The following is a 57,671-nucleotide window of genomic DNA, read 5'->3' on the forward strand; positions in this document are numbered from 1 at the left end:
GGCCTCGCAGGAGTTCCGGTGGATCGAGGTGGACGACGCCTACTCCACCGGCTCGTCGATCATGCCGCAGAAGAAGAACCCCGACGTCGCAGAGCTGGCCAGGGGCAAGAGCGGTCGCCTGATCGGTTCGCTCATGTCGCTGCTGACGACCCTCAAGGGCCTGCCGCTCACCTACAACCGCGACCTGCAGGAGGACAAGGAGCCGGTGTTCGACGCGGTCGACACCCTGCTCCTGGTGCTCCCCGCCGTGTCGGGCATGGTCTCCACGATGCGCGTGAACAAGGCCAAGCTGGAGGCCAGTGCGCCCGACGGCTTCGCCCTGGCCACCGACCTCGCCGAACTGCTGGTCCGCCGCGGGGTGCCGTTCCGTGAGGCGCACGAGGCCGTCGGCCACCTGGTGGTGTGGTGCCAGGTGAACGACAAGGACCTCGGCGAGCTCACCGACGACGAGCTGGCCAAGGTCTCGCCGCACTTCGCCGTCGACGCCACCGGTGCGAGCGTCCGTGACGTGCTGAACGTGCATGGCGCGCTGGCCGCCCGCAGCGCCTTCGGCGGCACCGCCCCCGACCGGGTCCGCGACCAGATCGCGAACCTCCGGGAGGTCGTCGACGGTCAGGCGGCATGGGCGAACGAGAACTGATCGAGGAGGTCGCGGGCGCCTCGCTCGGCCGCGACTTCTTCGACCGCCCTTCTGACGTGGTCGCCCCCGACCTGCTCGGCCGCGTGGTCGTGCACGGGTCGGTGGCGGTGCGTCTGAGCGAGGTCGAGGCGTACGGCGGGCCGGGGCAGGACCCGGCCTCCCACACCTACCGGGGGCGCACTCCGCGCAACTCGGTCATGTTCGGGCCGCCGGGGCACCTCTACGTCTACTTCACGTATGGCATGCACTACTGCGCCAATCTCGTGTGCATGCCCGCGGGCACCGGCTCGGCCGTCCTGTTACGCGCCGGCGAGGTGATCGCGGGTGTGCACACCGCGCGCGTCCGGCGCATGCCGCACGCCAACGGCCCGGACCTGGAGGGACTGGTGCGGCGCGTCCCGGATCGCGACCTCGCGCGTGGACCGGCCCGGCTCACGGTGGCACTCGGCCTGGTCCGGGAGCACAACGGGACGGACTGCTGCTCCGGCGGCCCGATCCAGGTGCACGAGGGCCGGCCCGTGCCACCGGGCCAGGTCAGGACAGGTCCTCGCACCGGCGTGTCGGCGGGAGCCGAGACGCCCTGGAGGTTCTGGATCGACGGCGACCCCACCGTCTCGCCGTACCGCGCTCACGTTCCCCGGCACCGGGGCCGCGCCACGAGCTGACGCGCAGGTATGAAGTGGCGATAAGGTTTCGTGATCAGGCAGGCTTGTACGGAAGCCCGTACATCCACCATCAATAAGCGAAAGCCACGACCGTGACCGCAACTTCAGGCAACCTCGTGCCGACGTCGGAGATGGCTGACATCCTCGACGAGCTCGAGTGGCGCGACGTGATCGCGCAGACGACCGACATCGACGCGCTGCGCAAGGCGCTGGCCGACGGTCCGATCACCGTGTATGCGGGCTTCGACCCGACCGCGCCCTCGCTGCACATGGGCAACCTGGCCACGCTGCTGATCCTGACCCGCTTCCAGCGGGCGGGTCACCGGCCCATCGGTCTGGTCGGAGGCGCCACCGGTTTGATCGGTGACCCGAGTGGCCGCAGCACCGAGCGGGCGCTGAACTCCAGCGACATCGTCGCCGAATGGGTGTCACGAATTCGGGTGCAGGTCGAGAAGTTCCTGTCCTTCGACGAGGGACCGACAGCGGCCACGCTGGTCAGCAACCTCGACTGGACCGCGAACCTGTCGACGATCGACTTCCTCCGGGATGTTGGCAAGCACTTCCCCGTCAACCGCATGCTGGCAAGGGAGTCGGTCTCCGCCCGGCTGGCCGGTGAAGGACTCAGCTACACCGAGTTCAGCTACCAGATCCTTCAGGCCAACGACTACCTGGAGCTGTACCGGCGGCACGGATGCACGCTGCAGCTCGGTGGCAGCGACCAGTGGGGCAACATCACCGCGGGTGTCGATCTGATCCGCCGGGTTGAGGGCGGCCACGTCCACGCGCTCACCGGCAAGCTGATCACCAAGGCCGACGGGACGAAGTTCGGCAAGACGGCAGGCGGGGCGGTCTGGCTCGATCCCGCGCTGACCTCGCCGTACGCGTTCTACCAGTTCTGGCTGAACGCCGACGACCGCGATGTTGTGCGGTTCCTGAAGGTCTTCACCTTCCGGACACGGGAGGAGATCGAGGAGCTGGAGAAGGCCGTGGCTGAGCGGCCGGCGGCCCGCGAGGCACAGCGCGCCCTGGCCGAGGACCTGACCACTCTGGTCCACGGCTCCGACGAGCTGGCCCGGGTGATCGCCGCTTCGCGCGCGCTGTTCGGCCAGGGATCGCTCACGGACCTTGATGCCCGGACCCTCGAATCCGCGCTGGCCGAGGTGCCCAAGGCGACCGTGCCGTCCCTCGGCGCTTCGTACATCGACCTACTCGCCGAGAGCGGTCTGGTCGAGTCGAAGTCGGCGGCGCGCCGCGCCGTCAAGGAGGGCGGGGCCTACCTCAACAACGTGAAGATCACGGATGAGAACTACGTGCCCTCGGCGGACGACCTGCTGCACGGCCGATTCCTCGTACTGCGCAGGGGCAAGAAGACGGTCGGCGGCATCGAGGTCGCCTGACCTTTCCCGCAGAGCAGCCGCCTCGGTCTCGGACCGGGGCGGCTGTTTCATGGTCAAGAGTTGTTGTGACGTAGGTAACAATCGTATGGCGTCGAGGGCGGCCGGCGCCGGAAGTTCCCGTCTGACCTAGGGTTTCGGCCATCTCGGCGTGATTTGACGGTCGGGTCCCGGTTGCCTAATGTTTTCTTCGCCCCCGGGAGAGCGGGACGCCGACAGGCGGCCGGACCCGACGGGCAAGCCACTCTGACAACCACCCAGACGAGGCGTCCGCGTCGAGTCCGGGTCGTTCGTGGCGCGGCCAGACCGAAAGGTTTGACGCGAGGCGGGCGAGGGTTTAGTATGGAGTGGTTGCCCCGAAAGGGGTGGTCACTCTAACAAGAGCATCGGCCGAGATCGCATGGCCCTCCAGGTCTGCGGTACGGCGATCGTCGTAGAGTCGGCCGAACGGAAGTCATCGCCCTGGATCTCGGGACTCCCTGGTGGGTTTCGGGTGATGGTGGTCGCGTCCGTTTCTTGAGAACTCAACAGTGTGCTAAAAGCCAGTGCATGAATCATGCATGACCCCGTCGACCGGTGGTTTCATCGGTGACGGATTCCTTTGACGGCATCCTTTCCTTAGCCGGGGGGTGCCGGCCAGAGAGATTTCTTCTTCAAGCATTGTTTGGAGAGTTTGATCCTGGCTCAGGACGAACGCTGGCGGCGTGCTTAACACATGCAAGTCGAGCGGAAAGGCCCTTCGGGGTACTCGAGCGGCGAACGGGTGAGTAACACGTGAGTAACCTGCCCCTGACTCTGGGATAAGCCTGGGAAACTGGGTCTAATACCGGATATGACACACGGTCGCATGGTCTGTGTGTGGAAAGTTTTTTCGGTTGGGGATGGGCTCGCGGCCTATCAGCTTGTTGGTGGGGTGATGGCCTACCAAGGCGACGACGGGTAGCCGGCCTGAGAGGGCGACCGGCCACACTGGGACTGAGACACGGCCCAGACTCCTACGGGAGGCAGCAGTGGGGAATATTGCGCAATGGGCGGAAGCCTGACGCAGCGACGCCGCGTGGGGGATGACGGCCTTCGGGTTGTAAACCTCTTTCAGCAGGGACGAAGTTGACGTGTACCTGTAGAAGAAGCGCCGGCTAACTACGTGCCAGCAGCCGCGGTAATACGTAGGGCGCGAGCGTTGTCCGGAATTATTGGGCGTAAAGAGCTCGTAGGTGGCTTGTCGCGTCTGCCGTGAAAGCCCGTGGCTTAACTACGGGTCTGCGGTGGATACGGGCAGGCTAGAGGCTGGTAGGGGCAAGCGGAATTCCTGGTGTAGCGGTGAAATGCGCAGATATCAGGAGGAACACCGGTGGCGAAGGCGGCTTGCTGGGCCAGTTCTGACGCTGAGGAGCGAAAGCGTGGGGAGCGAACAGGATTAGATACCCTGGTAGTCCACGCTGTAAACGTTGGGCGCTAGGTGTGGGGGTCTTCCACGATTCCTGTGCCGTAGCTAACGCATTAAGCGCCCCGCCTGGGGAGTACGGCCGCAAGGCTAAAACTCAAAGGAATTGACGGGGGCCCGCACAAGCGGCGGAGCATGTTGCTTAATTCGACGCAACGCGAAGAACCTTACCAAGGTTTGACATACACCGGAAACACTCAGAGATGGGTGCCTCCTTTGGACTGGTGTACAGGTGGTGCATGGCTGTCGTCAGCTCGTGTCGTGAGATGTTGGGTTAAGTCCCGCAACGAGCGCAACCCTTGTTCCATGTTGCCAGCACGCCCTTTGGGGTGGTGGGGACTCATGGGAGACTGCCGGGGTCAACTCGGAGGAAGGTGGGGATGACGTCAAGTCATCATGCCCCTTATGTCTTGGGCTGCAAACATGCTACAATGGCCGGTACAGAGGGTTGCGATACCGTGAGGTGGAGCGAATCCCTAAAAGCCGGTCTCAGTTCGGATTGGGGTCTGCAACTCGACCCCATGAAGTCGGAGTCGCTAGTAATCGCAGATCAGCAACGCTGCGGTGAATACGTTCCCGGGCCTTGTACACACCGCCCGTCACGTCACGAAAGTCGGCAACACCCGAAGCCCGTGGCCCAACCACTTGTGGGGGGAGCGGTCGAAGGTGGGGCTGGCGATTGGGACGAAGTCGTAACAAGGTAGCCGTACCGGAAGGTGCGGCTGGATCACCTCCTTTCTAAGGAGCATCTGGCCGGCTCGTTGGTGCTGTCACGCGGATGTCCGTGTGGTGGTGTCGAGTCCGGTCCATGCCGGGTTCAGGGGCGAACGTTCCCTGCCTGGTGCGCTCATTAGTGGAGCACTGGTTATTCAGCCGGTCGTGGTTGCCGGGTCTGCTAGTACCGCCGCACGTGTGCGGAGTGGGAACGTGGGTTCCGGGGGTTGTCGACTGGTTGGGCACACTGTTGGGTCCTGAGGGAACGGACCGTTGCCCGTCGCTGTGCGGCGGGCGGTTTGTTTCTTCCAGGGCTGGTCTCCTGCCATACCGGCCGGGGCTGCTGCTCTCCTTTGTGGGGGTGGGGTTCGGGTGTTTGGTGGTGGGGTGGGCTGGTTGTCTGGTTGTTGTTTGTGAATTGCATAGTGGACGCGAGCATCTTTGTGGCCAAGTTATTTAGGGCACACGGTGGATGCCTTGGCATCAGGAGCCGATGAAGGACGTGGGAGGCTGCGTTAAGCCTCGGGGAGTCGCCAACCAGACGTTGATCCGGGGATGTCCGAATGGGGAAACCTAGCACCAGTCATGTGGTGTTGCCTCCGCCTGAATGTATAGGGCGGTTGGTGGTAACGCGGGGAAGTGAAACATCTCAGTACCCGTAGGAGAAGAAAACAATTTAGTGATTCCGTGAGTAGTGGTGAGCGAAAGCGGAGGAGGCTAAACCGTGCGCGTGTGATAGCCGGCGGGCGTTGCGTGTGCGGGGTTGTGGGACCTTCCGGGGGAGACCGCCGTCTCTTCAGGCAGTGAGAAATCGGTGGGGTAGTCGAACGCTCTGGGAAGGGCGGCCGTAGACCGTGATAGCCGGGTAGGCGAAACTTTGCCGACTGTTGGGAGTGTTCCCGAGTAGCACGGGGCTCGAGAAATCCTGTGTGAATCTGCCAGGACCACCTGGTAAGCCTAAATACTTCCTGATGACCGATAGTGAACGAGTACCGTGAGGGAAAGGTGAAAAGCGCCCCGGTGAGGGGTCGTGAAATAGTACCTGAAACCGTGTGCCTACAAGCCGTAGGAGCGTAGTCGTCTTCGGGCGGCTGTGATGTGACTGCGTGCCTTTTGAAGAATGAGCCTGCGAGTTATGGTGTGTGGCGAGGTTAACCCGTGTGGGGGAGCCGTAGCGAAAGCGAGTCTGAATAGGGCGTTTGAGTCGCATGCTGTAGACCCGAAGCGGAGTGATCTACGCATGGGCAGGTTGAAGCGTGGGTAAGACTGCGTGGAGGACCGAACCCACCAGGGTTGAAAACCTGGGGGATGACCTGTGTGTAGGGGTGAAAGGCCAATCAAACTCCGTGATAGCTGGTTCTCCCCGAAATGCATTTAGGTGCAGCGTTGCGTGTTGCTTGCCGGAGGTAGGGCTCTGGATGGCTGATGGGCCCGACAAGGTTACTGACGTCAGCCAAACTTCGAATGCCGGTAAGTTGAGCGTGGCAGTGAGACTGCGGGGGATAAGCTCCGTGGTCGAGAGGGAAACAGCCCAGATCACCGACTAAGGCCCCTAAGCGTGTGCTAAGTGGGAAAGGATGTGGAGTCGCAGTGACAACCAGGAGGTTGGCTTAGAAGCAGCCACCCTTGAAAGAGTGCGTAATAGCTCACTGGTCAAGTGATTCTGCGCCGACAATGTAGCGGGGCTCAAGTACACCGCCGAAGTCGTGGCACCGCCGGCATTTGCTGGTGGTGGGTAGGGGAGCGTCGTGCGAGCCGGTGAAGCCGCCGAGTGATCGTGTGGTGGAGGTCGTGCGAGTGAGAATGCAGGCATGAGTAGCGAGTCAGAAGTGAGAATCTTCTGCGCCGAATGACCAAGGGTTCCTGGGGCAGGTTCGTCCGCCCAGGGTAAGTCGGGACCTAAGGCGAGGCCGACAGGCGTAGTCGATGGACAACGGGTTGATATTCCCGTACCCGCTGTGATGCGCCCATATCGAATCCAGTGATACTAAGGGTCCTTAAGTCCTTCGAGCCTTCGGGTTTGGGGTGAGGCTGAACGCCTGGCCTGATCTGGTAGTAGGTAAACGATGGGGTGACGCAGGAAGGTAGCCCAGCCCGGGCGGTGGTTGTCCCGGGGTAAGCATGTAGGGCGAGAGATAGGCAAATCCGTCTCTCATGTGCCTGAGGTGTGATGCCGAGCCGATTGTGGCGAAGTGGGTGATCCTATGCTGCCGAGAAAAGCCTCTAGTGAGTGTCGCGGCGGCCCGTACCCGAAACCGACTCAGGTGGTCAGGTAGAGAATACCAAGGCGGTCGGGTGAACTGTGGTTAAGGAACTCGGCAAATTGCCCCCGTAACTTCGGGAGAAGGGGGACCTTTACTGGTGATCGGACTTGCTCCGTGAGCTGGTGGGGGTCGCAGTGGCCAGGGGGAAGCGACTGTTTACTAAAAACACAGGTCCGTGCGAAGTCGTAAGACGATGTATACGGACTGACGCCTGCCCGGTGCCGGAACGTTAAGGGGACCGCTTAGCACTCTTCGGGGTGCGAAGGTGAGAACTTAAGCGCCGGTAAACGGCGGTGGTAACTATAACCATCCTAAGGTAGCGAAATTCCTTGTCGGGTAAGTTCCGACCTGCACGAATGGCGTAACGACTTCCCCGCTGTCTCAACCACAGGCCCGGTGAAATTGCAGTACGAGTAAAGATGCTCGTTTCGCGCAGCAGGACGGAAAGACCCCGGGACCTTCACTACAGCTTGACATTGGCGTTTGGAGCGTCTTGTGTAGGATAGGTGGGAGACTGGGAAGCTCTGACGCTAGTCAGGGTGGAGTCATTGGTGAAATACCACTCTGGTCGTTTTGGACGTCTAACCCGCGCCCGTGAATCCGGGTGGGGGACAGTGTCTGGTGGGTAGTTTAACTGGGGCGGTTGCCTCCTAAAAGGTAACGGAGGCGCCCAAAGGTTCCCTCAGCCTGGTTGGCAATCAGGTGTCGAGTGTAAGTGCACAAGGGAGCTTGACTGTGAGACTGACGGGTCGAGCAGGAGCGAAAGCTGGGACTAGTGATCCGGCATCGGCGTGTGGAAGCGGTGTCGCTCAACGGCTAAAAGGTACCCCGGGGATAACAGGCTGATCTTCCCCAAGAGTCCATATCGACGGGATGGTTTGGCACCTCGATGTCGGCTCGTCGCATCCTGGGGCTGGAGTAGGTCCCAAGGGTTGGGCTGTTCGCCCATTAAAGCGGTACGCGAGCTGGGTTTAGAACGTCGCGAGACAGTTCGGTCCCTATCCGCTGCGCGCGCAGGAGACTTGCGAGGGGCTGTCCCTAGTACGAGAGGACCGGGACGGACGAACCTCTGGTGTGCCAGTTGTTCCGCCAGGAGCACGGCTGGTTGGCTACGTTCGGTAGGGATAACCGCTGAAAGCATCTAAGCGGGAAGCTCGCCTCAAGATGAGGTCTCCCACCACGAGAGTGGGTAAGGCCCCCTAGAGATGATGGGGTTGATAGGCCGGAAGTGGAAGCGTAGTAATGCGTGGAGCTGACCGGTACTAATAGGCCGAGGACTTGACCATAATATGCTCGCGTCCACTATGTGATCTCAGAGACAGCAACCATTGCTTGGTGGTTGTGTGTTTCATGGGGTTACGGCGGTCATAGCGGCAGGGAAACACCCGGTTACATTCCGAACCCGGAAGTTAAGCCTGTCAGCGCCGATGGTACTGCACCGGGGACGGTGTGGGAGAGTAGGACACCGCCGGACAATCTTTTATGTGGGAGGGCCATCCCGTTTGGGATGGCCCTTTTGCATTTATGAGGCCATGTCTTCGCCACGCCGAAGTCCGCGCCGGCGGGAACGAAAGCTCCTGCCGAGGCCCGGGCGGTGGTGACGGCGCGCTAGGCTGGCAGAGCCGGGCCACCCACCACAGGTGGCCTTCGTCGCATCGGACGAGAAGCGAAGGCTGCGGCGGACGCGATCTCAGCGGACCTGCGGCGAAAACAACATGTCTTCCCTGGAACTCATCGGGCATGGGGCGGATCCCCAATAGTCAGGACAGCGGGAAGACAGAGCCCTGCGGCCGGCGAACCGGACGCGGTGAGCAAGCAACAGAGGACAGAAGTGAACAGAGAAGACGGGCGCGACGGCGCGGGCCGTGGCGGAGACAACCGCGAAGAGAGCAGAAACCGGCCTGAGCGCGCCGGAGGATTCCGCGGTAACGGAGGAAGCGGCGGCTTCGGCGGCCGCTATGGAGAGCGGCGAGAAGGCTCCCGGAACGACCGCGGCGACCGCGGCGAGCGCCCGTTCCAGTCCGACAGGCGCGGCTACGGCGACCAGGGCGGACCGTCCGGGGGACGGTTCGGTTCGCGTGATCGTGACGACAGGACGACCGGCTCCTACGGGGATCGCGACAGGCGCGGTGGCTACCGTGACCGGGATGACCGCGGTCGCCGTCCCTTCGGCAGCGGAGATCGCGCGGGTGGCCGTACCGACGATCGCGGCGGATACCGCGACCGCGACGGGGGGCGGAGCTTCGAGCGCGACGGGGGGCGGAGCTTCGAGCGCGGTGGTGACCGGCCGCGTGGGGCCGGCGGCGGCTTCGAGGGACGCAGGGAAGCCGGAGGCTCTGAAGGACGCAAGGAGCGCGTCTATCAGGACCGGGACGCCTTCCGTACCGACCGGCCGCGCCGCTCGTACGGGGACCGCGACGACTTCCGAGGCGGCCAGGGCTCCCGGGATCGCGACGAACGGGGCGGACGCCCGTCCCGCTCGGACGACCGCGGGAGCCGGCCGTACGGGGAGCGCCGCACGGATCGGCGGGAAGGCGGCGGGTACGGAGACCGCCCGCAGCGCCAGGGTGGTGGTTTCGGCGGGCGCTACGGCTTCCGCGAGCGTGACGGCCGTGAGGGCCGTGACGGCCGTGAGGGCCGTGACGGCCGTGAGGGCCGGGAGAGCAGGGAAGGCCGCTCTTTCACGCCTCGGTATGAGCGCGGCGATCGTGACGGGTTCGGCAGCCGCCCGCCGCGACGTACGGACCAGGAGCGCGGTTACGGCCGCGACGACAGGGGCGGAAGCGGAAACGAGCGCCCGGACCGTCCCCGGCGTCCGTACGGCGATCGAGGTGGCGACCGGGGCACCGATCGAGCCTTCAGGGGCGAGGAGCGGCCGCGGCGTTCGTTCGGCGACCGCGACGGCAGGGGTGGCGAGGACAGGCCCAGGCGCCCCTACGGGGACCGGCAGGACACGGGGGGCGACCGCTACCGCGACCGGGACTCGTTCCGCGACAGGCCGCGCCGTACATCGGGAGACAGGCCCGGAGGGTCCTTCCGTGATCGCGACGACCGACGTCCGGGCCGCGACCGCGAGGAGGGGGCTCGGACGTTCCGTGGGCGTGAGCCGGGCTCCGGCGACCGGCCACCGCGCCAGTTCGGCGGCGATCGCGATGCCCGGCCGTTCGGCAGGGACCGTGAGGGGTCCAGGCCGTTCAGCGGAGACCGCGGCGCGGCGCGTCCCTTCAGCCGCGACGAGCGGGGCGGCAGCCGGTCCCGCTACGGCAGGCCGGACGAGCCGAGCAGGCCGAGGACGCGGGAGGAGATTCCTCCGCTGGACCCGGACATCACGCCGGACGAGCTGGACCGGGAGGCGCGTGCGGAGCTTCGCTCGTTGCCGAACGACCTGGCGGACCTCGTGGCCGGTCATCTCGTGGCGGCCGCCCGTGCGTTGAGTGCGGAGGAGCCGGAGAAGGCCTACGAGCACGCCAAGGTGGCCCGCCGCTTCGCGGGCAGGATCGGCGTGGTCCGCGAGGCGACCGGAATCGCCGCCTACCACGCGGGCCAGTACGCCGAGGCGCTGGGCGACCTTCGCGCGGCGCGACGGATCACCGGCTCGGACGAGTATCTGCCGATCATGGCGGACTGCGAGCGGGGGCTCGGGCGGCCCGAGCGGGCGCTCGACCTGGTCCGGTCGCGTGAGGCCGAACGGCTGGACCGCGCGGGCAAGATCGAATTGGCCATCGTGGAGTCCGGGGCCCGTCGCGACCTCGGCCAGCACGACGCGGCCGTGATCACGCTGCAGCGTGTTCCGGAGCTGCGCGACCCTCAGCCGAAGCCGTGGTCGGCACGCCTCGCCTTCGCGTACGCGGACGCTCTGGCCGACGCGGGCCACGAGGAGGCGGCGACCGACTGGTTCGCCCGTGCCATGGCGTTCGACGAGGACGGCGAGACCGATGCGGCCGAACGCTACGCCGAGCTGACCGGCGGACTCATCGAGGACCTGGAGGAGGACTACGACGAGTCCGGTGACCTCCTGGACGACCTCGCCGACGACGAAGAGGAGATCGGCGACGAGGGCAACCGGGAGGCGGCCAAGGACGAGGAGGCCGAGGCGGACCTCCCCGGCAGCCCCGGGGACGACGACCTCTCCGACGAGGACGATCCGGCCGCGGATCCGGCGGACGGCGACTCCGCGGGCGACGATGTGGCCGCGGCGTCCTCGGCCGGCGAGGTGTCCGCACCGGGCGTACCCACGGCACCGGAGGCGACGCCGGCACCGGCCGGAGAGGAGACGCGCGACGCCGATGAGGTGGCCGGGCGGCCCTCCGACAAGGAGAGCGCGCCGTCCTTCGGCCCCGCGTTCATCGAGCCGGACTTCGGCGACGTGCTCGACGACCCCGAGGGCGCCGAGGATCAGGTGAAGCGCCAGCCCTGATGTTGCGTACGGGCGCCGCCTCGGCGGCGCCCGTTTGCTTTTGCCCGGGGAGAAGGCCGCGCCCCCTGAGATCGCACCTCCACGTGTGGTTCAGGGGTCCGGAGTCAGCGCGGGGTGCGGTCCAGCCAGTGCATGATCCCCGCGACGTTCGAGGGTGCGCCGCTCAGCAGCTCGAACTGCTCGGCGGTGGCCTCGTCGGCGCGCAGCGCGGCGTACCGCTCCCGCGTCCGATCGCGCACCATGGCGACGGCGTGATCGAGGTCGAGTCCCTCGGCCCTGGCCCGTCTGGTGAGGTCTACCCAGATGCGGAGCTCCTCGGCCGACCGTTCGAGGGTCGAGGGCACGTCCCCCACCGGTCCGTAGTGGCTGAACAGCAGCCGCTGCGGCTTCAGTGCCGTGAACAGCGCGATCGAGCCGAGGGCGACGTCGAGGTCGAAGTCCGGCGGCGGAGTGGCGGGCCGCAGGTCTCCGGTCTCGGGCAGATACACGCCGGCGGCGTCGCCCACGTACAGGTCACCGGTGAGCGAGTCCAGCAGGCCCACGTGGTGTTTGGCGTGGCCGGGAGAGTAGTGGCTCGCCAGGGTGCGGCCGTTGCCCAGGTCGATCGTCCCGGTGTCGCCCAGTGCCCTGATACGGGCCGCGTCGGTGGGCGCCAGAGTGCCGAACAGTACGTCGAGCTTGTCGCCCCAGACCATCTTGGCGCTCGCCATGAGCCGGGAGGGATCGGCGAGATGGCGGGCGCCCTTCTCGTGGACGACGATCTCCGCGGACGGATAGTAGTTCGCGATGTCCCCCACGCCGCCGGCGTGATCCAGGTGGATGTGGGTGACCACGACGGTCGCGAGATCGTCCGGTCCCACCCCGAGGGAGGACAGGGCATCCCTGACCACGGGAGCCGAGGTCGAGGTGCCCGTCTCGACGAGGCAGGGGCGGTCGCCGAGGATCAGATAGCCCGCGGTGATGCCGGAATAGCCCGCCATTCGCGTGTCGATCTCGTAGACGTCGCCGCCGAGTGGAGTCACGTTGTCCACAGCCCACTCCTGAAACTAGAACCGGTATTCACAGAATGGCATTCAGGGCCGCGCCGGCCCAACCTGGTCACGCATAGTGATCTCCACGGCAGAGAGGAGATCACATGCACCGCAACGAGGTGGTGCTGGCCGGGCGGCTGTCCATGGAGCCGGCACACCGGGAACTGCCGAGCGGAGCCTTGCTGACGCAGTGGCGTCTCGCGGTCCGCAGGCCGGGAGGCCGCTCGGGTCATCAGCGGTCGGACGCGATCGAGTGCGCGACGCTCGACGACGGCGTGCGCGGCATGCTGGCCGGCTGGCAACTCGATGATCTGGTCGAGGTGGAAGGCGCGCTGCGCCGCCGCTGGTGGCGCGGCGGCAGTCGCTACGAGATCGAGGTCCGTACGGCACGCCGCGTCGAACCGGCCGTGCCCCGCGGCAGGCCGCGCAGGAAAAAGCCCCACGCCGATGACGACGTCGCCTCTGACGCCGGTCAGGCCGTCGGTGATGCGACTGAGATCGCCGACGCACGTTCGACCGACGACGCGTCCTCCTGCGGTGAGGCGTTCCCTGGCGGCGAGGCGTCCTCCGGCGCCCTTGGCCGTGAGGTGAAGCCCGCCGGCCTTCCGGCGGGCACTTCTGGCGGTCGGGCCGTCGGCTCTCCGGCGCCGTCGTTCTGCGAGCAGCCGTCGTTCTGCGAGCACCAGAACGACGCCGTCTCGGCGGAGCCCGCCGACGAGGTGATCAGTCAGTGCCGAAGGTCCGCATGACCAGGCCCGTACGGGGCTTGGGGCCGAACGAGGTCGACTTGCGCGGCACCCGCTCGCCCTGCGCCGCGACCGTGAGGACGTCCTCCGTGGACAGCGGATTCAGCAGCACCGCCGTCCCGCCGAGCCGGCACGCCCTCTCCACGGCGGCGAGCGGGTCGTGGTGCACGACCATCACCGACTGCTCGCTGTCGGTGATCCCCCACACCTTGGGCAGGAGGAACGTCGTGAGGATCGAGGTGTCGAGCATCCGCCACCGTGAGGACTGCCCGGACGGCATGGCGTGCTCGACCTGCATCGGGTCCGGATCCGTCAGCAGATGGGCGGGTCCCTCGCCGGCGAGCACGAAGGCGGGACCGGTCGCTGTGGCGAGCCCCGCGAGGGCGTCCTCGACCAGGGGGAACTCGTGGACCTGCCAGGCGCCCTTGGAGCGGGCGGCGGCCTCCTCCAGGGGCAGCCCCGGGATGACGCGGTGGATGGCCCTGAGGTCGGGCGGGTAGACCGTGGAGTCGACCAGGTACGCCAGGCCGTAGTCCCAGGGGCCGGGCCCGATGTGGTCCTTCTGCAGCGCCTCATAGGTGGCGTAACGGTGGTGACCATCGGCGATCAGCGCCTGACGATCACGCAGGTCCTCCGCGACCGCTTCGATCTCGTGGGGGTCGGTCACCGCCCAGAGCCGGTGGTGCACGCCCTCACGGGTCCGGACGTCCATGAGGGGGAAACGCTGAGTCGCCACATCGTCGACGAGCCGGGAGGCGGTGCCGCCGCCTTCGTACAACAGGAAGATCGGCTCGAAGTTGGCCTGCGTGGCCCGCATCAGGGCGAGCCGGTCGGCGACGGGCTCCGGCAGGACGTTCTCGTGCGGAAGGATCGAGGTCGACCCGACCCCGACGCCTCCGATCAGGCCCCGCTGCAGGAAACCGACCCCGCTCTGCTCGTACACGTACAGGCCAGGCAGGGAGTCGACCGTCAGCACACCGCCGGCGAGCCACTCGCTCAACGTGGCGCTCGCCTCACCGTAGTGGCTGATCCCGGGAAGGATCAGGCGCACTGCGTTGTTCGGATGACGACTGAGCAGTTCCCGCAGTTCGTCAGGGGAGACGAGATCGTACGGCGGGGAGGTGACAGCGGCCAGATCGTCCACCGCGTAACGGACGCCGTGGAACGGACGTAGCACCAGTCCCGCCCGTTCAGAACTCTCCATACCGGGCATGTTGCCATAAGTGCCCGGACTCCCCGACGCTGCGGTGCCCGGTTGCTTGTGAAATCGGAGTGCAGGAGGGCTTACCCCATGATCGAAGGACGAAACGAGGCCTCTGCTTCTTCCAATGATCCGGGCGGTGTGCCTTCCGGCGGCGTCTATGAGTGGTTCAAGCGCGGCATGAAACTGCTCGAAGAGGGCAGTCCGGCCGCGGCGGCGGCGATCCTGGAGCACGCCGCACGGGCCGAGCCCGACTCGCGCAGCATCCGCGAGGCTCTCGCCCGGGCCCAGTTCAACTCGAAGCGCTACGACGAGGCCGCGGGCAGTTTCCGCTGGATCGTCGACGCCAACCCCGCCGAGGACTACGCCTACTTCGGGCTCGGCTTGTCGCTGTGGCGCAGCGGAGACATCGAGGGAGCGCAGGAGCCCCTCGCGGTGGCGGTCGCGATGCGCCCGGACCTGCGGCACTACGTGTCCGCACTGAAGCAGGTCAGGGCCACGCTGCGGGCGAGGCGGGCGTGACCGTAGGCCATACTTCCGACATGCCAGAAACCACCGGCGTGCTCGTGGACGCCTACGACACGCTGCTTCTCGACCTCGACGGCGTCGTCTACCTCGGCAAACACGCGGTCCCCTGCGCGCCGGAGGCGCTGGTGAAGGCCCGGGACCTGGGCGTGCGGCTCGCGTTCGTGACGAACAACGCGTCCCGCACGCCGGGGGCGATCGCCCAGCACCTCAGCCATCTGGGCATTCCGGCCGCCCCGGAGGACGTGGTGACGTCCGCGCAGGCGGCGGCCCGGCTGATCGCCGAGCACGTGCCGGCGGGCTCGGCCGTCCTGGTGGTGGGCGGCATGGGACTGCGGATGGCCCTGCGCGAGCACGGCCTGCGCCCCGTGACCACCGCCCTGGACGCGCCCGCCGCCGTGGTGCAGGGCATCGCCGACAATCTGTCCTACGGCCTGCTCTGCGAAGGGGCGCTCGCCGTACGTCAGGGCGCGTGGTTCGTCGCGGCCAACGGTGACACGACCATGCCGACGGGCCGGGGCGAGCAGCCGGGGAACGGGTCGATGAGCCGTGTGATCGCCACCGCGACCGGCGTCGAACCCGTGGTCGCGGGCAAGCCGGAGCCGCCGTTGCACCGCGAGTCGATGATCCGCACTCGCGCCGAGAGGCCGCTGATCGTCGGCGACCGGCTCGACACCGACATCGAGGGCGCGACCCGGGCCGGTGTCGACAGCCTGCTCGTGCTGACCGGCGTCGCCGGTCCTCTCGACGTGCTCACCGCCGCGCCCCATCACCGTCCCACCCACATCGCCGCCGACCTGTCCGGCCTGCACGCCCCCGTGGTCCCCGTACGGCGTGGCTCGGGCGGCTGGACCTGCGGCGGGTGGACGGCCGTGTGGCAGGACGGGAAGCTCGCGCTCACCGGGGAGGGCGACCCCGTCGAGGGACTGCGCGCGGGGTGCGCCGCCACCTGGGAGGCGGCGGGGGACGGCCCGGCGGACGAGGACGCGGTGAAGGCCGCCCTGGCAGGGCTCGGACGCTGACCGACGCGGTGGCGGCGTCGCCTCGCGCACACGCGCCGGACACGGCGCGCCGCGACGGCCGCCGCCCCGCGACCCCCGTCCGCTCGGACACGCCGCGTTTCGCGGTCAGGACCCGCGCTCTGCTCGGCGTGGTCGGCGCGGAGGCGGTCAGAGGGGCTTGCGTCAGAGCAGCTTGCGCAGCCGCAGCAAATCGCCGAGGCTCGCGTCGATCTTGACCCGGCCGCCCAGCAGCGCGCGGCCCATGTCGAGCTCGCCGTTGACCATCGAGACCAGGTCCTCGCTCTTGAGCGTCAGCTTGACCTCGGCGGGCCGGCCGTCCTCCGGGGGCACCTCCTTGAAGGGGTCGAGCCCGCCCCGGTGGATGCGACCGTAGAAGGTCACGCCGAGGTCGGAGATCCGGCAGGCCAGTCGGCGTTCGACCACGTGCTTGGCACGGTCCTCCTCGCTTATCTCGTCAAAATGCTCGACGAGTCTGTCCAGCGCCGCCCGGCATTCCTCGACGGTCGCCATGCGCCTGCCTTTCTCCTCACGGACCGTGTCTCTTCGCGGACCATGTCTCCTTGTGAACCGCGCACGGATCACAGGTCGACGATGTGATTCCCCTCTACCTACCGACAGTAGCTTTCCACGGGCGGCCTGCGCGAAATCCGCGGCGGGTCATGGAAAGGCAACGGCACGAGGCCGGCGGTCCGAGAGCCGTAGATTTCGCAATCAAAGGGACGGCGAGGTGAGCACGGCCTCCCTCAGGTCCCTGAGGAGAGATCACGCGGCGGAAGGCCCGCGGTCCTCTGCGGAACGGCCGGATGGCGCACGATCGTCGGTGGGGTCCGATAGCGTCGAGGCGACCAGCGCCGCAGGGGCTCGTACGGGTGGGACCACGCGGCATGATCGTGTGCGCCGTCCGGCGACCTCCGGGGCCGGTCCGGAGAGAGCCGGGCCGAAGCTCTGGCGCGGGCGTGAGGCCGCGCGCGGGGAAGCGTGGCAGGGAAGTATGACGGGGCAGCTGATCGGGAGCAGGAAGGGACCATGACGGACAGCGGGATCGCGGCCGGGGAACACCTCGCCTCGGGCGCCGACGGCGTGCAGGCCGCGTTGTCGCCTCTCGGACGGCTGGCTCACGCGCCGGTGTCCGAGCACGTGGGCGTCTTCGAACAGGTCCTCGCCGGCCTCGAAGCGGTGCTCGCGTCCGTGGAGGATGCCGACGGGCGGCAGCCCGAAGCCCACGGCGGCCGGGAGAGTGACCGGTGAGCGCCGTGGGAGCGGCCGCGGACGCCACGAGAGGGACGCGGACGCCGGTCCTGGCGGCACGGGACGGCGCGGCGGGGCGGGCCCGGTGAAGCGCGTCCGGCTCGACAGCGAGCTCGTACGCCGCGGCCTCGCCCGGTCCAGAGAGCAGGCGGCCCAGCTCATCGAGGCGGGCCGGGTCAGCGTCGGAGGCCGGGTGGCGGGCAAGGCGGCCACGCAGGTGGACACCGCCGCCCCTATCGTGGTCGCCGAGACGGCGGAGGGCCCCGACTACGTGTCCAGGGGCGCGCACAAGCTGCTCGGCGCGCTGCGCGCGTTCGAAGGGCTCCACGTCGAGGGGCGCCGGTGCCTCGACGCGGGAGCCTCGACCGGCGGCTTCACCGACGTGCTGCTCAGGCACGGCGCCGCCCACGTGCTCGCGGTCGACGTGGGCTACGGCCAGCTCGCCTGGTCGCTGCGCACGGACGAGCGGGTCACGGTGATGGAGCGGGTCAACGTCCGCGACCTGACCCCGGACATGGTGGGCGAGCCGCCGACGCTGATCGTCGGGGATCTGTCCTTCATCTCCCTCCGGCTCGTCCTCCCGGCCCTGGTGCGCTGCGCGGCCGAGGCGGCGGAGTTCGCGATGCTGGTCAAGCCGCAGTTCGAGGTCGGCAAGGAGCGCGTGGGCTCGGGAGGCGTCGTACGCGACCCGGACCTGCGGGCGCAGGCCGTGCGGGACGTCGCGGTGGCGGCGGACTCGATGGGCCTGACGGTGAAGGGCGTGACGGCGAGCCCGTTGCCGGGACCGTCGGGGAACGTGGAATACGTTTTGTGGCTCGGGAAGGGGCCGGGACACGACCCCGTGCCCGACGTGGACGCGGCCATCGACACGGCGGTCGCGGAGGGACCCCGGTGAGCGCGGGCGGCGAGGCGTGGAGACGATGAGCGCGATGAGCACGGGCGGCGCGGCGGACGACCGGGCGGACGCCAAGAGGACCGTCCTGGTCACGGCGCACACGGGCCGGGAGGCGGCCGTGCGAAGCGCCCGCCTGGTCATGGAACGGCTGATCGAGGCGGGCATCAACGTCCGGGTGCTCGACGAGGAGGCCGAGGAGCTCGGCTGCGCCCACGCCGAGGTGGTCCCGGAGAACGGGGCTGCCCTGGAGGAGGCCGAGCTGATCATCGTCCTGGGCGGTGACGGCACGCTGCTGCGCGCCGCCGAACTGGCCCGCCCGGCCGCGGTGCCGCTGCTCGGCGTGAACCTGGGGCATGTGGGCTTCCTCGCCGAGGCGGAGGTGGAGGATCTGGCGTCCGTGGTGGACCTGGTGGCCGAGGGCCGCTACGAGGTCGAGGAGCGCATGACGATCGAGGCCGTCGTGCGCCTCAACGGCTCGGTGCTCGCGCGGACCTGGGCGCTCAACGAGGCGTCGGTCGAGAAGAAGGACCGCATGCTGGAGGTCGTCGCGGAGATCGACGGCCGCCCGTTGTCGCGCTGGGGGTGCGACGGCGTGATCTGCGCGACCCCCACCGGATCGACGGCGTACGCATTCTCCGCCGGCGGTCCCGTCGTCTGGCCCGAGGTGGAGGCGCTGCTCCTGGTGCCCAACAGCGCCCACGCCCTGTTCGCCCGGCCGATGGTGGTGTCGCCGAAGTCCACGCTCGCGCTGGAGATCCTCCCCAACACCAGCGCCGGTGTGCTGTGGTGCGACGGCCGCCGCCGCTTCGACATCCCGCCCGGCGCCCGCGTGGAGGTCCGCAGGGGCGAGGTGCCCGTACGGCTGGCCCGCCTGCTCGGGGTGGAGACCACCGGGGCGCCCTTCACCGACCGTCTGGTCGCGAAGTTCGGACTGCCGGTGCAGGGCTGGCGGGGCCGCGTACGCTCCGGCTGACCGCGAGAGGCGCCGCGGTCCACAGCAGGTTGTGGCGGTTGGTGATGATATGCCCGATGAGCAGGGCTTTCGCGTCCACAGATTCTCGTTCGGGTCGCGGACCGGACACGCTGTCCTCGAAAATCTTGACGAGTTACGCGTAGGATCTCTGGCGAGTTCGGTCGGCAAAACGGGAGGGACCAGTGCGGCCACGGGTCGAGGAGGTCCGCATCCAGGGGCTCGGCGTGATCGACGAGGCCGTACTGGAGCTGTCGCCGGGATTCACCGTCGTCACGGGTGAGACGGGGGCCGGCAAGACGATGGTCGTCACCGGTCTCGGACTGCTGTTCGGGGGGCGGGCCGACCCGGCCAGGGTCCGGCCGGGCGCCGACAAGGCGCTGATCGAGGGCACGCTCGTGATCGAGCCCGGGGGCCGCGTGGCCCAGCAGGTCGCCGACGTCGGCGGCGAGGTCGAGGACGGGCAGCTCATCATCTCCCGCTCGGTCTCCGCGGAGGGCCGCTCCCGCGCGTGGCTGGGCGGTCGTGCCGTGCCGGTGGGCACGTTGACGTACATCGCCGACGACCTCGTGGCCGTGCACGGGCAGATGGACCAGCAGCGGCTGCTGCAGCCCGGCAGGCAGCGCGCGGCGCTCGACCGTTACGCCGGCGACGAGCTGGTCAAACCCCTGCGGGCCTACGAGCAGGCCTACAAGCGGCACAAGCAGGTGGGGGAGCTGCTCCACGAGCTGACCGTCAAGGCCAGGGAACGGGCGCAGGAGGCCGACGTGCTGCGGTTCGGCCTCGAGGAGATCGAGAAGGTCGAGCCCAGGCCGGGGGAGGACGCCGAGCTGAAGGAGGAGGCCGAGCGGCTCTCCCATGCCGACGCGTTGCGCACCGCCGCCACGACCGCGCACGCCGCGCTGCTCGGGGATCCGATGTCGGGCGCGCAGGACGTGCAGGACGCCGTGTCGCTGCTCGGTCACGCGAAGACGGCCGTGGAGTCCGTACGCGACTTCGATCCCGCGCTCGCCGGGCTCGCCGACCGCCTGGCCGAAGCCGGCTATCTGGTCTCCGACGTGGCGACCGAGCTGGCCGCGTACGCCGAGTCGGTCGAGGCCGACCCGGCGCGGCTCGCCGCGGTGCAGGAGCGCAGAGCGGCGCTGAACGGGCTCATGCGCAAGTACGGCGAGGACGTCACGGCCGTGCTCGCGTGGGCGCAGCGGGCCGCCGAGAGGCTGACGGAGCTCGAAGGCGACGACGAGCGCATCGATGAGCTGACGCGGGAGCACAGAGAGCTCACCGAGCGGCTGGGTGAGCTGGCCGCCGAGCTGACGGCCATCCGCACCGCCGCGGCCGAGCGGTTCGGCCAGGCGGTGACCGAGGAGCTGACCGCGCTCGCCATGCCGCACGCCCGGGTGAGCGTGGCGATCACCGCCACCGACGGCTTCGGCCCGCACGGCGTGGACGAGGTCGAGCTCCGGCTGGCATCCCATCCCGGCGCGCCGCCGCTGCCGCTGACCAAGGGCGCCTCCGGCGGCGAGCTGAGCCGGGTGATGCTCGCCATCGAGGTGGTCTTCGCCGGTGCCGACCCCGTTCCGACGTTCGTGTTCGACGAGGTCGACGCGGGTGTGGGCGGCAAGGCGGCCGTGGAGATCGGCAGGCGGCTGGCCAAGCTCGCCAGGACGGCGCAGGTCATCGTGGTCACCCACCTGCCACAGGTGGCGGCCTTCGCCGACCAGCACCTCGTGGTCGAGAAGGCGAGCGACGGCAGGGTGGTCCGCAGCGGCGTCGTGACGCTCGACCAGGAGGGCCGGGAGCGGGAGCTGTCGCGGATGCTCGCCGGCCTGGAGGACTCCGAGCTCGGCCGGGCGCACGCCGCCGAACTGCTGTCCATCGCCGCCGCCGACAAGGCCGCCTGGGAGAAGGCGTCCTCGGGCGCGGCCAAGCGCCCGGGCCGCCGCGCCGCCGGCTGAAGGCTCCGGCCACCGCCTGAGGCTCCGGCTATCGGCTAAGGCGTCGGCCACCGGCTGAGGCGTCGGTCCGCCGACCGGCTGAAGGCCGTGCGGGCCCGCCGACGCGCGTACACTCGGCGGGGCGCGCGGGGGTGACGTTTGGAACAGGGCGCGCCGGGAAGCAGTCAAGCCCCGGCAACGAGGGGGCGGAGGAACGGGGGGCGGACGGCGTCGCGGAAGGTGTGCGTTGACTCGGCCGCCCCCGGTCGGCGCACCTCGGCAACATCCCTGACTTGCAGTGACAATTCAGACGAGCCGTGGGGTGTGGAAGCATGGCGGTCGCCGCCTCTGGCAGGATGGTCATGATGAAGGTCCCGAGCTTGAATGTTCCGGGCCTCCGCCGCAGGAAGGCCGACGGCCTTCCCGGGGTGACGGCAGTGGCGAGAATCGACAGGCGGACGAAGAGGCTGACCAAGCGCCTCAAGGCCGGGGAAATCGCGATTATCGATCACGTCGACATCGACCGGGTCAGCGGGGAGGCTCTCGTCGCGTGCGGCGTGGCGGCCGTGGTCAACGTCGCCGCGAGCATCAGCGGCCGTTACCCCAACCTCGGGCCGCAGATCCTGATCGACGCGGGCATCCCTCTGATCGACAACGCGTCGCCGGAACTGTTCGAGCGGATCGCCGACGGCGACGTGATCCGCGTCCACGAGGGCATGGTCTACCTCGACGAGGAACTGGTCGGCAAGGGGCAGCCGCAGACCGCCGAGAGCGTCGAGGCGGCCATGACCGAGGCCCGCGCGGGCCTCGCCGTCCAGATCGAGGCCTTCGCCGCGAACACGATGGAGTACGTCCGGCGTGAGCGCGACCTCCTGATCGACGGGGTCGGCGTGCCCGACATCCGCACCTCCCTGGAGGCCCGCCACGCCCTCATCGTGGTGCGGGGTTACCACTACAAGGAGGACATCGCCACGCTGCGGCCGTACATCCGGGAGTACCGCCCGGTGCTCATCGGCGTGGACGGCGGGGCGGACGCGCTGCTCGATGCCGGGTACGTGCCCGACATCATCGTGGGCGACTTCGACTCCGTCTCGGAGAAGGCGGTGTGCTGCGGCGCGGAACTGGTCGTCCACGCCTACCGCGACGGGCGGGCGCCGGGGCTTGAGCGGGTGCACAAGCTGGGCCAGGAGGCGGTCGTGTTCCCCGCGACCGGGACGAGCGAGGACATCGCGATGCTCCTGGCAGACGACAAGGGCGCCACATTGATCGTCGCGGTCGGCACCCACTGGACGCTCGACGAGTTCCTGGACAAGGGCAGGTCGGGCGCGGCGAGCACGTTCCTCACCCGCCTGCGGGTGGGCAGCAAGCTCGTGGACGCCAAGGGCGTGAGCAGGCTCTACCGCAGCCGGATCTCCACGCCCTCCCTGTTGCTGCTCGTGGCCACCACGCTGGTCACGATCGGTGTGGTGCTTTCGGTATCGCCGATCGGCCAGGTGTGGCTGAACGGCCTGCGCGTGGCCTGGAACGGCTTCATCTTCTGGCTGGTCGGACTTTTCTCGTGATCGATTTCCGTTATCACCTCGTCTCGATCGTGGCGATCTTCCTCGCGCTCACGGTCGGCATCGTGCTGGGCAGCACCGTGCTCGAACCCACGTTCTTCAAGTCGGCCGAGGAGATGACCGCGTCACTGCGGCAGGCCAACGAGAAGTACCTGAGGCAGATCTCGGAGCTGCAGACGCGCGAGGAGGGCGGCGACTCGCTGGTCACCACCCACCTGCCCGACCTCGTGCGCGGCCAGCTCGCGGGGGAGCGCGTCGTGCTCGTCGAGGCTCCCGGTGCGTCGGCCGCCCTGCGCGACCCGATCGAGAAGCTCATCACGAGCGCGGGCGCCGCCTACACCGGCAGGGTCAGCCTGACGGAGAAGTTCGTCGAGGCCGAGCAGGCGAGCGTGGTGGACGGGCTGGCCACCAACCTCGCCCCGGCCGGCACCGCCTTCCCCGACGGGGCCACGCCGTACGACAAGGCCGCCGCGATGCTCGCCGGCGCGATCGTGACCAACGACCGCGCGCAGGCGGGCCGGGCCAACCCCGCGGCCACCGGCGTGCTGGAGGCGTTTCAGGCGGGCGACTTCCTGACCCTGAACGGCGACCCCGAGCAGCGGGCCACGATGGCCATCGTGCTCGCGCCCGCCCAGCCGTACGAGGGGGAGGACGCCGACCAGCAGACGAACGCGATCGTCGCGGTCGCGGCCGGCCTCGACGGCGGCGCTCTCGGCACCGTCCTGGCAGGCACCGTCACCACCTCCGCCAACGGCGGCGTCATCGCGGCGCTGCACGACACCGGCGGCGTGGCCTCGGCGGTCTCGACGGTCGACACCATCGATTTCGCCGCGGGCCGTGTCGTGGTGGTCTACGCTCTGCGGGAGCAACTGGCCGGCCGTTCGGGCTCGTACGGCATCGGCAGCGGCGCGACGGCGTTCGAGCCCACGGTGACCGCGCCCAGCCAGACCCCCACCCCGGCGGGGAGCCGGGGCTGAGCCGTCGGTCGGCACATCACGCCTGACGAACACGTAGAGAAGGGCAACAGCCGTGGCCAGACGTCCCCAGGCCGGCACCCGCGCCGCCGCGGTGCTCGGGGCCGCCGTCGGCGCCGCGCTCGGCGCGGCGGCCGCGCGCGCCGCCTTCGCCGCTTTCCGGCGCCGCCCGCCGATCGGCGACGAGAAGACCGCCGACGAGTACTGGACCCGGGTCAACCACCGGGGTGAGCCGGTCACGCTGCTGGAGGGCCCCGCGTTCGCCGCCGGCGCCGTGGCCGCCTCCGCCCTCGCCCCCGGCCTCCCCGTACGCGCCCGCGCGGCCGCCGTGCTCGCCGGCGCGGGCAGCGGCGTCCTCGGCGGGTACGACGACCTGTTCGGCACGACCTCGTCGAAGGGGTTCAAGGGTCACCTGGCCGCGCTCGCGCGCGGTGAGGTGACCAGCGGAGCGGTCAAGATCCTCGGCATCGGCGCGACCGGGCTCGCCGCGGCGGCGCTCGCCCCGCGCCACGCCCAAGGCGGGGGCCTGGCGGCGCGCTCCCTCGACACGCTCGTCGACGGCGCGCTGATCGCCGGCAGCGCCAATCTGGCCAACCTGTTCGACCTGCGGCCCGGCCGCGCGATCAAGGTGGGGCTGCTCGCCGGGGTCCCGCTGCTGGCCGCCTCGATCGCCGCGCCGTACGGCCCGCGCTCCCGTCAGGCCGCCGCGCTGACCGCCGTCCCGCTGGGCGCGGCGGCGGCGCTGCTGCCCGAGGACCTGGGCGAGCGGGCGATGCTCGGCGACGCCGGGGCGAACGCGCTCGGCGCGCTGCTCGGCCTGGCGGCCACGGCCCGGCTGGGCAGGCCTGGCCGGATCGCCGCCCTCGGTGTCGTCGCCGCTCTCACCGCCGCCTCGGAGAAGGTCAGCTTCACCAAGGTCATCGCCGGCAACCGGGTGCTCAACCGCCTGGACATGCTCGGCCGCCGCGCGCCGCAGACCACCCCCGGCACGTCGGGGTCGCGCGGGTGATCTGGACGACCAGGGCCGTCCGCGGAGGCGTACGGCACCGGCATGGATAAGCGGCATGGTTAGACGGCTCGGGGCGGGGATCGCCGGGGCGGCGGTCCTCATCGGGGTCATCACGGTCCTGGCGCGGGTGACCGGCTTCGCCAAGCAACTGGCGTTCGCGCGCACGGTCGGCACGAACTGCCTGGCCACCGCCTACTACACCGCCAACCAGGTGCCGAACATCGTCTTCGAGGTCGTGGCGGGCGGCGCGCTCGCCGGGATGGTCGTCCCGGTGCTCGCCGGCGCCGCCGCCAGATCGGACGGTGGGGCGCGTGCGGAGGTCGGCCGGATCACCTCCGCGCTGTTCACCTGGGTGCTCGTGCTGCTGGTGCCGCTCGCGGCGCTGACGGCGCTGGTCGCGGGGCCGGCGGCGCGGCTGCTCGTCGGCTCCTACGTGAAGGACTGCGATCCCGGCCAGGTCGCCGCCGTCGCCGCGCGCATGTTGCTCGTCTTCGCGCCGCAGATCCCGTTGTACGGCATGGCCGTGGTGCTGTACGGCGTGCTGCAGGCCCATCGCCGCTTTTCGGCGCCGGCGCTGGCCCCGCTGGTGTCGAGCGTGGTGGTCATCGTCGCCTACCTGGCCTTCGGGCCGCTCAGCGGCGGCGACAGCGACCCCGCCACGGTGCCCCGCCCGGCGGAGATCGCGCTGTCGGCCGGCACGACGCTCGGTGTGCTCGCCCTCGTCGTCACCGTGATCGGGCCCACATGGAGGCTCGGCCTGCGGTGGCGGCCCACCCTCCGCTTCCCCGAGGGCGTCGGCGCACAGGTGCGGCGGCTGGCCCTGGCCGGGCTGAGCGCGCTGGTCGCCCAGCAGGCCGCCACGGCGATCGTCATCCCCCTGGCCAACCACCAGGTCGGCGGGGGCGCGCTCGCGGCGTACAACTACGCCTGGGCGATCTACCAGGTGCCGTACGCCGTGCTCGCGGTGCCCATCGCGACCAGCGCGTTCCCCGCGCTCGCCGCGCGGGCGCAGGCGGAGGGCGAGGGCTTCGCGGCGCTGGCGGCGCGGACGACGCGCGCGGTCGTGCTGGTCTGCGGCCTGGCGGCCGGCGCGCTCGCCGCGGTGGCGATCCCGGTCGCGCACGTCTTCCTCGCTCAGGCCGACACCGAGGTCGCCGCGGCGGAGTTCGCCCGGGGGATCGCGCTGTTCGCGCCGGGGCTCATCGGGTATGGCCTGGTGGCCCACCTCAGCCGGGTGCTGTACGCCGCGGGACAGGGCAGGGCGGCGGCCCGGGGACAGATCGCCGGGTGGCTGGTCGTGGCCGTGGCCCAGGTGGCGTTCGTCCTCGTGCTGCCGGACGGCTGGGGCCTGGGCGGGCTCGCACTCGGCCAGGCGGCCGGCATGACGGTGGGAGCAGGGCTGCTGCTGGCCTCGGTCGTGCGGGCGCGAGGGACGCGAGCCGTCCACGGCGTTCCGCGGGCCGGTCTGGCCGCCCTGCTGGGCGGGGGCGCGGGCTTCCTCGCGGGCGCGGCGGCCGCCCGGCTCCCGCTGTCGGGCGAGGGCCCGTGGGGCGGCCTCCTGACGGCTGCTCTGGCCGGTCTGACGGCCGTGGTCGTGGGGGTCCTCGTCGCCGCGCTCGTGGACCGGGGGGACCTGACCGCCGCCCTGTCCGGGGTGAGACGCGGGAGAGGTGCGAGCCCGGCGGACCCGCCGGCCGAGGAGACGGTATGAGCGAGCGAATCGATAGGCACAGCGTCCGGCGAGGTGCTGAACTGCGCGCCTCCGGCACGACCGAGCTCCGAGCCAGAGGCGAGGAGAGGGCATGAGTCGCATCGTGCTCGTGCTGGGATCGAGTGTGGGAGGCGTGGCGCGGCACGTGCGGATGCTCGCCGGCGGGCTGGTCACGCGGGGGCACCGCGTGCTGGTCGCGGGTCCCGGCAGCACCGAGGACGCCTTCGGTTTCACCGGCACCGGCGCGGGTTTCGCCGAGGTCGGGATCGCCGACCGGCCGCATCCCGCGCAGGACCTGCGGACCGCCCTGCGCCTGCGCAGGCTCGCCCGCGGCGCAGACGTCGTCCACGCCCACGGCCTGCGGGCCGGCGCGCTGGCCGCGCTCGCTCTCATCGGGGCGCGAGGGTGGCCGCGTCTCGTGGTCACCCTGCACAACGCGGTCACGGCGGGCGGCGCGACCGGCGCGGTCTACCGGGTGCTGGAACGGATCGTCGCCCGGCGTGCGGACCGCGTTCTGGCGATCTCGCCCGACGTCGCGGAGCGCATGCGGGCCAGGGGCGCCCGGGGGGTGGACCTCGCGGTGGTGCCCGCGCCGCCGCTCGCCGAACCCACTCGCTCGGCCGGGGACGTGCGGGCCGAGATCGCCGCCCGGCTGTCCGGCGCCGCGCCGCAGGCCGCGCAGGATCGGCCGATCCTGCTCACGGTCGCCCGGCTGGCCCAGCAGAAGGGCCTGGAGACGCTGCTCGACGCGGCGGCCGGACCGTACAAGGGGGATCCGGTCTTCGTGATCGCGGGCGACGGACCGCTGCGCGAGGAGCTTCAGGCCCGCGTCGAGGCCGAGGAACTGCCCGTGGTCCTGTACGGCTGGGCCGAGCCTGCCGACCTGCTCCAGGTCGCGACGGCGGTGATCGTGCCCAGCAGATGGGAAGGGCAGCCGCTGAGCGTCCACGAGGCGCTACGGGCGGGCAGGCCGATCATCGCGACCCGGGTGGGCGGCGTGCCCGGGATGGTGGACGATGCGGCCCTGCTGGTGCCGCCGCAGGACCCCGGCGCGCTGAGCCGGGAGATCGGCCGCCTGCTCGGCGATCCCGCCCTGGCCGCCCGCCTGGCGCAGGCGTCCGTGCGCCGGGGCCGCGAGCTGCCCGACGAGGACGCGGCGCTGCGGGCGGTGCTCCGGGCCTACGGGCTCGCGTCGTAGCGGCGGCGGGATGGCGGGACAGTACGACCACCCTCTCGCGCCGGTGACACAGGACCCTCCACCTGGTGAGCCGTCGGGTGTTCTCGCCGACGAGCGCCGAGGTTCCGGCAAGGATTAGGAGAGGCTAAGTCTGATCCATATACTGGACGGGTTGGGGGGGAGTATCCCTTCGCGGCGGTCCCGTCATCACGGTGTAAGCACCCGGGGCCGTCGGTCCGTCGTGCGCCTACGGGCGGGAGAGACCTCCGGCAGTGTGTTCAGCGCGCGCCGGAGGTAGTCGTGGTACATGCGCCCCTGTGGTTGTGGGCCCTGGTCATCGTGGGTCTCGTCGTCGTGGTGGCCATCGACCTGTGGATCGTCGATCGTGGTGAACCACGCGAGTTCTCGATGCGGCAGGCCGGCATCTGGGTGGGTTTCTATGTCTGCCTGGCCGTGGTGTTCGGCATCGGGTTAACGGTTTGGGCCGGTGCCGGGACCGGTGGTGAGTTCTTCGCGGGCTATCTGACGGAATACAGCCTCAGCGTCGACAACCTGTTCGTCTTCTACATCATCATGACCCGCTTCGGGGTGCCCCGGATCTACCAGCACAAGGTCCTGCTGGTCGGCATCGTCCTCGCGCTCGTCATGCGCGGGATCTTCATCGCCGTCGGAGCCGCCGCGCTGAGCCGCTTCGGCTGGCTGCTTTACGCGTTCGGAGTCTTCCTCATCTACACGGCGTACACGCTGATCAGGGACCACAACAAGGAGGACGAGGAGTTCAACGAGAACATCCTCCTGCGCTGGGCCCGGCGGGTCTTCCCGACCACCCCCGACTACGTCGGCTCCCGGGTGACCGTGCGGGTGGACGGCAAGCGCATGGTGACGCCCATGCTGATCGTGATGATCGCCATCGGCACCACGGATCTGCTGTTCGCCCTCGATTCGATTCCGGCCATCTTCGGCCTCACGAAGGCGGCCTTCATCGTGTTCTCCGCGAACGCGTTCGCCCTGATGGGACTGCGTCAGCTCTACTTCCTGCTCGGCGGTCTGCTGCAGCGGCTGGTCTACATCAGCTACGGATTGGCGTTCATCCTCGGTTTCATCGGGGTTAAGCTGATTCTCGAAGCACTTCACGAGAACGAGGTCTCCTGGGCTCCTCAGATTCCCATCTGGGTGTCGCTGGCGGTCATCGGTGTGACCATGGCCGTGACCACCGTCGCCAGTCTCATCAAGGCTCGCCGCGACGACAGGACCATCACTCCGGCGGACGACTCTCAGACGGAGGCTTCTCAGGCGGAAGCCCCGCAGGGCTAGCGAAACGGGCACTCACCCTGTTTGCTTGTTCTCGTTGTGCCACGCATTGACTGCCGGATCGGTAATATCGATCGTTAGCTCGCATGCCGCTCCATAGTCGCCAGAAGAGTACAAAGGTCATCTGTGTCCAACGAATCGTTGCCCCGCGGCCCTGAATCCGGGTTCGCGGGAAGTGCCCAGGGCCGAGTCAGGCTCGCACGCGGGGTGTCCCCGTGGCTGGCTCCGACCGCCGCGGCGGCGGCAGTCACCGCCGTTCTCACCCGCAGGTCGCCCCGTTGGGCGCTGGCCGCGGCGCCGCTCGCCGCCCTCACCGGCGGGATGCTGTGGTTCTTCCGCGATCCCGAGCGCACGCCCGGCGAGGGCAGGCTCATCTCGCCCGCCGACGGCGTCGTGCAGAGCATCGACCCGTGGCCGGACGGCCGCACCCGGGTCGCGATCTTCATGAGCCCGCTGAACGTGCACGTCAACCGGGCGCCCGCGGCCGGCACGGTCACCGCGGTCGATCATGTGCCCGGCGGCTTCGTGCCCGCGTTCAACAAGGACAGCGACAAGAACGAGCGTGTCGTCTGGCATTTCGACACCGCGCTCGGGGACATCGAGATGGTGCAGATCGCCGGCGCCGTCGCGCGCCGCATCGTGCCGTACCTGTTCGCAGGTGCGAAGGTCGTCCAGGGCGAGCGGGTCGGGCTGATCCGTTTCGGCTCCCGGGTGGACGTCTACCTGCCCGAGGGCATCAGGCCGGCGGTCACCGTCGGCACCCGGACTGTCGCGGGGGTGACACGTCTTGACCACGTCTGACCTCGGGGCCGAAGCCCCCTGGCCGGTGGAGGAGGTGGCCGAGGAGCCGCGCGGGCCCGTCGGCAAGGCCTTCCGCCTGTCGGCCGCCGACTCCCTCTCGCTCGGCAACGCCCTCAGTGGTTTCCTCGCCGTCTGCGTGCTCGCCTGGTCGGCGATCAGCAACCTGCAGGCCGGCGTCAAGTTCGTCCCCGACCCGCGCTTCTTCGGCACGGCCGTGGTGCTGCTGCTCATCGGCGCGACCTGTGACCTGTTCGACGGTCTGGTGGCCAGGAAGTTCCGCGCGTCCGCGATGGGCGCCGAGCTGGACAACCTCGCCGACGTGATCAGCTTCGGCTTCGCGCCCGCGTTCATGGTGATGATCTGGGCCGGCTTCTCCGGCAAGCTCCCGCTGTGGCTGGTGCTGTGCGCGGCCGGGTCCGTCCTGCTCGCCGGTGTCGTACGGCTGGCCCGCTTCGCCTGTGTGAAGACCAACAGCGGCGACTTCATGGGCCTGCCGATCCCGATGGGCGCGATGACCGTGGTGTCGATCGTGCTGCTCTTCCAGCCGAACTACGTCACGCTCGCCGCCATCTTCGCCGTGGCCTGGCTCATGGTCAGCCGCATCGAATACCCCAAGCCGAAGGGCAATCTGGCCGCCGTCGTGCTGGCCTGGATGCTGATCAACGTGGCCTGCCTGACCATCTGGGCGGCCGGTCTCGCGGGCGGCGACCAGCTCATCAAGGTGGGCGCCACCATGCAGATCGCGATCGTGTCCGCCATTCCGCTTCGCGTTCTCATGTTCAAACAGCAGCAGCGCAGGGAACGACGCTCGGAGAACGCGGGCTGACGTCATCGCACGAACAGGGCCCCGGTCGGCTGGGGCCCGCCACCTTGGGCCCGGCCAATCACGTGGAGAAAACGCCTAGTCCAATGGAGCCCTGGTCGCCATGCCTCGTGAGCACACCCGGACGTACTTTCTCGGCAAACTGGCCCGGGAGCTTGAGCTCCGGGGGTTGGAGGCGTCCCTGCGCCCCGACCCGCCGTCGCTGAAGGTCCGTGACCCGGACGCGGCGCTGTTCACGGAGACCGTGGACTGCGTCGCGATGTCGGACGGCTGGTTCTACCGCTGGTCCTGGGGCGACGTGGTGGAGAGCGCGGAGGAGCCCGCTCTCGCGGCCGACCGCATCGTGAAGGTCTTCACCACCGGCGAGCCCCGGCCGCACCCCGCTCTCGGCGACGCCTGACCGGTTCAGGCCGTCACAGCCGGATCCACTCCGTCGCCGTGGTGACCTTGTCCAGGACGTCCGGGACGGGGTCCACGCCCAGTCCCGGGCCGTCCGGCACGTCGAGGTGCCCGCCGTCCAGCTCGAACGGCGGCGTCACGTCGGTGTGGAAGTAGCGCCGGGAGGCGGAGGTGTCGCCCGGGAGCGTGAAGCCGGGCAGCGCGGCCAGCGCGACGTTGGCCGCGCGTCCGATCCCGGTCTCCAGCATGCCGCCGCACCACACCGCGACGCCGTGGGCGCGGCACAGGTCGTGGATGCGCCGGGCCTCCAGGTAGCCGCCCACCCGCCCCGGCTTGATGTTGATCACCGAGCACGCGCCGAGGCTGATCGCCGCCGCCGCGTGGGCGGCCGACTCGATGGACTCGTCCAGGCAGATCGGCGTGCGGATCGAACGGGCGAGCCGGGCGTGCTGCACGAGGTCGTCGTCGGCCAGCGGCTGCTCGATCAGCAGGAGATCGAAGTCGTCCAGCCGGGCCAGATGACGGGCGTCCGCGAGCGTGTAGGCCGCGTTCGCGTCCACCTGGAGCAGCAGGTCCTCCCCGAACCGCTCGCGGACCGCGCGGACCGGCGTCACGTCCCACCCCGGCCCGATCTTCAGCTTGACCCGTACGTACCCCTCCTCGACGTACGCCCCGACGGTGTCGAGCAGTTCGGCCACCGAGCCCGTGATCCCGACGGAGACGCCGCAGGGGACGCGGTCGCGGGTGGCGCCGAGGTAGCGGGCGAAGGACTCGCCGGTGATCCGGAGCGACGCGTCGAGCACCGCGGCCTCCAGCGCCGCCTTGGCCATCCGGTGGCCCTTGAACGGCGCGAGGGCGGGACCGACGGCCTGGGGGTCCAACTCGCGGGGAAGGGCGGGGATCAGGAAACGGCGCAGCACGTCGGCCGCCGCGTCCACGTACTCGGAGGAGTACAGCGGCTCGGACATCGCCACGCACTCGCCCCAGCCCTCGGCCTCCGGCGTCACCACCCGCACCAGCAGGACGTCGCGGGTGGTCTCGGTGCCGAACGACGTCCGGAACGGCGCGACGAGCGGCATCGCGATCCGGCGCAGTTCGATTCCAGTGATCTCCATAAGGTGCCCGGGCTCCAGGGGAAGGACGGCTTGCGCCGACCACTATACGGACGCCGCCGGGAGGTCCTCAGAGCAGCAGCCCGAGCAGGAGCACGCAGCAGAACGAGACCACCGAGACGATCGCCTCCATGATCGACCAGCTCTTGACGGTCTCGCCGACGGACATGCCGAGGTACTCCTTGACCAGCCAGAACCCGGCGTCGTTCACGTGGGAGAAGAACAGCGATCCGGCGCCGATGGCGAGCACGAGCAGGGCGACGTGGGCGGGGGAGAGCCCGGCCGCCAGCGGCGCGGCGATCCCGGCGGCGGAGATCGTGGCGACCGTGGCGGAACCGGTCGCCAGCCGGATCCCGACGGCGATCAGCCAGCCGAGCACGAGCACGGGCACGTTCGCGCCCTGCGCGGCCTCGCCGATGACCTTCCCGACGCCCGAGTCGACCAGGGTCTGCTTGAATCCTCCGCCCGCGCCCACGATGAGCAGGATCCCGGCGATCGGCGGCAGCGAGTCGGCGATCGCCGAGGAGATCCGGGCCCGGCCGAAGCCCGCGGCGCGGCCCAGCGTGAACATCGCCACGATCACCCCGATGAGCAGGGCGATCAGGGGAGTGCCGAGGACCTCGAACACGGTGCGCACCGCGTGGCCCTCCGGCAGGACGATCTCCGCGACGGCCCGGCCCAGCATCAGCACGACCGGCAGCAGGATCGTGGCCACCGTGACGCCGAACCCCGGCCTGGGGTGCTCTCGTTCCTCCGGTTCGGGGGTTTGCTCGCGTTCGAGGCGCTCGGGCGGCGCCGGCCGCACCCAGCGGGCGGCGAACCTGGCGAACAGCGGGCCGGACACGATCACGGTCGGGATCGCCACCAGCAGGCCCAGCCCGAGCGTGAGCCCGAGGTCCGCCTTGAGCGTGTCGATCGCGACCAGCGGCCCGGGATGCGGCGGCACCAGGCCGTGCAGGACGGACAGGCCCGCCAGGGCGGGGACCGCGATCAGCAGCAGCGGGCGGCCACTGCGCCGGGCCACCAGCAGGATGACGGGGATCAGCAGGACCAGCCCGATCTCGAAGAACATCGGCAGTCCGATGAGCACCGCGATCAGCGTCATCGCCCACGGCAGGGCCCGGTCGCCGCTGCGGCGCAGGATGCCGTCCACGATCTCCTCGGCCCCGCCCGAGTCGGCCAGCAGCTTGCCCAGCATCGCCCCGAGGGCGATGAGCACGCCGACGCCGGCCACGGTGGAGCCGAGCCCGGCGGAGAAGCTGTCGATCAGCTTTTCCGGGGCCATGCCGGCCACCAGGCCGAGCACGCCAGAGCCGAGTGCGAGGGCGAGGAACGGGTGGGTCCGCAGCTTGGTGATCAGCAGCACGATCACCGCGATGCCGGCCAGGGCGGCCACGATGAGGCGGGTGTCGTGGCCGCTCCACGCGGCCGCGCTCGCGAGGGGGGTCACGAGGGGGGTCATCCGGGGGCTCCTCCGACGGTCCGTGCGGTAGCCGCTGCCCCGCAGGAGCCCCTCGAATCACGCGAACCGGCTCACACGGCCCCGGATCATGCCTGGATCACGCGGCCCGGCTCACGAGCCCAGGACCGACGGAACCGGGGCGCCGGCCGTCCGCGCGTGCGTCACCAGCCGCGGGCCTTCCACTCGGGCAGGTGCGGCCGCTCGGCGCCGAGGGTGGTGTCCTTGCCGTGGCCGGGGTAGACCCATGTCTCGTCCGGCAGACGGTCGAAGATCCGTTCCACCACGTCCGTGAACAGCTGCTCGAACCGCGCCGGGTCCTTCTGCGTGTTGCCGACGCCGCCGGGGAACAGGGAGTCGCCGGTGAACAGGTGGCGGTCCTGGTAGAGCAGCGCGATCGAGCCGGGGGTGTGGCCGCGCAGGTGGATGACGTCCAGCGTCACCACGCCGACCGTCACCCGGTCGCCGTGCTCGACCTCCCTGGTCACCTTCACCGGCAGTTCGGGGGCGTCGAGAGGGTGGGCGACGGTCTGCGCGCCGGTGGCCCGGGCGACCTCCTCCAGGGCCATCCAGTGGTCGGGGTGCCGGTGGGTGGTGACGATGGAACTGATCGGCATGTCGCCGACGAGGTCGAGCAGCCGGTCGGGCTCGGCCGCCGCGTCGATCAGCAGCCCGTCGCCGGTCTCGGCGCACCGGAGCAGGTAGGCGTTGTTGCCGAAGTCGCCGACCTCGATCTTCGAGATCGTCAGCCCGGGGACCTCGCGCACGTCGGCGGGTCCGCCCTTGGCGACGTTTCCGGTATAGGTCATGATCGTTCCTTTCTAGTTCCCGGCGGGCGGCCAGGACGACGGTGGCTCGGCGGGCAGTCCCGCCGGGGACGGCTTCGGCCAGGGCGGCGGGGACGGCAGCCTCCCGGCCGCGTCGTGCGGGTAGTGCGCATCAGGAGCGCCGTGCCGGAGGCGCGCATCGGAGGCGTCGTGCCGGAGACGAGCATCGGGAGCGTCGTGCCGGAGGCGCCCCTGCGGTGCAGCGAGTCGCAGGCCCGCGCCGTCGGTCCTGCCCGCGAGCCAGGCGAGCAGCTCGCGCGGCGTCCCCTCCACGGCCGGGCCGTCGCCGAGGCCGGTCCAGCTCCTCAGGACCTCGCCGGTGCCCGCGTCGCGGGCGACGACCTCGCCGGCCGGGCTCTCGTCGCCGAGCCAGAGCATCGTGTCGTACAGCTCTCGTCTCACGTACGTCTCGGGCCAGTCGGCCCATCCGTAGCCTGCCCCGAGGTCGGCGTGGTGCACCTCGACCTCCCTGAGCCGGCGGATCGGGACGTACCAGGCGGGGTGCTCGGGCGGGTTCATCCCCGAGACCGATGCGGTCCACGCCTCGGCGGGCATCTCCCTGACCGCCGCCGCGAACCGCTCCGCGCTGTCGCGCAGGTCGGCGAGCTGTTCACCTGCCGGGCGGCTGGCCCCCGCTTCGATGCCGGCCTCGCGGGCCCGCGCCGAGGCGTACTGCGGGGTGGGCACCCCCGTGCGCGCCCAGGCCAGCAGGTTGACGTAGCTGTCGGCGTTGCGGGCGACGTGCGTGAGCACGTGCCCCCTCGTCCACCCGGGCAGCAGGGACGGCGCGCGGAGGTCTTCGTCGGTGAGTCGGGCGGCGGTCGCCAGCAGGCGCTCGGTCGCCTCGGCCAACTCCCGCTCGATCTCGTCGATAACAGACATGGAAAGAATCATGGACCCTGGAGCCCCCAGCAGCCGTCCCCGTAACCGCGCGGGAAGAGGACGGCGTCCCGGGAGGTTGTATGAGCAGGGGTTTCGCGCGGATGCCGGGCGCGGGTTTGACGAAGCTCTTACCCTGGTTCACGGAGCGTGTCCCACGGAAGCACGCGGGGCCGCCCCCTCCGGCCGCCGGACGATGCCCCCCGAAATTGTCGGTGGCTCTGGATAGCCTGCCCGTGCACCTCCATTCACCTCATCGACCTATCGGGACCACCGTGGCTGACCGCCTGATCGTGCGTGGCGCACGCGAACACAACCTGAAGGACGTCTCGCTCGACCTTCCGCGAGACGCTCTGATCGTCTTCACCGGGCTCTCGGGCTCCGGCAAGTCCAGCCTGGCCTTCGACACGATCTTCGCCGAGGGACAGCGGCGGTACGTGGAGTCCCTGTCCGCGTACGCCCGGCAGTTCCTGGGTCAGATGGACAAGCCCGACGTGGACTTCATCGAGGGCCTTTCCCCGGCCGTCTCCATCGACCAGAAGTCCACCAGCCGCAACCCCCGTTCGACCGTCGGCACGATCACCGAGGTCTACGACTACCTGCGTCTGCTGTGGGCGCGCATCGGCAAGCCGCACTGCCCCCAGTGCGCACGCCCGATCGCCCGCCAGACGCCGCAGCAGATCGTGGACCGCGTGCTCGAACTGGAGGAGGGCACCCGGTTCCAGGTCCTCGCCCCGATCATCCGCGGCCGCAAGGGGGAGTACGCCGAGCTGTTCCGCGAGCTGCAGACCAAGGGCTACGCCCGCGCCCGCGTGGACGGCACGATCGTGCGGCTGGAGGAGCCGCCCACCCTCAAGAAGTACGAGAAGCACGACATCGAGGTGATCGTCGACCGGCTGTCGGTCAAGGAGAGCGCGCGGCGCAGGCTCACCGACTCGGTGGAGACCGCGCTGCAGCTGTCCGGCGGCACGATCACGCTCGACTTCGTCGACCTTCCCGACGACGACCCCAACCGTGAGCGCTTCTACTCCGAGCACCTCTACTGCCCCTACGACGACCTGTCGTTCGAGGAGCTGGAGCCGCGGTCGTTCTCGTTCAACTCGCCCTTCGGCGCCTGCCCCGAGTGCACCGGCCTCGGCACCCGCATGGAGGTCGACCCCGACCTCCTCGTACCCGACCCCGAGCGCACGCTCGGCGACGGCGCGATCAGCCCGTGGGCGAACGGCCACACCAGCGACTACTTCGTGCGGCTGCTGGAGGCGCTGGGCAACGCGCTGGGCTTCGACCTCGACACCCCGTGGGAGCGGCTGCCGAAGAAGGCGCAGAAGGCGATCCTGCACGGTCACGACGAGCAGGTCCACATCCGCTACAGCAACAGGTACGGCAGGCAGCGGTCCTACTACACCGAGTTCGAGGGCGTGATCCCCTGGGTCCAGCGCCGGCACGCCGAGTCGGAGAGCGACGCCAGCCGGGAGCGGTTCGAGGGCTTCATGCGCGAGGTGCCCTGCCCGGCCTGCAAGGGCCGCCGCCTCAAGCCGGTCTCGCTGGCCGTGACCGTCGGGGAGGCCTCGATCGCCGAGGTCTCGGCCATGTCGATCGCCGACTGCGCCAAGTTCCTGTCCGGCCTGCGGCTGTCCGAGCGGGACATGCACATCGCCGAGCGGGTGGTCAAGGAGATCAACGCCCGGCTGGGCTTCCTGCTCGACGTCGGTCTCGACTACCTCACGCTCGACCGCGCCGCCGGCACGCTGGCGGGCGGCGAGGCGCAGCGGATCCGGCTGGCCACCCAGATCGGCTCCGGCCTGGTCGGCGTGCTGTACGTGCTGGACGAGCCGTCCATCGGCCTGCACCAGCGGGACAACCAGCGCCTGCTGGAGACGCTGATCCGGCTGCGCGACATGGGCAACACGCTGATCGTGGTCGAGCACGACGAGGACACGATCGCCGCCGCCGACTGGGTGGTCGACATCGGCCCCGGCGCGGGCGAGCACGGCGGCCAGGTCGTCGTGTCCGGCACCGTGCAGGACCTGCTCGCCAGCGAGGAGTCGCTGACCGGGGCATACCTGTCGGGCCGCAAGGCGATCACCGCGCCGGAGATCCGGCGCCCGCGGGACAAGAAGCGGCAGCTCGTCGTGAAGGGCGCCCGTGAGCACAACCTGAAGGGGGTGGACGTCGAGTTCCCGCTCGGCGTCTTCACCGCGGTCACCGGCGTCTCGGGGTCCGGCAAGTCGACGCTGGTCAACGACATCCTGTACGCCGCGCTGGCCAAGGAGCTGAACGGCGCCAAGACCGTGCCGGGACGGCACTCCCGGGTTGTCGGCACCGATCTGGTGGACAAGGTCGTCCACGTCGACCAGTCGCCGATCGGCCGCACGCCGAGGTCCAACCCGGCGACGTACACGGGCGTCTTCGACCACGTGCGCAAGCTGTTCGCGGCCACGACCGAGGCGAAGGTCCGCGGTTACCTGCAGGGCCGGTTCAGCTTCAACGTCAAGGGCGGGCGCTGTGAGGCGTGCTCCGGCGACGGCACCATCAAGATCGAGATGAACTTCCTGCCGGACGTCTACGTCCCCTGCGAGGTCTGCCACGGCGCCCGGTACAACCGGGAGACGCTGGAGGTCCACTACAAGGGCAAGACGATCTCCGAGGTCCTCGACATGCCGATCGAGGAGGCGCTGGAGTTCTTCGAGGCGATCCCCGCCATCCGCCGTCACCTGAAGACCCTCAACGACGTCGGTCTCGGTTACGTACGGCTGGGCCAGCCCGCGACCACGCTGTCCGGCGGCGAGGCGCAGCGGGTGAAGCTCGCCTCCGAGCTGCAGCGGCGCTCGACCGGCCGCACGGTCTACGTGCTGGACGAGCCGACCACCGGCCTGCACTTCGAGGACATCCGCCGGCTCCTCGGCGTGCTCGACCGCCTCGTGGACGCCGGTAACACGGTCATCGTGATCGAGCACAACCTCGACGTCATCAAGACCGCCGACTGGATCGTCGACATGGGGCCCGAGGGCGGGTCCGGAGGCGGCAGGGTCATCGCCGCCGGCACGCCCGAGGTGGTCGCCCGGGTCGAGGAGAGCCACACGGGCGCCTTCCTCCGCAAGATCTTGGGCGTATGAGTATTCGTCTCATTATTTCTCCCTACTCTTCTTCTTCCGACCGCGTCACTCTGAACCGGCCACGGGGTGATGGCCGTACCTGAGGACACACAGGGTGACGCGTCGCGCAGGGGAAGGACCCGGGGCCGTGGACGTCCCGGGCCGCCGCATCAGGGAAGGATGAGCATGACGGATACGACACGCCGGGCTGTGATCTTCGGTGCCGGAGGCGCCGGGCTGGCCGTGGCGCTGAGCGCGTGCGGCGCCTCCGACGGGGACGACACGACGGCGTCGACGGGCCAGGGCGGGTCCCAGGACGGCCAGTCTCCGGCGGCCCAGTCTTCGGCGGCACAGGGTGGCGCAGGGGGTGGCGGCGAGCTCGCGAAGACCTCCGACATCCCCCAGGGCGGCGGCAAGGTCTTCAAGGACCAGGACGTCGTCGTCACGCAGCCGGAGGCCGGCCAGTTCAAGGCGTTCAGCGCGACCTGCACCCACCAGGGCTGCCCGGTCGCCAGCGTCTCGAACAACGAGATCGTCTGCCCGTGCCACGGCAGCAAGTTCAGCGCCAAGGACGGCTCGGTGACCAACGGCCCGGCGACCAAGCCGCTCGCCGAGAAGCAGATCACGGTGAGCGGCGAGAGCATCACCCTCGCCTGACGGGAGCTGCCGACGGTGGGTTCTCGTGGGCACGGGGACCCGTCGTCGTCCGGGCCGGGCCGGGCCGGGCCGGGGCCGGGCCGAGGCACGTTCACCGGGCCAGGCCCTCGACCTGGTCTTCGCCGCACTGGGCGTCCATATTTGATCTACATCGTAAAGGACCACCCTCGCGTTTCGTCGTGACCGGGTCCGCCGGGAACGGCGGGAATGTCGGCGGGGGCCAGTAGTCTTTGGGTGTGGCGGATCCGGCAACCTATCGACCGGCGCCCGGATCGATTCCTGAGTCGCCAGGCGTCTATCGCTTCCGCGACCCGGGCGGCCGGGTGATCTACGTGGGCAAGGCGAAGAGCCTGCGGCAGCGGCTCAACTCGTACTTCGCGGACTTCGCCGGCCTGCACCCGCGGACGCAGACCATGGTGACGACCGCGGCGTCCGTGGACTGGACGGTGGTCGGCACCGAGGTCGAGGCACTCCAGCTCGAATACTCCTGGATCAAGGAGTTCGACCCCCGGTTCAACGTCAAGTACCGCGACGACAAGTCGTACCCGTACCTGGCCGTGACGATGGGGGAGGACTTCCCCCGGGTGCAGGTGATGCGCGGGGCCAAGCGGAAGGGCACCCGCTACTTCGGTCCCTACTCGCACGCCTGGGCGATCCGGGAGACCGTCGACCTGCTGCTGCGCGTCTTCCCCGTGCGGACGTGCTCGGCGGGGGTCTTCAAGCGGGCGGGGCAGATCGGTCGGCCCTGCCTGCTGGGATACATCGACAAGTGCTCCGCGCCCTGCGTCGGCCGGGTCACCCCCGAGGAGCATCGCGCCCTCGCCGAGGACTTCTGCGACTTCATGGGCGGCAACACCGGCCGCTTCATCAAGCGGCTGGAGCGCGAGATGCGCGAGGCGGCGGCCGTGGAGGAGTACGAGCGGGCCGCGCGGCTGCGCGACGACGTCCAGGCGCTGCAGCGGGCCCTCGAGAAGCAGACGGTCGTGCTCGGCGACGACACCGACTGCGACGTGATCGCCCTCGCCGAGGACCCGCTTGAGGCCGCGGTCCAGGTCTTCTACGTACGCGGCGGCCGGATCCGCGGGCAGCGCGGCTGGGTGGTCGACAAGGTCGAGGAGGCCACCCCCGGCGAGCTGGTGGAGCAGTTCCTGCTCCAGATGTACGGCGAGGCCACGATCCCCCGCGAGATCCTCGTGCCGGCGCGGCCCCCGGACGAGGCCGCGCTGATCGAGCTGCTGAGCGAGCAGCGGGGTTCCCGCGTCGACCTGCGCGTTCCCCAGCGCGGCGACAAGAAGAGCCTCATGGAGACCGTGGAGCGCAACGCCAAGGAGTCGCTCGCCCAGCACAAGCTGCGCCGCGCGAGCGACCTGACCACGCGCAGCCGGGCCCTGCAGGAGATCGCCGACGCCCTCGACCTCGACCAGGCGCCGCTGCGGATCGAGTGCTACGACGTGTCGCACATCCAGGGCGAGAACGTCGTGGCCTCGATGGTGGTCTTCGAGGACGGCCTGGTCCGCAAGAGCGAATACCGCCGCTTCTCCATCAGGACCGGGGAAGGCGACGTCGCCTCGATCTACGAGGTCATCTGCCGGCGGTTCAAGCGCTACCTGGAGGAGCGGGCAGCGACGGGCGAGCTGGACGCGGAGACGGACGACGCGGCAGGGCACGACGGGGCAGGACACGACGGGGCAGGACACGACGGGGCCGAGTACGACGCGGCCGGGCAGGGTGAGGTGGAGCGCGGCGCGGCGACGCCGATCGATCCGGAGACCGGCCGTCCCCGCAAGTTCGCCTACCCGCCCAACCTCGTGGTGGTGGACGGCGGCCCGGCGCAGGCGGCGGCCGCCCAGCGCGCCCTGGACGAGCTCGGGATCGACGACATCGCGGTGTGCGGGCTGGCCAAGCGGCTGGAGGAGGTCTGGCTGCCCGGCGACGACCAGCCGGTGATCCTGCCGCGCAGCAGCGAGGGCCTCTACCTGTTACAGCGCGTCCGAGACGAAGCACACAGGTTCGCCATCACCTACCATCGGACGAAGAGGTCGAAATCGCTCAAGGAGAGCGCGCTCGACCACGTGCCGGGCCTGGGCCCGGCACGCCGTCAGGCCCTGCTGCGTCACTTCGGCTCGGTGAAGCGGCTGCGGGAGGCGAGCGCGGAGGAGATCCGCGAGGTCCCCGGCATCGGCCGCGCGACCGCCGAGGCCATCGTCGCGGCGCTGCGCGGTGAGAGCCCGTCGCCGGCGGGGCAGGGGTCGTGACGTGTTCGCGCGAGCACCGTGGCATGTCCCGTCCCGGGCAGGGCAGCAGGGAGGGCGCCGTCGGAGTCGCCCGGCGTGGCGGTGGCGCGATCAGGTGAAGAGGTGTCATGCTCCGGCACCAGAGGGTCCCTCCCGCGGGGAGCGGGCCCGGTCCTCGGCGGGTGGGCCGGTCATCCCGGCGCGGACGGCGGACGGGGCTGACGTTGGGCGAGCTGACATGGGCGGCAAGGCGGTGAGCGGGCGATGAGCACGACTGAGCCGGCATTCGTGGTGATCACCGGAATGTCGGGGGCGGGGCGCAGCACCGCCGCGAAGTCTCTGGAGGACCTCGGCTGGTTCGTGATCGACAACCTGCCGCCGGGGCTGCTGTCCTCGCTCGCCGAGGAGGCGGGCCGGGTGAACATGGCGACCGACCGCGTCGCGGCCGTGGTCGACGTGCGCAGCCTCGCCTTCACCACCGACCTCAACGCGGCGATCGAGGAACTCGACGGGCGCGGCGTCGGCGTCCGGGTGGTGTTCCTGGAGGCCAGCGACGAGGAACTGGTCCGCAGGTTTGAGAACGTCCGGCGTCCCCACCCCCTCCAGGGTGACGGGCGGCTCGTCGACGGGATCGACCGCGAGCGCGGGATCCTGCGCGAGGTCCGCGCCAACGCCGACCTCGTCATCGACACGTCCCTGCTGAACGTCCACGAGCTCCGCAAGAAGATCGTGTCGTTCTTCGGCGGCGAGGACCGGCCGGGGCTGAAGGTCAACGTCGTCTCCTTCGGCTACAAGTACGGCCTGCCGGTCGACGCCGACCTCGTCGTGGACTGCCGGTTCCTGCCCAACCCCCACTGGGTGCCGGAACTGCGGCCCATGAACGGGCTCGACGCGCCCGTGCGCGACTACGTGCTCAGCCAGCCCGGCGCCAAGGAGTTCCTCGACGGATACGAGGAGGTCTTCGGCGTCGTGGCCGCCGGATACACGCGCGAGGGCAAGGGTTACGCCACCCTCGCCGTGGGCTGCACCGGCGGCAAACACCGCAGCGTCGCGATGGCCGAGCAGCTCGGCGCCCGCCTGCGAGAGCGCGGCATGGACGTCCAGGTCAGCCACCGGGACACGGGCCGCGAGTGACGGCCCCCGCCCGGGCCTCCGGCGGGCCCGCGGTCGGAACCTCGTACGGCGAGCCCCGGCGGGCGCCGGGGCGGAGCCGATCAGCACGACATGAGCGCCACGGCTCCGCAGAGCGGTGCTCGTGGCGCGGCGAGGAGGACGATGAAGGACCCCGCCCCGGAAGAACCCTCGGACCCCTCCGTCCCCGATCATCCCCGGAAGTCCCCCACCCCCGGCACACCGATGCTTCCCCCGCAGCCCGCGAACGCCGCGAGCGGCCCCAGGGTCGTCGCGCTCGGCGGCGGTCACGGCCTGTACGCCTCCCTGTCGGCCCTCAGGACCGTGACGGACGACCTGACGGCCGTGGTGACGGTCGCCGACGACGGCGGCTCCAGCGGGCGTCTCAGGCGCGAACTGGGGGTTCTGCCGCCCGGTGACCTGCGGATGGCGCTCGCGGCGCTGTGCGGCGACGACGAGTGGGGGAAGACCTGGAGCGAGGTCGTCCAGCACCGTTTCAGAAGCGAGGGCGACCTGCACGGCCACGCCGTCGGCAACCTCCTCATCGTCGCGCTCTGGGAGCTGCTCGGGGACCCCGTCGTGGGCCTGGAATGGGTGGGGCGGCTGCTCGGCGCGCACGGCCGGGTGCTGCCCATGGCCTCCGTGCCGCTCGACATCCAGGCGGAGGTCGAGCTGGACGGGACGATCACGACGGTGCGCGGGCAGGTCGCCTGCGCGCTGACGCCCGGACGGGTGCGCTCGATCTCGCTGCTGCCGTCCGACCCGCCCGCCTGCCCCCAGGCGATCGAGGCGATCGAGACGGCCGACTGGGTGGTGTTCGGTCCGGGCTCCTGGTTCACCAGCGTGCTGCCGCACCTCAAGGTGCCCGAACTCGCCCGGGCGCTGCACGAGACGAGCGCCAGGCGGCTGGTGATCCTCAACCTCGCGCCGCAGGCGGGGGAGACCGACGGCTTCTCGCCCGAACGGCACCTGGAGGTGCTCAGGGAGCACGCCCCCTCGCTGGTCGTCGACGCGGTGGTCGCGGACGTCGGAGTGGTCGCCGACCCGAGGGCGCTGGAGAAGGCGGCCTGGTCGATGGGCGGCCGGGTCGTTTTGGCCGATGTGGTCGCCTCTGACGGATCCGCACGGCACGACGGACCACGTCTTGCCGCTGTCCTGGATGAGATTTTCCGTGAGAAGCGGTGATTGCGTGCTCCCCAGGTGCGAGAGACTGACGGGCAGAGTCTGTCTGGGGGAGGACACGAGCTGATGGCCATGACGGGTGTGGTGAAAGACGAGCTGAGCCGCCTTCCGGTGCTCAAGCCCTGCTGCCGCAAGGCGGAGGTCTCGACGCTGCTGCGGTTCGCCAGCGGGCTGCACCTGGTGGGCGGGCGCATCGTGATCGAGGCCGAGCTCGACACCAACGCCACCGCCCGCAGGCTGATCAAGGACATCGGCGAGGTCTTCGGCCACAAGGCCGAGGTGTTGGTCCTGGCCCCCGCAGGACTGCGCAAGGGCTCGCGCTACGTCGTGCGCGTCTACAAGGACGGCGAGGCGCTGGCCCGGCAGACCGGCCTGATCGACAACCACGGGCGTCCCGTGCGCGGGCTGCCCCGGCAGGTCGTCTCCGGGGCCACCTGCGACGCCGAGGCGGCCTGGCGGGGCGCGTTCCTCGCGCACGGCTCGCTGACCGAGCCCGGCCGGTCGATGTCGCTGGAGGTGACCTGCCCCGGGCCGGAGGCGGCGCTGGCCCTGGTCGGCTCGGCCCGGCGGCTTAAAATCCACGCCAAGGCCCGCGAGGTGCGCGGCGTCGACCGCGTGGTCGTGCGCGACGGCGACGCGATCAGCGCGCTGCTGACCCGGCTCGGCGCCCACGACAGCGTGCTGGCCTGGGAGGAGCGGCGGATGCGCCGCGAGGTGCGGGCCACCGCCAACCGCCTGGCCAACTTCGACGACGCCAACCTGCGCAGGTCGGCCAGGGCGGCGGTCGCCGCCGGTGCGAGGGTGCAGCGGGCGCTGGAGATCCTCGGCGACGAGGCCCCCGAGCACCTGGTGATCGCCGGCCGGCTGCGGGTGGAGCACAAGCAGGCGTCCCTGGAGGAGCTCGGCCAGATCGCCGACCCGCCGCTGACCAAGGACGCCATCGCCGGGCGCATCCGGCGGCTGCTGGCCATGGCCGACAAGCGCGCCCAGGACCTCGGCATCGCCAACACCGAGGCCAACCTCACGGTCGACATGCTGGCGCAGTAGCCACGCCTCCCCGGTTCCGTCCCCGTCCCGGCTCGGCCGACGGGACAGTGCGCCGTGCCGCTCTCCGACCGCCCGATCGGGCGTCCTGGCGAGGGGCGGCGGAAGGGGTACGGCGGGGTCGCCGCCATGCGAGAAGGGCCCGCTCACCGGCTCTTCCGGCCTGACACGCCGTCAAAGCGTGGCCCGGTGGTCTACACCAATTTGGGTCCGATAAGGTCTGTCATTGAGGTTTAACACAGCCCTGGCGCCGGTACGCCGGCGCACGACGTACGAGGAGATCGGATCCGTGAGCATCCGCGTAGGCGTCAACGGCTTCGGCCGTATCGGCCGCAACTTCTGGCGCGCTGTGGCGGCCAGCGGCAAGGACATCGAGGTCGTCGCCGTCAACGACCTCACCGACAACGCCACGCTGGCCCACCTGCTGAAGTACGACAGCATCCTGGGCCGCCTGCCGTACGAGGTGAAGGCCTCGGCGGACGAGATCACCGTTGACGGCAAGGCGATCAAGGCGTTCGCCGAGCGCGACCCCGCCAAGCTGCCCTGGGGCGACCTGGGCGTGGACGTCGTCGTCGAGTCGACCGGTCTGTTCACCGACGCCACCAAGGCCAAGGTGCACGCCGACAACGGCGCGAAGAAGGTCATCATCTCCGCCCCGGCGAAGAACGAAGACGTGACGATCGTCATGGGCGTGAACCACGAGAAGTACGACCCGGCCGCTCACACGATCATCTCGAACGCCTCCTGCACCACCAACTGCCTGGCCCCGATGGCCAAGGTCATCAACGACACCTTCGGTATCGAGAAGGGCCTGATGACCACCATCCACGCCTACACGCAGGACCAGAACCTGCAGGACGGCCCGCACAAGGACCTGCGCCGCGCCCGCGCCGCCGCGCTGAACATCGTCCCGACCTCCACCGGCGCCGCCAAGGCCATCGGCCTGGTCCTGCCGGAGCTGAAGGGCAAGCTCGACGGCTACGCGCTGCGCGTGCCGATCCCGACGGGCTCGGCCACCGACCTCACGGTCGAGGTCGGCCGCGAGACCACCGTCGAGGAGGTCAACGCCGCGCTGAAGGCCGCCGCCGAGGGCGCGCTCAAGGGCTACCTCAGCTACACCGAGGACGAGATCGTCTCCAGCGACATCGTCACCGACCCGTCGTCCTGCATCTTCGACGCCGGCCTCACCAAGGTCATCGGCAACCAGGTCAAGGTCGTCGGCTGGTACGACAACGAGTGGGGCTACTCCAACCGCCTCGTGGACCTCATCGAGTACGTGGGCGCCTCGCTCTGATGATCGGAATCGACGAGCTCGACGTGAAGGGCCGGCGCGTGTTCGTGCGCGCCGACCTCAACGTCCCCCTCGACGGGGAGACGATCACCGACGACGGCCGCATCCGGGCGTCGGTGCCGACGATCAAGAAGCTGATCGAGCGCGGCGCCAAGGTCGTCGTCGCCGCCCACCTCGGCCGCCCCAAGGGCTCCGTCACGCCGAAGTACTCGCTCGCCCCGGTCTCCCGGCGGCTGGCCGAGCTGCTCGGTGAGGACGTGGCGTTCGCCACCGACGTGGTCGGCGAGTCCGCGCAGAGCGTGGTGGCGGGCCTGCAGGACGGGCAGGTCGCCCTCCTGGAGAACCTGCGCTTCGAGCCGGGCGAGGAGTCCAAGGACGACGCGGTCAGGGGCGAGTTCGCCGGCAAGCTGGCCGCCCTCGCCGAGCTCTACGTCGGGGACGGCTTCGGCGCCGTGCACCGCAAGCACGCCAGCGTCTACGACCTGCCCAAGCGGCTGCCGCACGCGGCGGGCGACCTGGTTCTCGCCGAGGTCGAGGTGCTGCGCAAGCTCACCGAGGACCCGGCCAGGCCGTACGTCGTCGTGCTCGGCGGCGCGAAGGTCTCCGACAAGCTCGGCGTGATCGCGAACCTGCTGTCCAAGGTCGACCGCCTGCTCATCGGCGGCGGCATGGCCTACACCTTCCTGAAGTCCCAGGGCTACGAGGTGGGCAAGTCGCTGCTGCAGGAGGACCAGATCGACCAGGTCAAGGGCTTCCTCGACGAGGCGGCCTCCCGCGGGGTCGAGCTGGTGCTGCCGGTGGACGTGCTGGCCGCCACGGAGTTCGGCGCCGACGCGCCGTACGAGGTCGTGGACGCCACCGCGATCCCGGCCGACCGCGAGGGCCTGGACATCGGCCCCCGCACCCGGGAGCTGTTCGCCTCGAAGCTGGCCGACGCCCAGACCGTGTTCTGGAACGGCCCGATGGGCGTGTTCGAGTTCGACGCGTTCTCCGGCGGCACCCGCGCGGTGGCCGAGGCGCTGGTGAACTCCAAGGCGTTCACCGTGGTCGGCGGCGGCGACTCGGCGGCGGCCGTGCGCAAGCTCGGCCTGCCCGAGGACGGCTTCTCCCACATTTCCACCGGTGGCGGCGCTAGCCTCGAGTACCTCGAAGGCAAGACGCTGCCCGGACTCGCGGCGCTGGAGGAGTAGATGGCCCGCAAGCCGCTGTTCGCCGGCAACTGGAAGATGAACCTCAACCACCTCGAGGCCATCAACCTGGTGCAGAAGCTGGCGTTCACACTGACCGACCGCGACTACGACAAGGCGGACGCCGCGGTCATCCCGCCGTTCACCGACCTGCGAAGCGTGCAGACGCTCGTGGACGCCGACAAGCTCCGCATCGCCTACGGCGCCCAGGACCTGTCGGCGCAGGACTCCGGGGCGTACACCGGGGAGATCTCCGGGGCCATGCTGAGCAAGCTCGGCTGCACGTACGTGCTGGTGGGCCACTCGGAGCGGCGGCAGTACCACGCCGAGGACGAGGCCCTGTGCAACGCCAAGGTCAAGGCCGCCTACCGGCACTCGCTGACGCCTATCCTGTGTGTGGGCGAGGGGCTGCCGGTGCGTCAGGAGGGCCGCCACGTCGAGCACACGCTGGCGCAGCTCGACGGCGCTCTGGAGGGCGTGCCCGCCGAGCAGGTGAAGTCCATCGTGATCGCGTACGAGCCGGTTTGGGCGATCGGCACCGGCGAGGTCGCCACCCCGAAGGACGCCCAAGAGGTGTGCGGCGCCATCAGGACGCGACTCGCCGAGCTTTACGGTGACGATGTGGCCTCTGTTGTCCGTATCCTTTACGGTGGCTCGGTGAAGTCGGACAACGTCGCCGGCATCATGGCGGAGGCCGACATCGACGGCGCCCTCGTGGGAGGGGCCAGCCTCGACGCGGGAGAATTCGCCAAGATCTGCCGACTTGGCGAGACCTCCGGCTAGCTGAGCCGTTTGGGGGGTGCGACTTGACATCAGGTCGTACCCTCGAAGGACACAATTGAATCGTCACGCCGATGGCATCGTGCACACACGCGTCGTGCACGCCCGGACATAGGAACAGGTCTACGGTGACAATCGGAATCTCCATCGCCCTCATCCTGTCGAGCGCTCTGATGGTGCTGCTCGTCCTGCTCCACAAGGGCAAGGGCGGCGGCCTGTCCGACCTGTTCGGAGGCGGCTTCACGTCCTCCTTCGGCGGTTCGTCGGTGGTGGAGCGTAACCTGGACCGTCTCACCATCATCACCGGCATCGTCTGGTTCGTCTGCATCATCGCGCTGGGCCTGCTGCTCAAGCCGTAGCGGACGGCCTCCGGCCACGCGTGACAGAGATTCACCTCCCCCCGTCCGCGGGGCGATCGAGCAAGGAGTTCATCGGTGGGTAGTGGCAACGCGATCCGTGGCAGCCGAGTCGGCGCCGGCCCCATGGGAGAGGCCGAACGCGGCGAGGCCGCCCCCCGTGTGCGGGTCCCGTTCTGGTGCGCGAACATGCACGAGACGCGCCCGAGCTTCGCCAGTGACGCGCCCGTCCCCGAGTTCTGGGACTGCCCGCGGTGCGGACTGCCGGCCGGGCAGGACCAGTCGAGCCCGCCGGCTCCGCCGCGCAACGAGCCGTACAAGACGCACCTCGCGTACGTGAAGGAGCGCCGCAGCGACAAGGACGGCGCGCAGATCCTCGCCGAAGCGCTGGAGCGGCTTCGTTCCTCGTCCCGCCCGATCTACTAGAGGTGACGCGGCTCCGCCGCTGATTCCGGTACGGCACAGGCCCCCGATCCCGCCCGGATCGGGGGCTTTGTCATGCTCGGAGGGGGGTTCACCCCCGATAGCGGCCGCGCCGAACTACAGATCACGCACCCGGCCTCGTAAGGGGCCCAAGGGGCCTTCACGTATGCGCAGGCTCCCGGCCCGCGGAGCGGTACACGGCCGCGGCGATGTGGGTGAACGAGCGGATCAGCGGGTTGGCGTCGGCGGTGTTCCAGGCCAGGACGAGGCGGCTGGGCGGCATGTCGGCCAGCGGAACCGACGTGAGCCCCTCGGGCAGTGCGTGGGCCGTCGGCGCCAGCCCGACCGTGCCGTTCCACAGAACGGCCTGCAGGCACTCGTGAACCGTGCGCACCACCGGGCCGTCGCGGAGCTCGCCGCCGGGCGTGGTGCCGTTCCAGTAGGCGCTCCAGACGGGATCGGTGCCGTCGGGCAGCCGGAACCACGGGCGGTCGGCGAGATCGCTCAGCCGCAGGGTCTCACGGCGGGCGAGCGGATCGTCGGCCCGCAGGACCACCCCCATGGGATCGGAGCGCAGCAGGCGGGTGGTGATCCCCGCGTCGTCGAACGGCTCCCTGGTGAGGGAGACGTCGACGAGGCCGGCCCGAAGGCCCGTGGTCGGGTCGGTGAAGTCCGCTTCGCGGATGCGGACCTGGACTCCGGGGTGACGCCGGCGGAAGGCCGCGGAGAGCCGGGCTCCGGCCTGTTCGGCGCTGTCCGCGAGCGTGCCGATGGTGATGGTGGCGGCGCCGGCCGCGGCGGCGACCCGGGCGCGCACCCGCTCGGCCTGCTCCAGCAGCGCGCGTGCCTCGTCGTAGAGCGCGGCGCCGGCCGCGGTGAGCGTGACGCCGGTTGGCGACCGGTGCAGCAGGAGGGCGCCGAGGTCGGCCTCCAGTTGCCTGACGGCGCGGCTCAGCGGCGGCTGGGTCATGTGCAGGCGCGCGGCGGCCCGCCCGAAGTGGCGCTCCTGGGCGACCGCCACGAAATAGCGCAGCGAGCGTAGGTCCATCACCGGCGACGATACCGGCACGGTATCGGGCGTGCGCAACCGGTGTTGGACGCGGCAGAGCATCCGGTAATGGACTGGAGCGGCCCGGTTGTCAGGCTCTCCGAGGATTGGATGCGATGTCCGAATACATGCTGCCCGAGCCCGTCGTGCGGATCGAGGAGGCGCGGGAGCTCGCCCGCGACCTGGTGGTGATCCCCAATCGCCGGGTGCAGCTGGTGCCCAACATCGGCGTCATCGGCGGCACGCATTCCGTGCTGGTCGTCGAGACCGGAATGGGCCCGCGAAACGCCGAGACCGTGCTCAAGTTCGCGGCCGAATACGCGGCGGGCCGCACGCTGTACCTGACCACGACGCACTTCCACCCCGAGCACGCGTTCGGGGCGCAGGCGTTCGCCGGGGAGGCGACGTTCCTGGTCAACCGGGCGCAGGCCGATGACCTGGCGGCGAAGGGCGCCGCCTACCTCGACATGTTCAGGGGACTCGGCGAACCGGTCGCCCGGCAGCTGGAGGGCGTCGAGATCGCCACCCCCGACGTCGTCTACGACGACGCGTACGACCTGGACCTGGGCGGCCGGGTGGTGCGGCTGCGGGCGGCCGGGCGGGCGCACAGCAGGGGCGACCAGGTGATCACCGTCCCCGACGCCGGGGTGATGTTCACCGGCGATCTCGCGGAGGCCGGGCAGTTCGCCATCTTCCCGTGGTTCCCGCCGCACGACACCGACGTGTCCGGCACCCGCTGGATCGCCGTGATGCGGCGGCTGGCCGACGCGTCACCGCGGGTGGTGGTGCCCGGCCACGGCGACGTCGGCGGCCCGCAGCTGCTCGCCGACGTCCGCGACTACCTCGAACTGCTGCGCGACGAGACCTGGGCGCGCCGGGACTCGGCGGTGAGCGAGCAGACGATCGTCGAGGAGGTCGGTGCGCTCATGATCGAGCGGCACCCGGAGTGGGCCGGCCGGGAATGGATCGAGAAGGGCGTCGGCTGCCTGTGCGCCGAGCACCCCGCCTGACGCAGGCGGCGTCAAAGGCCGCATTCATAGGCCAGCACCACCACCTGGATCCGGTCGCGGGCCCCGAGCTTGGCCATGATCCGGGAGACATGCGTTTTCACGGTGGCCTCGCCGACGAACAGCTCGGCGGCGATCTCGGTGTTCGACAGGCCCCGGGCCACCAGCCGCCAGACCTCGACCTCACGCGGCGTCAGCCGGTCGGCGCCCGGCGGCAGGGCGATCCTGGCCGGAGGACGCCGCGTGTACGCCTCGATCAACCGGCGCGTGACCGACGGAGCGAGCAGGGTGTCCCCGCGGACCGCCGTGCGCACGCCCGCCACGAGTTGCTCGTCCGGAAGGTCTTTGACGAGGAAGCCGCTGGCTCCCGCGCGCAGTGCCTCGTAGACGTACTCGTCCAGGTCGAACGTGGTCAGCATGATCACGTGGACGTCGGGCATGGTGGCGAGGATCTGGCGTGCGGCGGCGAGCCCGTCGAGCCGGGGCATGCGGATGTCCATCAGCACGACGTCCGGCCGCAGGTCACGGGCGAGCGCGACGGCCTCGTGCCCGTCCCGCGCCTGGCCGGCGACGTCGATGTCGGGCTCGGCCGACAGAATGGTGCGCAGCCCGGCCAGCACCAGGGGCTGGTCGTCGGCGAGCAGGACGCGGATCATCAGGCGGCCTCCTCCAAGGGGAATACGGCATGTACGCCGAAGCCGCCGTCGGGCCGGGGGCCGGCCGCGAACGAGCCGCCGCAGGCGGCGCTCCGTTCGGCCATGCCGCCGAGGCCGTGGCCCGCGGCGGTGAACAGCGTCGACCGGTTGGCGGGTGCGGTGTTGCTCACATCGACGGCCAGGGTCTTCTTCGTGCGCGTGATTCGGACGCGGACGCACGCGCCGGGAGCGTGCTGGGCCGCGTTGGTCAGTGCTTCCTGGACGATCCGGTAGGCGGCCGTGTCGATCGCGCGCGGCAGCGGCGCCTCGTCGGTGTACGCCCCGGTCCCCGTGTCCGTGCGTGTGTCCGTGCCCACGTCCAGGATCACCCGCAGCCCACACCCGCGAGCCCTGTCGGCGAGCGTCGGCAGACCGCCGAGCCCGATCGTGGCGGGGACGTCGGCGAGTGCGAGTGAGAGCAGGAGCGGGCGCAGCTCGCCGAGCGCCTCCGCGAGGGTGCGGCGCAGCACGGCCACGTGCTCCCCGGCCAGGTCGGGGTCGGTGTCCCAGACCCGCCTGGCGGCGCTCGCCTGCAGGACGATGACGGTCATCATGTGGCCCGCGGCGTCATGGAGATCCCGGGCCAGGCGGACGCGCTGTTCGCCCAGTGCGCCGGCTGCCTTCCTCCGGTTCTCCTCCGCCACGGCGATGGCGGCCTGCGCCCGCGTGGCGAGCGCTTCGGCGGCGGTGCGCAGCGCGCGGCCCGCGGCCCAGCAGCCCGCGATCACCGCGGCCGCCCCTGCCGCCTCCGGCGCCGTGATCAACGCGGCGGGACTGGCCAGGCCGACGGCCGCACAGCCGAGCAGGCAGAACGCGAGACCGGCCAGCGCCCTGCGGATCGGGCAGGCCGCACCGACGAGGAACGGCGACACGACGAGGACGCCGCATGCCGGAAGGCCGTCAAACGGGTCGGGGATCGCGTTCGCCGCCGTGTAGGCCACGGTGAAGGCCAGACAGATCGCGGCCGAGGCGAGCGGACGCCGTTTGGCCCACGCCAGCGGGGCCGCGATGCCCGCGGCGAGGAGCGCGGCGCCCACGGTGTGCGCGGGCCGGCGAGCGAGATCGGCGTGCGCCCCCGCGAGATCGCCGATCAGGAGCGCCCCGGCCAGCACGGTGGCGAGGGCCGCCGACGCCGTGTCCCGCCAACCCGAGGTGACCAGCGCCCACTCGCCGGCCGGGCGGAGCCCGCTCCGGCTCGTGTCCGGCAGGTCCGCGGCGGCGAGCGCCGCCCGCACCTGCGCCCGCAGCTGTGCCACCTGCCGGACCGGCCGCCTGCCGTCGGGGCTCGGCGCCCGAAGCTGCCCGACCAGCGTGCGCATCCGGGTCAGCAGGTCCCGTGCGATCCGCTCCAGGGCGGTGACGTCGGCCAGCCCGGTGACCCCGGCGTGCCGCCCGGCCTCGTCCAGGCCGCCGAGGAGAAGCTCCAGAGCGGCGAAGATCCGTTGCCGTTCGCGCGCAAGCTCAGCGGATATCCGTTCGTCCCGCGCGGCCCGCAGCCGTTCGGTCCCCGCGTCCAGCCGCCGGCCGAGCCGGTCACGCGCTCCCACGACGCCGCCGACGACCGCCGGCGCCAACACCAGCAACGTCACCAGGAACGTATCGGCGGAGGCGCGCGAATACCCCTGCGAGGGTGCCAGGTACTGGGCGGTCACCACACCGGCCGTGGCCAGTGCCAGGCCCGCGACGAGCGGCCAGGTCGACGCGTACGCGCCGAGCGAGTATGTGGCGATCATGATTGCGAGAAACGCCGGAGCCGTGCTGCCCTGAGGGCAGGCGACGACCTCGACCACGGTGACGACGATCACCACGGCGACCGTCGTCGCGGGACGGCGACGGCGGTGGGCGAGGGCCAGCAGCCCTACCGCCGCGACCACCGCCCCCACTCGCCCGCTCGGGACCGCCGGCCCGTCCAGGGCCGTCACCACGGCCATGACCAGCGTGAGCGCGGCCGCGAGCAGCAGATCGCCGCGGACGGCCGCATCCCATCGGGGCAGGGGGAAGAGCTGGTCCATCGCCCGAAGGTTAGGCCCCGTCCGCTTTCGTGTCGTCCCACCACGGGCGGATTCCTGGCTCACACGGCGGGCGGACCGGATTTCCCCGTGTGGCCGGACGACCGGCGACGCCCCGGTTCCTAGTGTCGTCGCCGACCCCGTCGGAAACCGCCATGAGGGAGAAGAAAGATGACGACATCGACCCCGGCTCACACCGGCCCGGCCCGCCTGCCGTACCGGCTGGCCCAGACCGGCCTCCTGACGGGCGCGGCGTCGGCCGCCGCGCTCGCCCTGCTCGACCTGTTCACCTCCGTGCCGCAGCACGACCGGCTGATAGACGCCGCCGACTACGCCTTCACCGTGGACGGGTTCCCCCTCGCCTTGGGCATGCTGGTATCGGTCGCGGCGATCCACTCGCTGCACGGCGGCCAGGACGGCCGGCTCGGCTCGGTGGCGCTCGTGCTCACGACCGTCGGCATGCTCGGCTTCCTTCCTCCGCTCGCGGTGTCGCTCCTCAGCGGCGACGCCGAGTCGCTCGGCCCGGTCTACCTCCTGTCCATGCTCGTCTCCCTGATCGGGCTGGTGCTCTTCGCGGTCGCCCTGATTCTCGCCAGGGCCCTGCCCTGGTGGGCCGGTCCGTCGCTGGCGGTCGGCTGGGTGGTCGGCGGCCCCGTCGGGGAGGGCGGCCCGCTCGGCTTCCGCGGCTCGGCGCTGCTGCTCGCCGCGGCCTGCCTCGCCGTGGCGTTCGCCGTGTCCCGGCACCGCTCCGCCCCGGCCGTGAACCGCTGAAGCGCCGTCCCGGTCAGCCGTGCACCTGCTCGCCGTCGAGGAACGTCATGACGACCTTGGTGGTCCAGATGTCCTTCTGGTCGAGGGCGAAGGGGTCGCGGTCGAGGACGACGAGGTCGGCCGGGCGGCCCTCCTCGATCACCCCGGCGGGGGAGCGGTTGATCCAGGCCGACCCGGCCGTGTACGCGGTCATGACCGCCCGCAGGTCGAGGCTCTGCTCCGGCAGGAAGGGCGTCTGCGCCGTGGGGTACGTCGCGTGGACAGAACCGCCAGGCTCGGTGCGGTTGACCGCCACGTGCATGGCCTCCAGGGGGTCGGCCGAGGAGACCGGCCAGTCCGAGCCCCCGGCGAGGCGGGTGCCGTGCCGTACGAGGTCGGCGAAGGGGTACTGCCAGGAGGCGCGCTCCTCGCCGAGGTAGGGGATGCACAGCTCGTCCATCTGCAGGTGGTGGGTCGCCCACAGCGCCTGCAGGTTGGCCGTGACGCCGAGCTCGGCGAAGCGCGGCACGTCCTGCGGCGTGATGATCTGCACGTGCGCGATGTGGTGCCGGTTGGCGGGGTCGGTGCCGGTCAGCGCGTCGAGCGCCTCGCGCACGGCCCGCTCGCCGATGGCGTGGAAGTGCACCTGGAAGCCCAGGGCGTCGAGCTCCTTGACGTACCCGCCGAGCAGCGCCGGGTCGACGTACGACAGGCCGGTGCCCCCGCAGCGGCAGTAGGGCTCGATGACGGCGGCGGTGAAGTTCTCCGGGATGCCGTCCTGCATGATCTTGACCGAGGTCGCCCGGAACCGGTCCAGGCCCTCGGCCGTCGCGCGCCGCTCGACCAGGCTCGGGATCTGCTCCGCGCCCTGGGCGCGGTCCCACCACAGGGCGCCGACCACGCGCGCCTTCAGCCGCCCTGAGGAGGCCGCGGAGATGTAGGTGGGCAGCTGGTCGTCCGACCCGGCGTACGACCCGACGATGGCGTCCTGCCAGCCGGTGATGCCCAGAGAGAACAGGTGGGCCTGCGCGTCCATCAGCGCGGCGTCGACGTCGGCCGGGGTCGGGCGCGGGGTGAGCAGGCCGACGAGGTCCATGGCGCCCTCGTGCAGCACGCCGCTCGGCGTGCCGTCCGGGTCGCGCTCGATCCGGCCGTCCGCGGGGTCGGGAGTGTCCTTCGTGATGCCGGCGAGCTCAAGCGCCCGCGTGTTGACCCAGGCGGCGTGGTGGTCGCGCTGCACGAAGTACGCCGGCCGGTCGAGGAAGTCGATCTGCGACCGGTGGGGGAGGCCGCCGGGGAACGCGGCCATGTCCCAGCCGCCGCCGTCGATCCACTCCTTGTCCGGATTCCTCGCGGCATAGCCGGCGATCTCCGCCGTGTAGGCGTCGAGCCCGTACACCTCGGACAGGTCGCACTTGGCCCGCTCCAGCCCGGCCTGCACCGGGTGGACGTGGGCGTCGGTGAACCCCGGCGTCAGCAGGCCGCCGCCGAGGTCCACCGGCTCGGCGGCGGGCGCCAGCCGTACGAGGTCGAACTCGGCGCCGACGGCGGCGATGACGCCGTCGCGGACGAGGACCGCCTCGGCGAACCCGCCGGGGACGAAGACGCGGCCGCCACGGAACAGAAGGGAGGAACTCACGCGATGCCTTTCAGTGCCCAGTGATCTTGTCGGCGATCCTGGCCAGTACGGACGTCCTGGTCATGCCCCTGCTCTCGCGGGCGTCGGCCAGGCGGTAGAGACGGTACATCGAGTGGACGCCGAGCCAGCGCAGCGGCTCGGGCTCCCACGAGCGCACCCGCCGGTCCACCCACGGCATCCGGGTCAGGTCGGTCTCGCGGCGCAGCACCAGGTCGCACAGCGTGCGTCCGGCGAGGTTGGTGGTGGTCACGCCGTGGCCCGTGTAGCCGCCCGCCCAGCCGAGGCCGGTCGCGGGGTCCAGGTGGACGGCCGAGCACCAGTCGCGCGGCACCCCGAGCACGCCCGACCAGGCGTGCTCCACCCGCGACCCGGCGACCGCGGGGAAGAACGCGATCAGCAGGTCCCACAGGGCGTCCACGGTCCAGGCGTGCGTGTGCCCCCGCTCGTCGATCCTCGACCCGTACAGGTAGGGCCTGCCGCGCCCGCCGAAGGCGATGCGGTCGTCGGCCGTCCGCTGGGCGTACATGTAGTAGTGCGCCATGTCGCCGAGCAGCTCGCGGCCCTGCCAGCCGATCTCCGCCCAGACCTGCTCGGGCAGCGGCTCGGTGACGATCATGGAGCTGTTCATGGGCAGCCAGTCGCGGTGATGACCGGCGATGGTGGCGGTGAACCCCTCGGTGCAGCGCAGCACGTGGTCGGCCCGCACGGTTCCGTACGGCGTGACCGCCGCTGCCGGGTGTGTCGTTCGGCCCGGCGTGATCGCGGTGACCGGGGTCCGCTCGTAGATCTCGACGCCCAGGTCCCGTACGGCCCGTGCCAGGCCGCGGACGAGCTTGGCCGGCTGGATCCTGGCGCAGTGCGGGCTCCAGGTGGCCCCGGTGGCGCCCGCCACGCGCAGCCGGTCCTTCATCTCGTCGGTGGTCAGCAGCCGGACGTCGTCGGCGTCCCAGCCCCAGGCGCGCTGGCCCGTCAGCTCCTCGCGCAGCCGCAGGTCCTGCGCGGGGCCGCGGGCGACGGTGAGCAGGCCGCCCTTGACGATGTCCGCGTCGATGTCCTCCTCGCGGGCGACGCGGATGACCTCGTCGACGGCATCGAACATCGCGCGCTGCAGCCGCTCGGCCGCGTCCCGGCCGTGGGTCTTCGCGTACCGCTCGGGCGAGCCGGCCAGCGCGCCGGTCAGCCAGCCGCCGTTGCGTCCCGACGCGCCGAAGCCCGCGAACTCCTTCTCCAGCACGACGACCCGCAGCGACGGGTCGGCCTTCTTCAGGTAGTAGGCGGTCCACAGTCCGGTGTAGCCCGCGCCGACCACGGCCACGTCGGCCTGCAGGTCGCCGCCGAGCGGCTCCCCGGGCGCGGGCACCCCCAGCGACCGGTACCAGAAGGACACCTCACCGTTGACGAAACCGGGCGACAGGGGAGCGGTCATGGTGCACATCCTGCTATATCCGTGCTGATCTCGCCATTCGGCGACGGATGTCGTGGAGATCCGTGGAGACACACGCGGATAACCGTAGTCGTAACGCGCTACGTCGAAAGGAAACGATCGGCTCACCGCTGTGTAGCAAACATGTAACACCGCTCCGGCACCCTGAAGACCAGCGCAACGGAGGGAGCGGGTACCGATGGGGTTCTTCCGGATTCGTACGACGGTGGACGAGCGGCCCGGGCGGCTGGCGTCGCTGGCGACCGCCCTGGCCGACAAGGGCGGCAACATCCTGGGCCTGTCGGTGCAGCCCGACACGGACGGCACGGTCGACGAGTTCGTCACGGACATCCCCGCCTCTCCCGAGGCCGTACGCGAGGCGCTGGAGGCCGCGGGCGGGCGGCGGGTGCGGATCGTGCCCGCCACCGCGCACGAACTGACCGACGAGCCGACGCGTACGCTGCTGCTCGCCGCCCGGCTGCGCTCGGCTCCCTGGCGCCTGCCGGAGATCCTGGGCGAGCTGCTGCGCGCCGACGACGCCCGCTGGGTGTACGGCGCGGCCGCCGTAC

46 protein-coding genes and 3 rRNA genes (2 of these 49 running past the window's edge) are annotated in these 57,671 nt (G+C 70.4%); 37 read left to right on the plus strand and 12 right to left on the minus strand.

Features of this window, described 5'->3' with window-relative positions; genetic code table 11:
• The 7 genes from argH to ACQEVJ_RS15935 form a co-directional block, all read left to right on the plus strand.
• Nucleotides 1-640, plus strand: partial view of an argininosuccinate lyase gene (argH, locus tag ACQEVJ_RS15905; RefSeq protein WP_433112766.1) — the final stretch only. Its footprint begins 773 nt before the window's first position; 640 of the gene's 1,413 nt are visible here — the last part of the coding sequence; the start codon falls outside the window, past its left edge; the stop codon is at nucleotides 638-640.
• Nucleotides 622-1,305, plus strand: a complete 684-nt coding sequence (locus tag ACQEVJ_RS15910) for a DNA-3-methyladenine glycosylase (RefSeq protein WP_433101598.1) — start codon at nucleotides 622-624, stop codon at nucleotides 1,303-1,305. Before argH ends, ACQEVJ_RS15910 begins: the two co-directional genes overlap by 19 nt.
• Before the next feature lie 131 nt (nucleotides 1,306-1,436).
• Nucleotides 1,437-2,702, plus strand: a complete 1,266-nt coding sequence (gene tyrS, locus ACQEVJ_RS15915) for a tyrosine--tRNA ligase (RefSeq protein WP_433112769.1) — start codon at nucleotides 1,437-1,439, stop codon at nucleotides 2,700-2,702.
• A 658-nt stretch (nucleotides 2,703-3,360) separates the two neighbouring features.
• Nucleotides 3,361-4,881: ribosomal RNA gene (locus ACQEVJ_RS15920) — 16S ribosomal RNA — on the plus strand.
• Between the two features lie 421 nt (nucleotides 4,882-5,302).
• Nucleotides 5,303-8,407: ribosomal RNA gene (locus tag ACQEVJ_RS15925) — 23S ribosomal RNA — on the plus strand.
• Between the two features lie 71 nt (nucleotides 8,408-8,478).
• Nucleotides 8,479-8,595 (plus strand): 5S ribosomal RNA (rrf, locus tag ACQEVJ_RS15930).
• The 16S, 23S and 5S rRNA genes sit together here, the layout of an rRNA operon.
• A 357-nt stretch (nucleotides 8,596-8,952) precedes the next feature.
• Entirely contained in the window at nucleotides 8,953-11,538 is a 2,586-nt protein-coding gene (locus ACQEVJ_RS15935; protein WP_433101600.1) for a hypothetical protein, read from the plus strand.
• 104 nt (nucleotides 11,539-11,642) lie between these two features.
• Here ACQEVJ_RS15935 and ACQEVJ_RS15940 read toward each other — a convergent pair whose 3' ends face one another.
• Nucleotides 11,643-12,569 (minus strand): MBL fold metallo-hydrolase, encoded by a 927-nt coding sequence (locus ACQEVJ_RS15940; protein WP_433101602.1) that lies wholly within the window; start codon nucleotides 12,567-12,569, stop codon nucleotides 11,643-11,645.
• 104 nt (nucleotides 12,570-12,673) lie between these two features.
• Here ACQEVJ_RS15940 and ACQEVJ_RS15945 point away from each other — a divergent pair, with 104 nt between their 5' ends.
• Nucleotides 12,674-13,318: a hypothetical protein gene (locus ACQEVJ_RS15945; RefSeq protein WP_433101604.1), complete on the plus strand. Its 645-nt coding sequence runs from the start codon at nucleotides 12,674-12,676 to the stop codon at nucleotides 13,316-13,318.
• Here ACQEVJ_RS15945 and ACQEVJ_RS15950 read toward each other — a convergent pair.
• A complete protein-coding gene (locus ACQEVJ_RS15950; protein ID WP_433101606.1) occupies nucleotides 13,293-14,519 on the minus strand; it encodes a DUF1015 family protein in 1,227 nt (408 codons plus the stop codon). The two genes, ACQEVJ_RS15945 and ACQEVJ_RS15950, sit on opposite strands and share 26 nt — an antisense overlap.
• Nucleotides 14,520-14,696: 177 nt before the next feature.
• Here ACQEVJ_RS15950 and ACQEVJ_RS15955 point away from each other — a divergent pair, with 177 nt between their 5' ends.
• A complete protein-coding gene (locus ACQEVJ_RS15955; RefSeq protein ID WP_433101608.1) occupies nucleotides 14,697-15,038 on the plus strand; it encodes a tetratricopeptide repeat protein in 342 nt (113 codons plus the stop codon).
• 20 nt (nucleotides 15,039-15,058) lie between these two features.
• The gene (locus tag ACQEVJ_RS15960) at nucleotides 15,059-16,063 is read left to right on the plus strand and encodes an HAD-IIA family hydrolase (protein ID WP_433101610.1); all 1,005 of its coding nucleotides are present in this window, start codon (nucleotides 15,059-15,061) and stop codon (nucleotides 16,061-16,063) included.
• Nucleotides 16,064-16,225: 162 nt separating this feature from the next.
• Here ACQEVJ_RS15960 and ACQEVJ_RS15965 read toward each other — a convergent pair whose 3' ends face one another.
• The gene (locus tag ACQEVJ_RS15965; RefSeq protein ID WP_433101612.1) at nucleotides 16,226-16,573 is read right to left on the minus strand and encodes an SCP2 sterol-binding domain-containing protein; all 348 of its coding nucleotides are present in this window, start codon (nucleotides 16,571-16,573) and stop codon (nucleotides 16,226-16,228) included.
• 516 nt (nucleotides 16,574-17,089) lie between these two features.
• Here ACQEVJ_RS15965 and ACQEVJ_RS15970 point away from each other — a divergent pair.
• The 13 genes from ACQEVJ_RS15970 (at nucleotide 17,090) to ACQEVJ_RS16030 (ending at nucleotide 30,875) form a co-directional block, all read left to right on the plus strand.
• Nucleotides 17,090-17,311: a hypothetical protein gene (locus tag ACQEVJ_RS15970; protein WP_433101614.1), complete on the plus strand. Its 222-nt coding sequence runs from the start codon at nucleotides 17,090-17,092 to the stop codon at nucleotides 17,309-17,311.
• An 85-nt stretch (nucleotides 17,312-17,396) separates the two neighbouring features.
• Complete coding sequence (locus tag ACQEVJ_RS15975; RefSeq protein WP_433101616.1) at nucleotides 17,397-18,206, plus strand: TlyA family RNA methyltransferase; 810 nt, start codon at nucleotides 17,397-17,399, stop codon at nucleotides 18,204-18,206.
• A 25-nt stretch (nucleotides 18,207-18,231) separates the two neighbouring features.
• Entirely contained in the window at nucleotides 18,232-19,179 is a 948-nt protein-coding gene (locus ACQEVJ_RS15980) for an NAD kinase (RefSeq protein WP_433101618.1), read from the plus strand.
• Between the two features lie 182 nt (nucleotides 19,180-19,361).
• A complete protein-coding gene (gene recN / locus ACQEVJ_RS15985) occupies nucleotides 19,362-21,131 on the plus strand; it encodes a DNA repair protein RecN (RefSeq protein ID WP_433101620.1) in 1,770 nt (589 codons plus the stop codon).
• Nucleotides 21,132-21,475: 344 nt separating this feature from the next.
• Entirely contained in the window at nucleotides 21,476-22,672 is a 1,197-nt protein-coding gene (gene steA / locus ACQEVJ_RS15990) for a putative cytokinetic ring protein SteA (RefSeq protein WP_433112772.1), read from the plus strand.
• Nucleotides 22,669-23,646: a copper transporter gene (locus ACQEVJ_RS15995; RefSeq protein ID WP_433101622.1), complete on the plus strand. Its 978-nt coding sequence runs from the start codon at nucleotides 22,669-22,671 to the stop codon at nucleotides 23,644-23,646. The genes steA and ACQEVJ_RS15995 overlap by 4 nt, the downstream gene beginning before the upstream one ends.
• Before the next feature lie 52 nt (nucleotides 23,647-23,698).
• A complete protein-coding gene (locus ACQEVJ_RS16000) occupies nucleotides 23,699-24,652 on the plus strand; it encodes a hypothetical protein (RefSeq protein ID WP_433101624.1) in 954 nt (317 codons plus the stop codon).
• A gap of 55 nt (nucleotides 24,653-24,707) precedes the next feature.
• Complete coding sequence (gene murJ / locus ACQEVJ_RS16005) at nucleotides 24,708-26,363, plus strand: murein biosynthesis integral membrane protein MurJ (RefSeq protein ID WP_433101626.1); 1,656 nt, start codon at nucleotides 24,708-24,710, stop codon at nucleotides 26,361-26,363.
• Nucleotides 26,364-26,454: 91 nt separating this feature from the next.
• Nucleotides 26,455-27,561 carry a glycosyltransferase family 4 protein gene (locus ACQEVJ_RS16010; RefSeq protein WP_433101628.1) on the plus strand — a complete coding sequence of 369 codons (1,107 nt, stop codon included), beginning with the start codon at nucleotides 26,455-26,457 and terminating at the stop codon, nucleotides 27,559-27,561.
• Between the two features lie 279 nt (nucleotides 27,562-27,840).
• Nucleotides 27,841-28,854, plus strand: a complete 1,014-nt coding sequence (locus ACQEVJ_RS16015; RefSeq protein ID WP_433101630.1) for a TerC family protein — start codon at nucleotides 27,841-27,843, stop codon at nucleotides 28,852-28,854.
• A gap of 138 nt (nucleotides 28,855-28,992) precedes the next feature.
• Entirely contained in the window at nucleotides 28,993-29,652 is a 660-nt protein-coding gene (locus ACQEVJ_RS16020) for a phosphatidylserine decarboxylase (RefSeq protein WP_433112775.1), read from the plus strand.
• Nucleotides 29,639-30,478, plus strand: coding sequence for a CDP-diacylglycerol--serine O-phosphatidyltransferase (gene pssA, locus ACQEVJ_RS16025; RefSeq protein ID WP_433101632.1), 840 nt, complete (start codon nucleotides 29,639-29,641; stop codon nucleotides 30,476-30,478). Before ACQEVJ_RS16020 ends, pssA begins: the two co-directional genes overlap by 14 nt.
• Before the next feature lie 100 nt (nucleotides 30,479-30,578).
• Nucleotides 30,579-30,875 (plus strand): hypothetical protein, encoded by a 297-nt coding sequence (locus tag ACQEVJ_RS16030; RefSeq protein WP_030507339.1) that lies wholly within the window; start codon nucleotides 30,579-30,581, stop codon nucleotides 30,873-30,875.
• Nucleotides 30,876-30,888: 13 nt separating this feature from the next.
• On the opposite strand, the gene menC is transcribed toward ACQEVJ_RS16030, so the two are convergent.
• The 4 genes from menC to ACQEVJ_RS16050 all read right to left on the minus strand — a co-directional run bounded on the left by menC (nucleotide 30,889) and on the right by ACQEVJ_RS16050 (nucleotide 35,154).
• The gene (gene menC / locus ACQEVJ_RS16035) at nucleotides 30,889-31,989 is read right to left on the minus strand and encodes an o-succinylbenzoate synthase (RefSeq protein ID WP_433101634.1); all 1,101 of its coding nucleotides are present in this window, start codon (nucleotides 31,987-31,989) and stop codon (nucleotides 30,889-30,891) included.
• A 67-nt stretch (nucleotides 31,990-32,056) separates the two neighbouring features.
• Nucleotides 32,057-33,448 carry a gluconate:H+ symporter gene (locus ACQEVJ_RS16040; protein WP_433101636.1) on the minus strand — a complete coding sequence of 464 codons (1,392 nt, stop codon included), beginning with the start codon at nucleotides 33,446-33,448 and terminating at the stop codon, nucleotides 32,057-32,059.
• Nucleotides 33,449-33,609: 161 nt separating this feature from the next.
• Complete coding sequence (locus ACQEVJ_RS16045; protein ID WP_433101638.1) at nucleotides 33,610-34,254, minus strand: MBL fold metallo-hydrolase; 645 nt, start codon at nucleotides 34,252-34,254, stop codon at nucleotides 33,610-33,612.
• A 12-nt stretch (nucleotides 34,255-34,266) separates the two neighbouring features.
• Complete coding sequence (locus ACQEVJ_RS16050) at nucleotides 34,267-35,154, minus strand: maleylpyruvate isomerase N-terminal domain-containing protein (protein ID WP_433101640.1); 888 nt, start codon at nucleotides 35,152-35,154, stop codon at nucleotides 34,267-34,269.
• Between the two features lie 272 nt (nucleotides 35,155-35,426).
• On the opposite strand from ACQEVJ_RS16050, the gene uvrA reads away from it, so the two are divergent.
• The 11 genes from uvrA (at nucleotide 35,427) to ACQEVJ_RS16105 (ending at nucleotide 48,534) form a co-directional block, all read left to right on the plus strand.
• Complete coding sequence (uvrA, locus tag ACQEVJ_RS16055) at nucleotides 35,427-38,267, plus strand: excinuclease ABC subunit UvrA (RefSeq protein ID WP_433101642.1); 2,841 nt, start codon at nucleotides 35,427-35,429, stop codon at nucleotides 38,265-38,267.
• Nucleotides 38,268-38,432: 165 nt separating this feature from the next.
• Nucleotides 38,433-38,903: a Rieske (2Fe-2S) protein gene (locus ACQEVJ_RS16060; protein WP_433101644.1), complete on the plus strand. Its 471-nt coding sequence runs from the start codon at nucleotides 38,433-38,435 to the stop codon at nucleotides 38,901-38,903.
• 236 nt (nucleotides 38,904-39,139) lie between these two features.
• Entirely contained in the window at nucleotides 39,140-41,158 is a 2,019-nt protein-coding gene (gene uvrC, locus ACQEVJ_RS16065; protein ID WP_433101646.1) for an excinuclease ABC subunit UvrC, read from the plus strand.
• A gap of 243 nt (nucleotides 41,159-41,401) precedes the next feature.
• Nucleotides 41,402-42,271: an RNase adapter RapZ gene (rapZ, locus tag ACQEVJ_RS16070; RefSeq protein ID WP_433101648.1), complete on the plus strand. Its 870-nt coding sequence runs from the start codon at nucleotides 41,402-41,404 to the stop codon at nucleotides 42,269-42,271.
• Between the two features lie 222 nt (nucleotides 42,272-42,493).
• Nucleotides 42,494-43,453 (plus strand): gluconeogenesis factor YvcK family protein, encoded by a 960-nt coding sequence (locus tag ACQEVJ_RS16075; protein WP_433112778.1) that lies wholly within the window; start codon nucleotides 42,494-42,496, stop codon nucleotides 43,451-43,453.
• Nucleotides 43,454-43,516: 63 nt separating this feature from the next.
• Complete coding sequence (gene whiA / locus ACQEVJ_RS16080; protein ID WP_433101650.1) at nucleotides 43,517-44,497, plus strand: DNA-binding protein WhiA; 981 nt, start codon at nucleotides 43,517-43,519, stop codon at nucleotides 44,495-44,497.
• A gap of 286 nt (nucleotides 44,498-44,783) precedes the next feature.
• On the plus strand, nucleotides 44,784-45,788 hold the full coding sequence (gap, locus tag ACQEVJ_RS16085) for a type I glyceraldehyde-3-phosphate dehydrogenase (RefSeq protein WP_142559504.1): 1,005 nt from the start codon (nucleotides 44,784-44,786) through the stop codon (nucleotides 45,786-45,788).
• Nucleotides 45,788-46,975, plus strand: a complete 1,188-nt coding sequence (locus tag ACQEVJ_RS16090; RefSeq protein ID WP_433101653.1) for a phosphoglycerate kinase — start codon at nucleotides 45,788-45,790, stop codon at nucleotides 46,973-46,975. The genes gap and ACQEVJ_RS16090 overlap by 1 nt, the downstream gene beginning before the upstream one ends.
• Nucleotides 46,976-47,755 carry a triose-phosphate isomerase gene (gene tpiA / locus ACQEVJ_RS16095; RefSeq protein WP_433101655.1) on the plus strand — a complete coding sequence of 260 codons (780 nt, stop codon included), beginning with the start codon at nucleotides 46,976-46,978 and terminating at the stop codon, nucleotides 47,753-47,755. It abuts the gene before it with no gap.
• A gap of 125 nt (nucleotides 47,756-47,880) precedes the next feature.
• A complete protein-coding gene (gene secG, locus ACQEVJ_RS16100) occupies nucleotides 47,881-48,111 on the plus strand; it encodes a preprotein translocase subunit SecG (RefSeq protein ID WP_142559501.1) in 231 nt (76 codons plus the stop codon).
• Nucleotides 48,112-48,186: 75 nt separating this feature from the next.
• A complete protein-coding gene (locus ACQEVJ_RS16105) occupies nucleotides 48,187-48,534 on the plus strand; it encodes an RNA polymerase-binding protein RbpA (RefSeq protein WP_433101657.1) in 348 nt (115 codons plus the stop codon).
• 157 nt (nucleotides 48,535-48,691) lie between these two features.
• On the opposite strand, the gene ACQEVJ_RS16110 is transcribed toward ACQEVJ_RS16105, so the two are convergent.
• The gene (locus ACQEVJ_RS16110; protein ID WP_433101659.1) at nucleotides 48,692-49,579 is read right to left on the minus strand and encodes a LysR family transcriptional regulator; all 888 of its coding nucleotides are present in this window, start codon (nucleotides 49,577-49,579) and stop codon (nucleotides 48,692-48,694) included.
• 116 nt (nucleotides 49,580-49,695) lie between these two features.
• On the opposite strand from ACQEVJ_RS16110, the gene ACQEVJ_RS16115 reads away from it, so the two are divergent.
• Entirely contained in the window at nucleotides 49,696-50,589 is an 894-nt protein-coding gene (locus tag ACQEVJ_RS16115; RefSeq protein WP_433101661.1) for an MBL fold metallo-hydrolase, read from the plus strand.
• Nucleotides 50,590-50,600: 11 nt separating this feature from the next.
• On the opposite strand, the gene ACQEVJ_RS16120 is transcribed toward ACQEVJ_RS16115, so the two are convergent.
• On the minus strand, nucleotides 50,601-51,242 hold the full coding sequence (locus ACQEVJ_RS16120; RefSeq protein WP_433101663.1) for a response regulator: 642 nt from the start codon (nucleotides 51,240-51,242) through the stop codon (nucleotides 50,601-50,603).
• On the minus strand, nucleotides 51,242-53,293 hold the full coding sequence (locus ACQEVJ_RS16125; RefSeq protein WP_433101665.1) for a DUF7134 domain-containing protein: 2,052 nt from the start codon (nucleotides 53,291-53,293) through the stop codon (nucleotides 51,242-51,244). Before ACQEVJ_RS16125 ends, ACQEVJ_RS16120 begins: the two co-directional genes overlap by 1 nt.
• Nucleotides 53,294-53,461: 168 nt before the next feature.
• Here ACQEVJ_RS16125 and ACQEVJ_RS16130 point away from each other — a divergent pair, with 168 nt between their 5' ends.
• The gene (locus tag ACQEVJ_RS16130) at nucleotides 53,462-54,061 is read left to right on the plus strand and encodes a hypothetical protein (protein WP_433101667.1); all 600 of its coding nucleotides are present in this window, start codon (nucleotides 53,462-53,464) and stop codon (nucleotides 54,059-54,061) included.
• 13 nt (nucleotides 54,062-54,074) lie between these two features.
• Here ACQEVJ_RS16130 and ACQEVJ_RS16135 read toward each other — a convergent pair whose 3' ends face one another.
• Both ACQEVJ_RS16135 and ACQEVJ_RS16140 read right to left on the minus strand, forming a co-directional pair.
• Complete coding sequence (locus ACQEVJ_RS16135) at nucleotides 54,075-55,679, minus strand: amidohydrolase (protein ID WP_433101669.1); 1,605 nt, start codon at nucleotides 55,677-55,679, stop codon at nucleotides 54,075-54,077.
• A 10-nt stretch (nucleotides 55,680-55,689) separates the two neighbouring features.
• Complete coding sequence (locus tag ACQEVJ_RS16140; RefSeq protein ID WP_433101671.1) at nucleotides 55,690-57,105, minus strand: NAD(P)/FAD-dependent oxidoreductase; 1,416 nt, start codon at nucleotides 57,103-57,105, stop codon at nucleotides 55,690-55,692.
• Nucleotides 57,106-57,301: 196 nt separating this feature from the next.
• Between ACQEVJ_RS16140 and ACQEVJ_RS16145 the strand changes: the two genes are divergently transcribed.
• Nucleotides 57,302-57,671, plus strand: the beginning of a protein-coding gene (locus ACQEVJ_RS16145; RefSeq protein ID WP_433101673.1) for a GNAT family N-acetyltransferase. The gene runs 707 nt beyond the window's last position; the window shows 370 of its 1,077 coding nt (coding positions 1-370); the start codon lies at nucleotides 57,302-57,304; its stop codon lies off the right edge, out of view.

The organism is Microbispora sp. CA-102843 (assembly GCF_050936215.1).
GTDB lineage: Bacteria > Actinomycetota > Actinomycetes > Streptosporangiales > Streptosporangiaceae > Microbispora.

Excerpts from the sequence above, each read along its gene's own strand:
- ACQEVJ_RS15910 (WP_433101598.1), top strand. The coding sequence starts at position 622 with ATGGGCGAACGAGAACTGATCGAGGAGGTCGCGGGCGCCTCGCTCGGC.
- tyrS (WP_433112769.1), top strand. The coding sequence starts at position 1,437 with ATGGCTGACATCCTCGACGAGCTCGAGTGGCGCGACGTGATCGCGCAG.
- ACQEVJ_RS15945 (WP_433101604.1), top strand. The coding sequence starts at position 12,674 with ATGCACCGCAACGAGGTGGTGCTGGCCGGGCGGCTGTCCATGGAGCCG.
- ACQEVJ_RS15950 (WP_433101606.1), bottom strand. The coding sequence starts at position 14,519 with ATGGAGAGTTCTGAACGGGCGGGACTGGTGCTACGTCCGTTCCACGGC.
- ACQEVJ_RS15955 (WP_433101608.1), top strand. The coding sequence starts at position 14,697 with ATGAAACTGCTCGAAGAGGGCAGTCCGGCCGCGGCGGCGGCGATCCTG.
- ACQEVJ_RS15960 (WP_433101610.1), top strand. The coding sequence starts at position 15,059 with ATGCCAGAAACCACCGGCGTGCTCGTGGACGCCTACGACACGCTGCTT.
- ACQEVJ_RS15965 (WP_433101612.1), bottom strand. The coding sequence starts at position 16,573 with ATGGCGACCGTCGAGGAATGCCGGGCGGCGCTGGACAGACTCGTCGAG.
- ACQEVJ_RS15970 (WP_433101614.1), top strand. The coding sequence starts at position 17,090 with ATGACGGACAGCGGGATCGCGGCCGGGGAACACCTCGCCTCGGGCGCC.
- ACQEVJ_RS15980 (WP_433101618.1), top strand. The coding sequence starts at position 18,232 with ATGAGCGCGATGAGCACGGGCGGCGCGGCGGACGACCGGGCGGACGCC.
- steA (WP_433112772.1), top strand. The coding sequence starts at position 21,476 with ATGAAGGTCCCGAGCTTGAATGTTCCGGGCCTCCGCCGCAGGAAGGCC.
- murJ (WP_433101626.1), top strand. The coding sequence starts at position 24,708 with ATGGTTAGACGGCTCGGGGCGGGGATCGCCGGGGCGGCGGTCCTCATC.
- ACQEVJ_RS16010 (WP_433101628.1), top strand. The coding sequence starts at position 26,455 with ATGAGTCGCATCGTGCTCGTGCTGGGATCGAGTGTGGGAGGCGTGGCG.
- ACQEVJ_RS16030 (WP_030507339.1), top strand. The coding sequence starts at position 30,579 with ATGCCTCGTGAGCACACCCGGACGTACTTTCTCGGCAAACTGGCCCGG.
- menC (WP_433101634.1), bottom strand. The coding sequence starts at position 31,989 with ATGGAGATCACTGGAATCGAACTGCGCCGGATCGCGATGCCGCTCGTC.
- ACQEVJ_RS16040 (WP_433101636.1), bottom strand. The coding sequence starts at position 33,448 with ATGACCCCCCTCGTGACCCCCCTCGCGAGCGCGGCCGCGTGGAGCGGC.
- ACQEVJ_RS16045 (WP_433101638.1), bottom strand. The coding sequence starts at position 34,254 with ATGACCTATACCGGAAACGTCGCCAAGGGCGGACCCGCCGACGTGCGC.
- ACQEVJ_RS16050 (WP_433101640.1), bottom strand. The coding sequence starts at position 35,154 with ATGTCTGTTATCGACGAGATCGAGCGGGAGTTGGCCGAGGCGACCGAG.
- ACQEVJ_RS16060 (WP_433101644.1), top strand. The coding sequence starts at position 38,433 with ATGACGGATACGACACGCCGGGCTGTGATCTTCGGTGCCGGAGGCGCC.
- rapZ (WP_433101648.1), top strand. The coding sequence starts at position 41,402 with ATGAGCACGACTGAGCCGGCATTCGTGGTGATCACCGGAATGTCGGGG.
- ACQEVJ_RS16075 (WP_433112778.1), top strand. The coding sequence starts at position 42,494 with ATGCTTCCCCCGCAGCCCGCGAACGCCGCGAGCGGCCCCAGGGTCGTC.
- whiA (WP_433101650.1), top strand. The coding sequence starts at position 43,517 with ATGGCCATGACGGGTGTGGTGAAAGACGAGCTGAGCCGCCTTCCGGTG.
- ACQEVJ_RS16090 (WP_433101653.1), top strand. The coding sequence starts at position 45,788 with ATGATCGGAATCGACGAGCTCGACGTGAAGGGCCGGCGCGTGTTCGTG.
- tpiA (WP_433101655.1), top strand. The coding sequence starts at position 46,976 with ATGGCCCGCAAGCCGCTGTTCGCCGGCAACTGGAAGATGAACCTCAAC.
- ACQEVJ_RS16110 (WP_433101659.1), bottom strand. The coding sequence starts at position 49,579 with ATGGACCTACGCTCGCTGCGCTATTTCGTGGCGGTCGCCCAGGAGCGC.
- ACQEVJ_RS16115 (WP_433101661.1), top strand. The coding sequence starts at position 49,696 with ATGTCCGAATACATGCTGCCCGAGCCCGTCGTGCGGATCGAGGAGGCG.
- ACQEVJ_RS16120 (WP_433101663.1), bottom strand. The coding sequence starts at position 51,242 with ATGATCCGCGTCCTGCTCGCCGACGACCAGCCCCTGGTGCTGGCCGGG.
- ACQEVJ_RS16125 (WP_433101665.1), bottom strand. The coding sequence starts at position 53,293 with ATGGACCAGCTCTTCCCCCTGCCCCGATGGGATGCGGCCGTCCGCGGC.
- ACQEVJ_RS16130 (WP_433101667.1), top strand. The coding sequence starts at position 53,462 with ATGACGACATCGACCCCGGCTCACACCGGCCCGGCCCGCCTGCCGTAC.
- ACQEVJ_RS16140 (WP_433101671.1), bottom strand. The coding sequence starts at position 57,105 with ATGACCGCTCCCCTGTCGCCCGGTTTCGTCAACGGTGAGGTGTCCTTC.